We start from the raw sequence: 57,391 nt of genomic DNA, 5'->3' as shown, positions 1-57,391 counted from the left end.
ACCAGCCCCCGATATTCAAGCATTTGGAGGGCCGTGGTAACGCCGGGGCGCTGGGCACCAAGCATTGTCGCCAGGAATTCATGCGTCAGGTAGATCTTATTTCCTTCGACGCGGTCTTGGACCATCAGCAACCAGCGGGCCAACCGCTCCTCGATTTTGGAGTGGCCGTTGACCAGTGCCGTCCGGGACGACTGGATGAGGAACGCGTGGGCATAGCGAAGCAGTGACTCGCGAAGGGATTGGCTCTCCGCAATCGCAGAGCGAAGAGCTTCAACCGGGAGGATCCAGCCATTACCTGCGACTTGGATATAGGTTTCATTGGGCGACTTGTCCTGGCCGAGAATAACGGCAACTCCTGTCATGCCGTCGTGGCCGACGATGCCGACCTCGCTTTTGCGCCCTCCGGTCATCGTAGCGACCACCGACGCGATGCCCATCTCTGGAAAATACACACGCTCGATCGGCTGATAAGAGACTTCCAGCTGGTCTTTGATGTTGAGTTCGACGTGATGCAGTGACGCCCTCAAAAGCGCGAAATCCTCCGAGGAGAGGGTTTTCAATACATGGTTGCGAAGAAGGGATTGGGGCATGGCTCTCTCTCCCTGCGGGCAAGAGCACGTACCTCTTACTGTCGGCTGCGTCCGACGCGCTGGCGGCCGATGTGGGAAGCATAGGCTTCAAATGTGCGGTTGGCAAAGAGTCCGTGCCTGGCGAAAGGCTCGGGGAATGTCGGCTTGAGTCCCGTAGGTGGTGGGCGCTTCTTATGACTTATGAGGCCGGTCACGAATGTCCGGAACCGGCCTAAGCAGATCGGCAGGTTTCGAGCATCGAGTTGGCAAAAGCAGTCGTTCAGCTCACGTGATGAGTTTCGGGCGCCGTCGCCTTGCGCTTACCGACATTGTGCTTCACCCGTTCCGGCCCTCTTCTTAAGCGCAGTAACTTTGAAACAAATCCTGCCGGCAGGCGTTCCAGCATGGCGGGCGGCGTCGCCGGAGGACCCAATGCCCGACGAATACAATGACATCGTCATCCCCCAAGACCACGATGCATCGCCACTTCGGGAGGAGGAGTATTTCGTCCTCTGCCCGGCGTGCGGCCAAGCGTTCGACATCAGGTGTATGGCAGAGGCGCTTCATCACAACGAGCTAGGCCACGAGCCATACGACCTCGACTCGTAGTCGGCAGTGATCGACGACCGTCGACGAGCGTTTGGAGATGTCCCTTCACCGCCTCTATGCGAGCCGGGTCGAGACCAGCACCGAGGGTAAGCTCTCGCTCATGTGGCCGGTCGCGTTGCCGATCGGGCTAAAACGAATCCCTGTCGCAAGGGCGGGACCTTCGTCGGCACGCTATGTCTTGACGATACCTTGCGGGCTTTCAGCAACGACTTGATGCCGTTGCGGTCGTTGTCGATGCGGCCGCGGCCGTGACCAACCGAAAGCTTCGACAACGCATCCACCACATGCGACAGGTTGTTGTTCATCCAGGGCGACGGCGCCTACTCCACCGCAACCATGTCGCCCAGTTCTGTCACGACGCTCCGAAGCAGACCTGCTCCGGCATCGGGTGCCGGGACCAACATGTGATCTCCATAATGCGTAAGAGCCGGAGGCCCATCGCCGGCGACAAGGCGCTCATTGCAGAGAAAGGTTACGATCGACCGGATCGTCTCCTTCGACAGCGCACACGTGCGACACGTCCTGGCCGCGCGCGCCGCCTGTTGCCGAGAGCGACGATCGCGAATGCGCGAACGGCTGGACGGCAGGTGAAGCGGGGTCGCGATAGGCGCACATCGGACTTGCTTCACCGGTAGTCCGAAGACGCCAGCGACGCTATCTGACCGAAAGCAAACAGAAGCTAGGCGTGCCCCACTGAAAGCACAAGCAAGCGCAAACGTTCCTGGACTGATGCTCGGCTGGCGGCAACTTGCTCGCTAGCCGAGTTTATCTCAGCCGGTGGTCGGGGGAGACCAGCCAGCCACACGCTGGTGATTCCAACCCGAGCCGATGTGCCAATCAGCAACCTTCGTCGGTCTTTTTCACCTGGCCCGGCGCGGCGGTATTGGCTGTCGTGTCCTGCTGACCTGGCGCAGCCTGCTGAGCGCTGCCAGTCTGCTGGCCGGGCGCGCAGTCTCTGGCCGAGTTCTGATTTGTGGTGCCGCTGGTGGTGGTCGTGTCGGTGCCCTGATCGCCGGACATGTTGGTCCCGCTGTTCGTCGTGCCGGTGCCCTGATCCGTCGTGCTGGGCATGGTCGTCGTGGTCGAGGTGCCGCTCGTCGAGGTTCCGCTCGAAGTTCCGCTGGTCGTCTGGGCAAAGGAAAGCCCGGCCGACACCGCCAGCACGGCCGAAACCAAAAGGATGCGTTTCATCTTCTTTCTCCTGTCTGAATGCGCGGGATGCGCCTGGCCAAATCGAACAGGCAGACAGAAGGAGTGTTCCCCGATGAAGTTCAACTTTTGTAACTCTGGTCGTAGATCAGCCTTAGGATGGCGGGCGTAGATTAGAAACCTCTTGAAGAAGACACTGCCCGCACCAGAATCCATGGCATGGCTCGGGGAATAGGCATTGGTGACCAGGTGGCGATTACTGCCACGGTTCGAAGGCGGATAACAGAGGACCGCGTAAGCGTCTCGATCCCAGGTTACGACTTCCCACATTCCATCATCGATCACACCAAGGTGAACCGAGGCCAGCAAATCGACCTAAAAGGCGAGGTCACGCGCATCGACGAGGACACCGTGACGATCGACCTCGGGCCGCTGGTCACGGTCGACCGTGACAAGGTCCGGCTAATGGAGAAATATCGGCCGCCAAAACGATGAAAGGCACTTGTCGTTGCCCCGGATTAGGACCGACAACATCGCGACAGGCTATGAGGGCAGGCCGCATGACGGGCCGGTAGAGAACGAGTCGAAGCATTTTGTCTACTGCCCAGTCTGCGGCCAAACGTTCGACGCGCGCGATCTTGGACAGGTGTTCCACCACGCTGAGCCACAGCACGAGCCGCTTCCGGTCGAGCAATAGTCCAGCTAGTTGAGCTCCGGCAGACCGACGTTGAGACCCTTCAGCGCGCCACCGAGATGAGAAAAGGGTGCTGCGTGCACCGCGCCTTCCCCGCGCGCCGATGTTCCACCTGGACCGCAAAAAAGTCCCGCCGCACTGCCAGAACGGCGGGACCGATCAAACGCTTTTCACCAGGCGGGGGGATGCGGGGGGTGGGCTTGCCAAGTGAGCGCGGACCGTAACCAACCCTAAGCGCAACAGCGGCAACGCGTCCACCAACCGCCGGTTGGAGCGACAGGACGATTGAGCCGCCGCCAGGTCAGGTCATCCCGGGTCGCTATCGCTCGCAACCAGCCGGTAGCGGAAATTGTTGCGGATGTGGTCGTTGAAATAGCGGCCCTTGGCGAACGCGGCCCGGAACGCGGCAAAGGTTTCCGGCGGTACCCCCTCAAACTCGTACCGCTTGCCGCTGGCGACGAACCACACCGAGAGGGTCCTTCTATCCAGATCATATTCCATCTTGCGGATCGAAGTAGATGGCATGAGCACCACAGGCCGAGGCCCGCGCCTTGCGGGGAGCGCGGGCCGATCTGCAGCAATACCTGGAGGGGAGGATTCGCTGCGTGCACCGAACTTTCGCGGCGGTCCCGTGTTCCCAATCGAGATACACAAAAAGCTGGCTGCACCTTTCGGCATCACGCGGACGTTGGATTTCTGAGAAAGCGCGAGCGTCAATACTAACTTCTGGTGATGGAATTTTCCCGTGAGATAGGCACGCTCCACGGCGAAAGGAGTGCCCCGCCATGACCGTCCTCGCCTACAACCTTGCCAATGACATCAAAGGATTATGGAGGGTCGTCTTCGTGCCGGACGAACTGCATCTATATGTGGAATTCAGCCAGCCAGACGCCGACACAAACCCGGCTGATTGGATGAGCGTTGATGATTTCCTTGCATGGCGGCCGAAAGGCGCACTCCACGAGCGAGCGCGCGACAGCTTGGTTTCGCTCATTTGCAAGGCCCTGACAGGGCGATGAGACACGGGAAACCCGCACCGAGATCGAGTGCGAGCGCCGCGAGTGGGCCTAGGGCCCCACAAGCCAGTGCGACCCCGCCGCCGGCAAACCGCGGCGGGCGAGTGCCTCGGGGACACGATGGTAGATTGCTAATGCGTTCGCGCGTGTGGCCTTAAGTCGCAAACTATTGGCTTCAGAAGCAGGGCGTAGGGCTTCATTGATGGTGCTACCAACACCATATGGTGACCCATAGCCCTCCAAAACGAGAGAAGCTCGTCCCGACGGGTCGCACTGCGGCCGTCAGCTGGTAATTGCTACGAACTAGGAAACCATCATGATGCCTGAAAATATCAGACTAACTTCGCGAGACGTCCCCCTCATTCAGCTAGGCCTCTATCAGTGCCGCTTCCCGGTGAGCGAAGACGCTTCTGTACCTGGCGGTTATCGTTTTTGTGCTGGGCCAACTTCGCCGGATCGCGTCTACTGCGATCACCACCACAACATTGTGACCGCCGTGGACCCTCGTCGAGCCCGTGCGGGTCTTCACCTCGCTCAACGACGCGCCGCGTAAGCCTGACTGGCGGCGGCCTCCCGGCCAGGCGCTATGCGCTCCAAGGCCTTGGCTACGACCTTTCCGTCGGCTCGGTCTGGCCCATCCCGCCTTATGCCGTCTTCGCCGATGTATCCCCCGTCGCCCGATTGAGAACGACGACTTCTCGCCGAGCCTTTCAGCTCGCTACTCGCACAAACGCGTCGGCTCCAAAGGTTTGTCTGTCAGCACATCTTCAATGTGCCCGCGCCTGAAGCCCCAACATCTTCTGCGACCAACCGCGTACCTGGCACCGCCGATCGGTTGCTGCGGCGGATTTTCGCTGTTCGCAGCTGAACAATGCCTATCAACCTTGTCATCGCACCTAGTCGCACGTAGCGGCCGTTCGAATTCTCATCGCTCGGCGCGATGTTTGGTCCGTCTGGCCACAAGAGCGGAGCAAGCTATTGACACCCACGAAGTTGCTGATTGGGCAGATCGCTGTCGTATTCGCAATTGTCATTCTTGGCGTGTGGACTGCAACCCAATGGTGCGCCCACATGCTCTCCTATCAGCCGCCACTCGGCGCGCCATGGTTTGTGACAGTCGGCTGGCCGATCTACCAGCCGTGGAAACTGTTCGAATGGTGGTTCCAATTTGACGCCTATGCGCCTGAAGTCTTCGACAAGGCTGGCATACTTGCCGGAGCCAGCGGGTTCCTGGGCTGTGCCGCCGCGATAGCTGGGTCCCTCTGGCGCGCACGGCAGCGGGGGTTGGTCACCACCTATGGGTCCTCACGATGGGCCATGAAGCTGGAAATCGAGAAGGCGGGGCTGTTTCAGCCGGCCGGCGTTTTCCTTGGCGGACTGAATTGTCGCTATCTGCGCCATGACGGACCAGAACACGTCATGGCCTTTGCGCCGACACGTTCGGGCAAGGGCGTCGGACTGGTTGTTCCAACCCTTCTTTCCTGGACCGGCTCGGCCGTCATTCACGACATCAAAGGCGAGAACTGGCAGCTGACCTCTGGCTGGAGGTCGAAGTTCTCGCACTGTCTCTTGTTCAATCCGACCGATCCGAGATCGGCGCGGTACAACCCGCTGCTGGAAGTGCGCAAAGGTCCAGATGAGGTCCGCGACGTTCAGAACATCGCCGACATTCTCGTTGATCCGGAAGGCGCGCTGGAGCGGCGGAACCATTGGGAGAAGACCAGTCATTCACTCCTAGTTGGCGCCATCTTGCACGTGCTCTACGCCGAAGAGGAAAAGACACTCGCCCGTGTCGCCACCTTCCTGTCGGACCCGCAACGCTCATTCGCTGCGACACTGCAGCGGATGATGACCACAAACCACCTCGGCACGGTGGACAAGCCCCAGGTCCATCCGGTCGTGGCCTCGGCGGCTCGTGAGGTGCTGAACAAGTCAGAGAACGAGCGCTCAGGCGTTCTCTCGACCGCCATGTCGTTTCTCGGGCTCTATCGTGATCCAACGGTGGCCGCGGCAACATCGGCCTGCGACTGGCGCATTGCCGACCTTGTGGATGCCGAGCGACCGATGTCGCTGTATCTGGTCGTGCCGCCGTCGGATATCTCGCGCACTAAGCCCCTGGTGCGATTGGTGCTCAATCAAATCGGCCGGCGGCTGACCGAGCGCCTGGAGGGCGATCCAAAGAAGAGCCGCAAGCATCAGCTCCTGATGATGCTGGATGAATTTCCGGCGCTCGGTCGGCTCGACTTCTTCGAGACTGCGCTCGCCTTCATGGCAGGCTACGGCATCCGCGCTTATCTGATAGCGCAATCGTTGAACCAAATCTCCAAGGCCTATGGCGAGAACAACGCCATTCTCGACAATTGCCATGTGCGGATTGCCTTTTCCTCAAATGACGAGCGCACGGCCAAACGCATCTCGGACGCGCTCGGTACCGCGACCGAACTCAGATCGATGCGCAACTATGCCGGCCATCGGTTGGCGCCCTGGTTGTCCCACGTCATGGTAAGCCGCCAAGAGACCGCTCGCCCCCTGCTGACGCCGGGTGAGGTGATGCAGTTGCCGCAGGCTGACGAACTAATCCTGGTTTCGGGATTGCCGCCGATTCGCGCCAAGAAGTTGCGTTATTACCAGGATCCGAATTTCACGGAGCGAGTGCTGCCTTCGCCGGTGCTGCGCGACGGTGCCTACGCGGATCGGCCCACGTCGCGCCCGGACGATTGGAGCGGACAGGTGCGCGGCGTGGATCGGCGTCTTGCTGGCGATGACGACAGTGCCGGCGCGGCAATCGAAGACGGAGGTGTCCAGCAGCAGCGCCATCCGGGCCTGCGCGAAGAACGGACCCTCGTCGTCCAGGAGCCTGGTCAGGGCGATCTGTTCACGCCCGCAGACGATGACTGCGAGACGCTCGCCGACAAACGCGTCATGGATCGGATTTCCACCGCCGCACGTGCGTACGGCCTCAACGAGGGAATGGGCGACGACAAGGACATCGTGCCCGGCTTCTGAACGGCGCGCCATACGCGGGCGCATCTCAGCGTAGATAACGGCCGTAAGCGATTTCGATGATCTCGACGATGCTCGTTCCCGTCGCCGGTGCATCAGCGCCGGTCAGAGGGAACGAGCAGCATGAAGCCCCACCGCATTCGTCACCAGTTTTTGCTTGAACCCGAGTTGAGCGAGAAGCTGGAGAACCTCAGCCGCAATCCATCGACCACCAAATCGGCCATTGTGGCGCACGCGGTCGAGACCTTTATCGAGCGGCGTGGGGAGAATGAACTCGACCAGCGCTACGGCAAGAGGCTCGACCGTCTTTCCCGCGACCTCGGACATGTCAGGCGCGATGTCGAGATGATCCTGGAGAGCCTGGCGCTCTTCATCCGCTTTTCGATCACGCTTCATGCTCACACGCCGGTGCCGGACAAGGCGACCCAAGCGATTGCCCAGGAGCGCTTCGAGAAATTCGTCGAACAAGTCGGCCGCCAAATCGCTTCCGGGAAACGGTCACTTGGCACCGACGATCGCAGGGGAGGGGAAGGATGAGTTCTCATACGGAAGCCGACCATCGCCGCCGCGCCATGCTGCGCACCGCCATGGGTCCGGCGATCACCGAAGCCCTTGCCGATCCGACCGTCAATGAGGTGATGGTCAATCCCGACGGTGCGCTGCGGCTCGACCGGTTGGGTGAAGGCCGGGTCGACACCGGCGTGCACATGCATCCTTCTGAGGCCGAACGCATCATCCGCCTGGTCGCCTCCCACGTGCGCGCGGAGGCGCATGCTGACAATCCGATTGTCAGCGCCGAATTGCCATCGGGCGAGCGCTTCGAGGGTCTGCTGCCGCCTGTCGTGCTGGGGCCATGCTTCGCCATCCGAACGCCTGCGGCGAAACTCTACACGTTGGCCGACTATGTCGCCGACCGGGTCATGCTGCCGCTGCAGGCCGATGCGCTGAAGAAGGCGGTCCGCGAGCGGCGCAACATCCTGGTCGCCGGCGGCACGTCGTCGGGCAAGACAACACTTGCCAATGCGCTGCTGGCACAAGTCGCCGATTGCGACGAGCGGGTGATCCTGATCGAGGACACGCGCGAACTGCAATGCGCGGCGAAGGATTGCGTTGCCTTGAGGACGAGGCGGGGGTCGGTCACGCTCGCCGATCTCGTGCGCTCGACCCTGCGGCTCAGACCCGACCGCATCATCGTGGGCGAAGTCAGGGGCGCGGAGGCCCTGGACATGCTGAAGGCATGGAACACCGGGCATCCCGGCGGCATCGCGACGGTTCACGCCAATTCGGCGCGCTCCGCTCTCTACCGTATCGAGCAGCTCGCCCAGGAAGCCGTCGTCACCGTTCCCCGCCGCCTCATCGCTGATGCGGTAGATCTGATCGTCTTCATCGCTGGGCGCGGATCCTCGCGCCGCATTGACGCGATCGCTGAGGTCACCGGTCTCGACAGCAGCGGTGACTACGCCGTCACCCCGCTCACGCTTCCGCAACTCCAGCAGTTTTGAAAGGTCACCTCATGCGCAAGAAGCTTCGCTTCCTTTCGTCCACCGCGCTCGCGTTTCTTCTCACCGTCCCGGCCCACGCAGCGGGCTCCGGCATGCCTTGGGAACAGCCGCTGCAGCAGATCCTTGAATCGGTCCAGGGACCCGTCGCCAAGATCGTCGCGGTGATCATCATCATCACCACCGGCCTGACCCTTGCTTTCGGCGACACGGCAGGCGGTTTTCGCCGGCTGATCCAGATTGTCTTCGGCCTGTCGATCGCCTTCGCGGCATCGAGCTTCTTTCTCTCCTTCTTCTCCTTCGGCGGCGGGGCACTCGTCTGATGGCCACCGGAGAGCAGCATATCGAGGGTTTCGAAGTCCCCGTTCACAGGGCATTGACTGAGCCGATCCTGCTGGGCGGCGCGCCGCGAGCGGTGGCGATCCTCAACGGCACGGTGGCCGCGGCAATAGGCCTTGGCCTGCAGCAGTGGATCGCCGGACTGGCGCTCTGGATCGCCGGCCACACCCTCGCGGTCTTTGCCGCTCGCCGCGATCCGGACTTCGCCAGCGTGCTTGTCCGTCATCTTCGCCTGAAGGGGTGGCTTGCATGCTGAACCTTTCGGAGTATCGCGGCAAAGCCGATCGGCTTGCCGATCATCTGCCCTGGGCCGCTTTGGTCGCGCCCGGCATCGTGCTCAATAAAGACAGTAGCTTCCAGCGAACCTTCCGGTTCCGTGGCCCCGACCTTGAAAGCGCGACCGAAGCCGAGTTGGTCGGCATCTGCGCACGAGCCAACAATGCGCTACGAAGGTTGCGCTCCGGATGGGGGTTGTTTTTCGAGGCCGAGCGCATTGAAGCGCTGGGCTATCCGAGCTCGGCTTTTCCCGATGCTGCCTCATGGCTGGTCGATGAGGAACGGCGGGCGGCCTTCGAGGGCAAGGTCGCGCACTTCGAGAGTCGCTATCATCTGACCTTGGTCTTCATGCCGGCGCCAGATGGCCAGGCGCGGGCGGAAAGCGCACTGGTCGACTCGCATCACTCGGGAGGGGCTAGAGACTGGCGCCAGGAGCTGGCGTGGTTTCGCGACGAGACCGACCGCGTCCTGGATTTGCTGTCCGGCTTCATGCCGGAAGTGCGCGCCCTCGATGATGCCGAGACGCTAACCTATCTGCACGGCACAATCTCGACCTACCGCCATCCGGTCGCCATGCCGGAAACGCCAATGTATCTCGACGGTGTTCTGGTTGACGCGCCGCTTACCGGCGGCCTGGAGCCGATGCTGGGTGAGCAGCATCTGTGCACCCTCACCATCCTTGGTTTCCCGAACGTCACCCGGCCAGGGATCCTCGACGCGCTCAACCATCAGGATTTCGCCTACCGCTGGATGACGCGCTTCATCTCGCTCGACAAGACGGAAGCCACAAAGACACTGACCCGGTTGCGCCGTCAGTGGTTTGCCAAGCGCAAATCGGTCGCAGCCATCCTGCGCGAGGTCGTGACCAACGAACCCGTCCCTCTCGTCGATAGTGACGCCGACAACAAGGCGCTCGATGCGGATGCCGCCCTTCAGGCATTGGGCGGCGATCACGTCGGCTTCGGCTATCTCACCACAACGGTGACGGTATGGGACCAGGACCGGCAGGCCGCCGCGGAAAAGCTCCGAGCGGTTGAGCGCATAGTCAATGGGCTCGGCTTCACCACGATACGTGAAAGCATCAATGCGGTCGAGGCGTGGCTCGGCTCGTTGCCTGGTCATGTCTACGCTAACGTTCGCCAGCCGCTCGTTCACACGCTGAATCTTGCCCATGTCATGCCGCTGTCGTCGGCGTGGGCCGGTCCGGTGGAGAACGAGCATCTCACCAACGTGACTGGGACCGAATCCCCGCCGCTTCTCTTCGCAGAGACCAACGGGTCGACACCGTTTCGGCTTTCCACCCACGTCGGCGATGTCGGCCACATGCTGGTCGTTGGTCCGACCGGTGCCGGCAAGTCGGTTCTGCTTGCGATAGTCGCTCTGCAGTTTCGACGCTATGCCGGGGCGCAGGTCTATGTCTTCGACAAGGGCAATTCGGCTCGTGCGGCAACACTGGCCATGGGCGGAGAACACCACGCTCTGGGCGCGGATGGTGCGCTTGCCTTCCAGCCACTGAGCAATATCGGCGACCAGGCTACTCGCAGCTGGGCGGCGGAATGGATCGCCGGCCTCGTTGCCCATGAGAATGTCACCGTAACACCGGAGGTGAAGGAGGCGATCTGGTCGGCCCTGACCAGCCTTGCCACCGCGCCGGTGCGGGAACGCACGCTCACTGGATTGTCGGTCCTGCTTCAGTCCAATGCGCTGAAATCCGCGTTGATGCCGTACACGCTCGATGGCCCGTTCGGGCGTCTGCTCGATGCCGATGAAGATCGGCTGGCTTTGTCGGATGTGCAGTGTTTCGAGACCGAAGAGCTGATGCACAGCCAAGGCGCTGTGCTCCCGGTTCTCACCTATCTGTTCCATCGTCTCGAGGAGCGGTTCGACGGACGGCCGACGCTGCTGATGCTCGACGAGGCGTGGGTCTATCTCGACAACCCTCTCTTTGCCGCCCGCATCCGTGAATGGCTGAAGGTGCTGCGAAAGAAGAACGTTTCCGTCATTTTCGCCACGCAGTCACTTGCAGACATCGCTGGCTCGTCGATCGCGCCGGCGATCATCGAGAGCTGCCCACAGCGCATTTTTCTTCCCAATGACCGTGCCGTGGAGCCGCAGGCGCGGGCAGCCTATGAGCGCTTCGGCCTGAACGAGCGGCAGATCGAATTGGTCGCCCGTGCCACACCGAAGCGCCAGTATTATTTGCAGTCGCGCCGCGGCAACCGCCTCTTCGAGCTCGGGCTCGGCCCGATCGCTCTTGCGCTCTGCGGGGCCTCTGATCCGGCCACGCAAGCTTTGATCGACAGCGTCCTGTCAGAGCACGGGCAGGACAGCTTTGCCTCCCGGTTCCTGAGTGCGCGCGGCCTCGATTGGGCTGCCGAGCTTCTCCAACAATTCCCTCAACCAGACAAGGAGCAATCGTCATGATGCGGCGCCGCCTTCTCACCAGCCTGATCACCGTTTCCCTGATCGCAAAACCGATGGCCGACTACGTCCAGCCGGCCCACGCCCTAATCGTGTTCGATCCGTCGAATTATGCGCAGAACGTGCTGACAGCGGCACGTTCCCTGGAGCAGATAAACAACCAGATCCAGTCGCTTCAGAACCAGGCGACCATGCTGCAGAACATGGCGCGCAACCTTCAGCGCCTGGATTTTTCTTCCGTGGGCCAGCTCACAGGTTCGCTCCAACGGATCGACGGCCTGATGACCCAGGCCAGCGGCCTGAGCTTCGATCTCGACAAGCTTCAGAACCAGTGGCGTGTGCAATATCCGGAAAGCTACGACGCCACAATCGAGGTCAGCGATGTGGCGAGCGCCGCGCGCGAGCGCTGGCAAAACGCCATGCAGGCGTTCCGCCAAACCATGAGCGCGCAGTCGCAGATCGTGGAGAACGTGCGGGCCGACGGCGACCTGCTTACCGATCTCGTCAACCGCAGTCAGGGCGCGGCAGGTGCCCTTGAGGCAAGCCAGGCCACCAATCAGCTGATCGCGCTTTCGACCAAGCAGCAGATCCAGATCCAGACGCTGCTCGCGACCCAGTTCCGGGCTGAAGCCGAAGATGCTGCCCGCAGGGCGCAGTCCGAGGAAGCTGCCCGCGAGACGACGAAGCGTTTCCTGGGCACCGGTACGGCCTATCCCGGCAACTGATCAGCAGTTCTTCAGACAACGAGGAAGGCGGCGACATGAATGACCTCGGCGTCATTGATCGCTTCATGGAGACTTTTACCCGCTATATTGATAGCGGGTTCGGTCTGCTTTCGGGCGACGTCGCCTTTCTCACCACCATCCTGATCGGCATCGACATCACGCTGGCAGGCCTGGTCTGGGCGTTCGGCGGCGAGCCCAATGTTCTTGGCCGGCTTGTCCGAAAAGTGCTCTATGTCGGCGCCTTCGCCTTCATCCTGAACAATTTTAAGAACCTCGCCGACATCATCTACCATTCCTTTGCCGGGCTCGGCATCAACGCATCGGCCGGCAATCTGTCGGCCGACAGTCTCCTGCGGCCAGGCCGCATTGCCGCGGCCGGCTTCGAGGGCGCCTGGCCGCTGCTCAATCAAGCGAGCCAGCTAGTCGGCTTCCCCGAGATCTTTGGCAACGCGCTGACCATCTTCGTGCTGCTTCTCGCCTGGTTCCTGGTCCTCATCGCCTTCTTCATTCTTTCAATTCAGCTCTTCATCACCATTCTGGAGTTCAAACTCACCACATTGGCCGGTTTTGTTCTGGTGCCTTTCGCGCTCTGGCACCGCTCGGCGTTTCTGGCCGAGCGCGTGCTCGGGAATGTGATCTCGTCGGGCATTAAGGTGATGGTGCTTGCTGTCATCGTCGGCATCGGCTCCACGCTCTTCGGCGAGTTCGCTTCCGCGCTGCAAGGCAAGGAGCCGGACTTGGCCGCGGCCATGTCACAGGTACTGGGCGCGTTGGCGCTGCTTGGGCTCGGCATTTTCGGGCCGGGAATTGCCTCGGGTCTTGTCTCGGGCGCGCCGCAGCTTGGCGCGGGAGCCGCACTCGGAACCACCGCGGCGGCTGCCGGATCAACGCTCGTTGCCGGAGGTGCGGCGCTTGCCGGCGCGCGCATGGCAACCGGCGGCGGTCTCGCCGCCGTTCGAGCCGGCACGGCGATGGGATCGGCTGCTTCCACAGCTTGGCAGATGGGGCGTGCAACATCGCCCGAGTCCGGCCTCGCCGGCGTAGCTGCTGGACTGCAGGGCGTTGCCGGCGCAGCTGGCGGCGCCGCGATGCGGGGAATGCGATCTGCAACAGAACCATTCCGGCGCAGCGCCGATGCCGGCCGCGATGCCGCCTGGACCGCGACGGGCGGCACGCCGACCGCATCAATGACCGGAAACCCTGCCGCGTCAGGTGCCAATGCCGCGCCGGCGTGGGCGAGGCGCTTGCGTTCCCAACAGACCGCGCGCGCCCATCGCCACGCCGCCACGCAGGCCGTCCGCGATGGCGATCGGGGTGGAAGCGGGGCCAACCCCTCTCTCAACGATAAGGAAGACTAGATGCTCTTCAAGCGACCTGTTCAGCGTTACGGGAAGACGCCCCACCCGGTCACACCATACCAGAAGGCCGCCCAACTTTGGGACGAGCGCATCGGCACTGCGCGCGTGCAGGCAAGGAACTGGCGCCTGATGGCCTTTGGCTGCCTCGCTCTGGCCATCGGGCTCTCTGGTGGACTCTTGTGGCAGTCGATGCAGGGCCGCGTCGTGCCTTATGTTGTCGAGGTCGACCGCTTCGGTGAAACACGGGCTGTCGCGCCGGCAATCCAAACCTACGAGCCCGACGATGCCCAGATTGCCTGGCATCTCGGCCATTTCATCCAGAATGTCCGCTCCGTCTCCACCGATGCGGTGCTGGTGCGGCAGAATTGGCTCTCGGCCTACGACTTCGCCACTGACCGTGCAGCCCTCTTTCTCAATGAGTACGCTAAGGCCAATGACCCGTTCGGCAAGATCGGCACGCGCAGCGTCTCGGTGCAGGTGACGAGCGTGGTTCGAGCGTCCGACAACTCCTTTCAAGTCAAATGGACCGAGCAGGTCTTTGAGCGCGGCAGCCTCGCCAGCACAACGCGTTGGACCGGGATCCTCACCATTGTGATCCGGCCGCCGAACAATACCGATCAGCTGCGCAAAAACCCGCTCGGCGTCTTCATCAATGCCATCGACTGGTCGCACGAGCTGGACAGCGCCGCGCCGACAACCGTTTCCCCGAAGGAGCCCGCCAATGACAAATAGAGCCCCATCGCTCCGCACCGTCCTGATCCTGTCGGCGTCGACCGCGGTACTTTCGGCCTGTGCCTCGAAGCCGGTGCCGCCACCGCAGATTTCCTATGACCATGCTGACTTCAAGCCGGCCGCGATTGAGAAGGCGCCGGAGAAGCCCGTCAAGGTCGTGGAAGTGCCGAAACCGCTGCCGCTGCCCGGCCAGTTGCAGCCCGAGCCGGGCAAGGCTGCTGAAGACAAGCGCTCGCCTGAAGAACGTGTCGCCGATGCCAACAAGGCGGCGACGCAGCAACCCACCAAATATGGCTATGTGAATGCGGTGCAGGTTTACCCTTTTGCCGAAGGCGCGCTCTACCAGCTCTATGCCGCACCGGAGCGCGTCAGCGATATCGCTCTGCAGTCAGGCGAGAAACTCCAATCCGTGTCGGCCGGCGATACAGTGCGCTGGGTAATTGGCGACACCGTCAGTGGCTCCGGCGATGACCAGCGCACCCATGTGCTGGTGAAGCCCTTCGCGCCAGGACTTGCCACCAATCTGGTGATCACCACGGACCGGCGAAGCTATCACCTGCAGCTTCAAAGCACGGATAAGACCGCCATGGTGGCCATCTCCTGGACTTACAGCGAGGACCAGATCATCGCGCTACGCCGGCGCAATGCGCAGGCCGACGCCGCTATGCCAGTGGCGTCGAATGTGGCTCTCGAAAATATTCGCTTCCGCTATTCGATTACCGGCGACATGCCGCCCTGGAGGCCGACGCGCGCGTTCGATGATGGCAGCAAGGTCTACATCGAGTTTCCGCGCCGCATCGATCAGGGTGAGGCCCCGCCGCTCTTCATCGTCGGTGCTGACGGGGACAACCAGCTCGTCAACTACCGCATACGCGGCAACTATTACATTGTCGATCGCCTCTTCGCCGCGGCCGAACTGCGCCTCGGCGCCAAGCAGCAACAGGTGGTGCGCATCACGAGGACCGACGGCAGGCAAGCGCCGCTGCGGAAATTGCTCTTTTCGCGTTCCAGCAGGTGAGGGACGGCCCATGACGGATACTTCCCGCTCCGATGCTTCACCGAAACTCGATCCAGAACAGCTGCAGCTGCGGGCCTCGCCTCGCCGCGCTGTGCGCTTCAAGCGCGGCATTATTGTCGCCATTGCTGCTGTTGGTTCCGGGACCGTTCTAGGCGTCACCATGATGGCGCTGCAGGGACCGGCGCTGCGCATCAAAGAGCAGGCTGAAGAGCTTTACAACACTGAGCGGAAGCCAACCGCGGAGGCAATTGAAAGGCTGCCTAAGGACTATTCCGGGATCAAGCCCAAGCCTCCGGTGCTTGGACCACCGCTGCCCGGCGACCTCGGCCGCCCCATCCTTGAGCACCAACGCCAGCTGGGCATCGCGCCGGGCCAGGAGGTTTCGGCGGAGGAGCAGCGCCTTGCACAGCAGGCGATCGAGGCGCGCGAATCGCAAGTCTTCTTCCGGATCGAAAATCGACCCCGGCAAGCGGATGCCGCCGGCAACGGGCAGGGCGGGCGTCCACCCTTTGATGGAACGGCTCCACAATCCGATGCCGCACGCGATTCAGCTTCCGTTGCACCGGCCGAGGGCGACCAAAACAATCAACAGCGCAAGCTCGATTTTGTCAGCCAGCGGAACACAAGTGGAATCTACAATCTGCATGCACTGCAGACGCCGGCTTCGCCGTATCAGCTGATGGCCGGCAGCGTCATCGCAGCGAGCCTGATCACTGGCATCAATTCCGACTTGCCCGGCCTCGTCGTCGCACAGGTCACCGAGAATGTGCACGACACAGTCACCGGCAGCACCTTGCTCATTCCGCAAGGCTCTCGCCTGATTGGCACCTATGACAGCGTTGTTGCCTTTGGACAAAGGCGCGCGCTGCTGGTCTGGCAACGGATACTGCTGCCCGACGGCTCTTCGATCGAAATCGACAATCTGCCGGCGACGGACACCGCCGGCTATGCCGGGCTTGAGGACAAGGTGGATTTCCACACCTGGCAGCTGATCAAAGGCGTTGCGCTGGCCACGTTGGTAGGGGTCGGCACCGAGCTGAGCCTCGGGGAAGACGAAAGCGACCTGGTCAAAGCAATCCGCGAATCCGCTCAGCAGAACGTCAGTCGAGCTGGCCAGCGCATCACCGAGAAGAACCTCAATATCCAACCCACCATCACTGTCCGGCCCGGTTGGCCACTGCGCGTCATCGTGCACAAGGATCTTGTGCTGCGGCCGTACCCGAATTGACTGGAGTCATCATGACCAATCTGAAACTCGCCAAACTTCCGGACCGGACTCCTTCGAAGATCACCATAAGCGTAAGTGCAGACCTGAACCAAGCACTGAAGGACTATGCAGCGCTTTATCGTCAGACCTATGGCGAGTCCGAATCCGTAGCGGAACTCATCCCGTTCATGCTGGCAGAGTTCCTGGAGAGCGATCGAGCGTTTGCCAAGGCCAGAAAGGAAGGACTCCCTGTCGTCGACAAGTCAGAGAAATCGCGGCGGCAGCCAATTTCAGGGTCCGAATAAGTGACAGCGACCAGTGAGTCCGAGGGGGCACCTTTCTAGGCGGGCAAATGCATTGAAGCAATTTGCCGGCGACAAGCCGAAACATAGGGCACAATAGACGAGCTGATCTGCCCCGAACCAATGCCGGCTCTGCGCCTAATCCCGGTCATTCCGCCGGCCCCTGCCGTCCTCCAGAAGCGGAAATCGCTGGTGGTCAATGCATGGGCGAGTTTGCGCCTCATCCCTGGCGTTGGAGCTGGCCTAAACCTTACTCTAGGCAGACAACTGGAAATGACGACACGGGTCTTCATCGACACAGAAAAATTGAGGGATGGACGCATGGGCTTGTCCACATCGAAAGTGACTGAGGTTTACTCGATAGGATGACAATTGGCGGACTTCCCATCTATTTGTTAAGGATGGAAATGAAATCAAAGCCCAGCGAAGTCGCCGATGATTCCATGCAATTGGGGATGTCGCCTTCGCAGTTCATGCGGCAGCTGCGTCCGGAGTATTATTCCGACACAAGTGACAGGTCAGCGTATGTGCTCGATGGGCCAACGCTGAGCTTTCACCTCGACACCATAACCGACCGCAACCAAACGCAAGGCTTCGAGCTTTTCTGCCGAAAACTTTGCGAGCGCGCAATTTGCCCCAACCTTCGCCCTCAAACCGGTCCTGAAGGCGGCGGTGACAGCAAGGTCGATAGCGAGACTTATCCCGTCAGCGACGAGATAAGCCAGACCTACATCGGCGACGTGAAAGCAGCCGGTGAACGCTGGGCATTTGCCTTCAGTGCTAAGAAGACCTGGGCAGATAAAGTGCGCAAGGACGTAAAGGGCATCATAGATACGGGCCGGAAATATGACCGTATCATCTGCGTAACGAGCCGTCCGGCAAGATCGAAAGACCGCGCGCGCCTCGAAGATGAGCTTCTCGACACATGTGGTGTTTCAGTCACGATCCAAGATCGTTCATGGATTGCCAAGGAAATCATAGAGAACGACCGGAAAGATATTGCCTTCAATTACCTCGGGGTCGGACAGGAAATCACCGACCGGCTTCGGCTAGGTCCGGCGGACTATTCGAGAACCCAACAGCTTGAAGACGCGGAAGCCGCGGTGAGCAACCCTGAGGCATTCACTGGTCTGGAGGTTCAGCGGGCGTCTGAAGCACTTATCGCCGCCAAACTTTCCCGTGGATTGGAACGGGCTCGTACAGATACAGACGGCAGATTCCTTCGCGCGATCCGGTTCGCGAAAGATGGGGGCACATTCAGACAGCAACTCGAAGCCCGATACGAATATTTGTGGACCGCTATCTGGTGGTATGACGACCTCGCTCTCGCCAATGAATCATATGACGATCTGGCAGATTTCGCTCTGAAGGCGGATTCAGCGAAGAATGTCGAATTTCTCTGCAACCTCATGCAAGCGTTTTGCAGCGCTGTCATCCACGGTCATCTGACGCGAGAGGATGTAAAATTCGATGAAAGAACGAACGCGCTCATTGCCGCCTTGGAAGACATGGCGGCTGATCGGAATCGACCGAACAACAGGTTGGAATCGCAGATTTCCCTTCTTCTTTTGAAGATGAATATTGAACTGCTTAATTCAAATCGCGAAGCGCTGTCGGAGATATGGAAGTCGTTTTCGGAAGTTCTGGTTGATGCGCGCGGGTTGGGTGAATTCGATGCCGAGCGCTTCATCAAATTAGTCGGCGTTACGGGAATGATTGCTGTTTCTGACCCGTCTTACGGTCAGCTAGTTGAGGACGTTGCCGCTTTTGTGTCGGAAAGGAAAAGCGAGGGAGAAGGTGCTCTGATCCTCCTTGCTCGCGCCAGCAAGCTCGATCTTACGAAGCCCTTCGAGATCATAAGGCTCGCAGGTAAAGCAGCGATTCAGCTCACCAAGAAAGAATACGCGGACAGTTTGATCGAGGCTCTGCGCCTTCTGACACTTGCCTACCGTAGTGCGGGCATGCTGTGGGCTGCACGGGCCAGCTGTATTTTCCTCGCTGCTTCCCTTGTGATAGAGGGCGAGGAAGAGAGTGAGATTCCGGTTGCCTTTATCCCAACGATGAAGATGTTCGCGTGGATTGCGCTCGAACTTCGGTGCGTTCCTGATTTCTTGAACGCCATCAGATTATTGAACGGGTCTCTCCGTTCTATTCCGCTAACCGATGAATCCAAAAAAGCGCTCTACAACGAAATTCGCGAGTTAGAGTACGCGTTCGCTTGCCAGCTTTTGAACCTCGACGACGAACAGTTGGAAAAGCTGGAAGCTCTTCCTGATGTACTTGAAGCCCTAGGGCTCATGTTGGCTAGGTCGGCTTTGCTTTTCGCATTGGGTCACCGTGAACTGTTGCGATTAGATGGCAGCCTTCCTCCCGAGGAAAGTGATGAGGATATTGATCGGATGTTTTCGATCCTCATGAGTCAGCCAGTGGCAGATTCTATCGCTGGCGTCCTTGTCCTGAATGGGGACAAGCCGGAAACAATATCCACGTCAATCATGGGAATGCGGATCGACGTTGCTACTTTGGGGAATGAAGCGAGTTCGCTTCTTGCACAGACATTGGTTGGAGCGTTGGAGGCGTTTTTCGCGACCGCACTCGATGCGGATCTAGTTCCACACACCGAGATAGTGGAAATCACTCTACAATTCACTGAAGATGGCGCCGGGCCTGTTTTCATATTTGACCCGATGACGATGAAGAGCAAGTTGCATTGGCCATTGGGTTTGTCGCTGACCAGCTTCGACAATCAGCGCGTCGTTCAGGATTTGCTTGCCGTGGTAGCTTCCAGAATTCTTGCCACCGCTTTCTTGATCCAGCGGCCAAAAGACTTCATCGAGCAATTGTTCGTGGGTGAGGCGATCATGAACCGCGCCACAATGGTTGCTGTAAGCCCGAACAGTTATCACCGCGTGCTGAACGAGCACATAGGATCGCTTAAAAACTGGAAGCGAGACGGGCATCACTCTTATTCCGCAGGTGAAAGACCGTCGCTCCCACGCATAGATTTTCACCAAGAGGAAGAAACAGAATCCTCCCATGAGAGGCCCGTCCGAGAGGGGCCACCCAAGATCACCGATCATCGTAAGATGGGGATCAAATCCGTGATCGACATCCATTCCTGGGATGAGGCAACGTGGAGAGGCACTGCCTATATACAGTTTGACCCACGGGTTCCGCCCGCCATGGCTTTGCTGTTCGAGAACAGAGCCGCTGCCATAAGCATATTCGAACGTTGGCGGGAACGTGTGGGCGAAGAAGACAAAGACGAAGCGATCAGAATTTCCATCATCAGAAATCTACCATCGCAGCCTCCGTGCCACTATACAGTGATGATAACTGCCAACCCCGATAAGGAAGATTTCAAGAAGCAGGACACGGTTATTATCGCGTCACGCATGAGGACGATGCAACCCGATGATGATGTGAACCTACAAAGGTTCCTGAGATCATATGAGCATTTCAAAGCTTACCTGCTAATGCCCGCGATTTTCGATGGAGCGGGGGCACCGGACCCTCTTTCCGAGCTGACCATTCTCAAGCGGGAGATCATAGTACGAAATGCCGACGATGTCGGGGAACATGATGTGGACCATATGGCCCTGCGTAGCCACCTTGCACCGCCTCGCAAGCCAAAAGATTAGAAACCTTTTCAGCAGCCGTGGGAACTTAGCGCCAAGCAAATTCGACGAAAGTTAGATGCCATACGTCGAGGACGGACAAATGCTGGAACGTTCAAGAATTCGGCCATTGTCCGAGGATCGGGATATCGATTTCGTTATCACTCAGGCCGGCGGTGGACGAGCACACGAAGATTCGGATCGGAAAGATACCAGAAACTCGGATTACCTCCTTGGGCAATCAATAATCGAACTCAAGCTGCTCGAGGACGAACGGCTCGAAAAGCCCGAAACCCAGGCGAAGATCGGTTCCCTGTTCGGAGCGCTCCAACCGGATCGCCCGGTGGTGGTGATCGATCCGACAATAATCGAGTTCAACGATCGGCACGCGTACGCGTCAATCATGCAAGGGCCGATCAAGGGTGTCGTGAGGTCGGCAAGAGGACAATTGAAGCAGAGTCGCAGAGAAATCGGCGGAGGCGCCACTACGGTCCTTTTCGTCATCAACAACGGCTTCAACGCGCTCACTCACGAGGAGCTTTTGGATCACGTCGTGAGGCGGGCGCGGAACGACACCGATGAAATCGACGGGGTTGTGGTCGCGGGGTGCTATCTTCATGGAGACGGGTTCGACACCTTCGCTCTGTGGCCGATAGACTACGTGCTGATCCGCGAGGAACGCCCATTTTCGGAATTCGAAGCCCTGAGGTCGGCTTGGAACAAGCTTGCCGATCGACATATGACCGAGTTCGTAAGAGGCGAGCATGGTCCGGCGGCGGCGAAGGAAGCTCAGACCGACATCGTGTTCGAGTGGGAAGGGCGTACCTTCGTAAAGCCTGCAACACCTATCGGTGCCAAGAGCGCGTTCTTCGGAGCTCGGCGGCCGAGGCTCCACCATCTTCGCTTCGAACGTGTGAAGCACGTGGCTTTGACCGTTCCGCGGCTTTCGCCAGCAGAATACCGCCGAGTCAGAGCCGCGCTGAAGGACGAACCGCTGTTGGAAAGTTTGGACACCTGGAACGATCATGTCGGCGAGGCGCTCTCATACGGTACGCCTCTCAAACCGGTGGTCCCGGTCGCGGTTTCACGGGGCGGCTGGGAGGCATGGAAGCGTCGCAATCCAGGCTCCTCGGGATTCGACTCTCTGCGAGCCGCCGCGAATGCCCGCTACGGTGTTGAAGCCAGCAGGTTGGTACATGCAGCAAAGGAGCTCCATTCGGGCACCGTCGTTCCTCAAAGGTACATCGCTGTGGTCACTGAACTGATCGGACAGGACGAAAACAATGACGTCTCACGCATCGGCGTTTGTACCGGCGGAGATGTCGAGTGGATCGTTTTGAATGCCAGAGTTCCACATTTTGGAGCTTTGGCTTTGGCTGCCGCTCATGCACTACGTCTTGGCCTGACCAACATTCTCTGGAGACACGACCTGAGATATGCCTGGGTATAGGTTGCGGGCAATTTCTTCTCTGACCTGGGTAGGTCCCAAGCACGCGTCCAACTTCCGTTGTTATAGCGGACTGACAGCTTTCGTTAACTTCGGGCGCCGGCAGGCGTACGAAACTCCCCGAGGAAGGAACCCGCGGGCCACAGTCGATGTCTATGGGGATTTCGATTTGCGGCTGATGTCGGCGATGGCGCGACCGTCGTCGGGGGACGGCGGCTTCGATGCGGACAGACCGCTTCGTTGCGCCTCCGCGCGGTATTGTCGGCTTGGTGGGCGGCCGGACGCTGCCCTTTCGGCTTCGATGATCACCATGGGCGCGTGTGGATTCGTTGCCGGAGGCTGGGCACCTGCGGCGACTGAAGAATGGAGTAGCCCATGCCGGATCATGGAGTGGTCTCCCGGTTCGCTGCGGTGGTGTTAGGCGGTCCGCGCGGCTGTCTCCACCGTTCGAAGGTCTCAACGATCATGCGTCCGCCGCAGCAAGGGCAGGACGGGCGGAAGTCAGCCGACTCTTCCGAGGTGTCGGTCTCGGGCGGCGCAGCGACGTCCAGCAGTTCGCGGGCGCGTGCGATGCTGGCCTTGCGGGCGGAGCCGGCGAGCAGGCCATAGTGCCGGATGCGGTGGAAGCCATGCGGCAGGACGTGGAGCAGGAAGCGGCGGATGAACTCGTCGGTCGCGAGCGTCATGACCTGCTGGCGATCGGCGCCGTCGCGGCGATAGTCCTTGTAGCGGAAGGTGACGCCGCTCTCGTCGAAGGCGATCAGGCGGCTGTTCGAGATCGCTACCCGGTGCGTGTAGCGGGACAGATAGGCGAGCACGGCTTCCGGCCCGGCGAAGGGCGCCTTGGCGTAGACCATCCAGCGCTTCTTCCGGATCGGCGACAGGTGTCGCAGGAATGCGCGGCTATCGGCGAGGTGCGCCATCGATCCGAAGAAGGCAAGCCGTCCGCCGTCATGCAGCGCGAGCAGCCGGGCTAGGAACAGCCGGCGGAACAGCTTGCCGAGCACGCGCACCGGAAGCAGGAAGGCCGGCCGCGACGATATCCAGCGCTTCCCGTCCGGCGCGATGCCGCCGCCCGGCACGATCATGTGGACGTGCGGATGATGCGTCAGCGCCGAGCCCCAGCTGTGGAGGACGGCGGTGATGCCGATGCGGGCGCCGAGATGCTTCGGATCGGCGGCGATGGTCAGCATCGTCTCCGACGCCGCACGCAACAGCAGGTCATAGATGGTCGCCTTGTTCTGGAAGGCGATGTCGGCCACTTCGGCCGGCAGCGTGAAGACGACATGGAAGTATCTTACCGGCAGCAGGTCGGCTTCCCGCTCGGCGAGCCATGTTCGCCCCGCCGCGCCCTGGCACTTCGGGCAATGCCGGTTGCGGCAGCTGTTGTAAGCGATGCGCCAATGGCCACAGTCCGCGCAGGCCTCGACGTGTCCGCCAAGGGCTGCGGTGCGGCAATGCTCGATCGCCGACATGACCTTGAGCTGGGCGAGGCTCAGGTGCCCTGCATGGGCGGTGCGGTACGCGGGGCCCGCAACGCGGAAGATGTCGGTGACCTCGACAGAGGCACGCACGGCTCAGCCGTCGGGCGAGATCTCTGCCTCCTTGAACAGACCAAGCTTGTCGAGCGGGCTCGTGACCGTGCGCACCGTGCGGGTCGCGACCTTTGTGTAGAAGGCGGTGTTGTCGAGCTTGGCGTGCCCAAGCAGGACCTGGATCACCCGAATGTCGGTGCCGTCTTCCAGAAGGTGAGTGGCAAAGCTGTGGCGCAGCGTGTGCGGCCCGACCCGCTTGGCGATGTCTGCGGCCTGTGCCGCCTCGACGACGATGCGGTGAAGCTGCCGGGTGCTGATCGGCTTCATGGCATGCTGTCCGGGGAACAGCCAGCCATCGCGGTGCATGACACCCTGCTGCCGCCCGACCTTCCACCACTGGCGCAGCAGAGTAAGCAGGTCGGCCGACAGCATGGCATTGCGGTACCGTCCGCCCTTGCCACGCTCGACGCGCAGCAGCATGCGCTCGCTGTCGACGTCGGCGACCTTCAGCGTCGACACCTCCGCGACGCGCAAGCCCGCGCCATAGGCGACCGAGAGCGCGGCCTGATGCTTGAGGCAGGTGGTGGCGTTGAGGAGACGGGCAACCTCGTCTCGGCTCAGGACCACCGGCAGCTTGCGCGGGTGTGCCAACCGGACGAGCTTGCGCGCCAGGTCCGGGCGGTCGACCGTGTGGGTGAAGAAAAGCGCAGCGCCGACACAATGCTGTTCATGGTCGGCACGGGAACGCCGTCATCCTGCTGCCCAACCTGGAACCGGCGCAAGTCATCCGCTGTCGCCGTGTCCGGCGATCGGCCAAGGAAGCTTGCGAACCGCCCGACATCGCGGACGTAGTTGCGCTGCGTCTCCTGGCTGAACCGGCGCATGGTCATGTCGTCAATCAACCGCTGGCGCAGCGGACTGATCGGTGCATCGAGAACAGGATGGGGCATTGGTCAGGCTCCTTGTTGAAGAAGCCTGTGATGCTCTGCCCCCGCCGAACGACGCTCAATGCGGGCGCGGCAACCGGTTCTTGATCACTACCTCAACCGCAGGCGCCCATCCCGCGCAGCGGTTCGTTCTCCGGCCCATAGGCTGCCGGGCGGCAATGCGCCTCATATCAGACGTAGAGCCAACCGCCTCGTGATCTCAAAGGCGGTCATTGAGCGGTCAGTTGAGGTGGCTGAGGCACCGGTTGCCCCGCCGCTACCGTCCGGGTAAACTCTGGGTCTGAGATTTGACTGTCGGCCATTCATCTTGGCTTGTGCCAGAAGTCTCGCAAAGGTCTTTCCAGTCCTTTGTGCCAATGTCCTTCACGATCCATGATCTGGCGAGGGCGTTTTCGTTTGTATTAAAAAAACAGATATCGATTTTTTAGGTATTTATAAGGCTTGCTGTTGCCAATCCAAGTAGCGCCGTTAGCAGCTCAAACGCATGGGTTGCTAGATCAATCATAGGGATATTCTAGGCGGCTGGCCGGAATAACGCAAGACCATACCGCCAGACCATACCGCCTGCCGCGCGCCCGCTAGGTCTGAATGGCCTGAGTTTAGACGCGTGATGCCCAAATGACAGAGAGTTCACAGCTGACTACAGTGCCGAGCTGGCTCTTGGGCAACTGTTATGATCATCGACCAGAAGCATCCCATCTCTTGGTCACTCGTCGAGCGCGGCGCAGACGGCCGGAAAGTGATGAAGGACCCCGCACTCACAAAACCATTCCTCTACCATATGCTCGAATGGCGTTACGCCAAGCTGATTTTCGAAACTAACAAACTGCGGCTCTCGCCCGTCCGATGTTGGCAGGACCCCTATGAGCGGTGGTGGTGCGATGGTCTGTTCAATCGCCCCGGTCCCCTGTCGGGGTTTCAACCGTACGGCTCGTGTTGGACCACAGGTGCACATGACGAACCGCGTTGGCGAATGGCAGGCTTTGGTCCCGACAAGGAAACTCCTATTGTTCGAATCCGCTGTCGGGTGGACGCTATGGTGAACGCGGCAAAGGCCTCCTCAAGAACAGCGCCGGCTCCGCTTTTCTAGGCCGCGTCCAATATCGTGGCGAGAGAACTCTTGTTCGTCTGGCGCAGTCGGTCGCAGAAGGATCGAAGAAAGAAGTTACCCGGATGGCCGCGACCATGCTGTTGCACAAGCGGCGTGCCTTCAAGTTCGAAGACGAGGTGAGACTCCTTTGGCTGGACAAGCAGGCATTGAGAGAGGGTGTCTATATCGACATCGAGGCGAAGACGTTCATCGACCAAGTGATGATTACACCTCACGCAAGCCCCGCTGAAACGGCGAACATCAAACGGGAGATGAAGCCTTTTGGCGTACCTTGCCTCTCGTCTGGTGTGTTGAAGTCGCCGCGTTAGGCGCGGTCCGCGAATCCTTGTGCCACGCAGTTCGTCACCACCTTCAATCTTCAATCTGCGACGGTCGCTCGCGCTGCGCTATGCCAAAGGCTCCGCGCCAGCGCCCGTCGCTTCACCCGCCCAGTAGGGCACAACCCACGCCGGAAACGATCTCAAAACTGGATAGAAACTGGGGGCAACGTCAGCTCCACTTTGCATTCTGTTAGAGCTTCGTCGAAGAAGATTCCTACCGCTAACCCAAAGGCTGTCGTGGAATTTTGCTAGCCACTTTGTTTGACAAGCGGCTTGGCTTCAATCGCTCCTCGAGGATAGGTGCGTTGCTTCGACTTTAGTTGGCGACGCTCTTGATGCCAGAGGCGACCGCTGCGTTATCAGCGGATTGGGATATGCTGTTGAAAAGGACACACGCACTTTCTTTTTTGCGGAAATTGAACCCTAAGCAGGATTTGTCGTTCGCACATTGCAGTATGCACTCGGGATATCGTAGCGGAAAGCTCCAATAGGCATTGCCAGAAATTTCCGTTTTTGTGGCGAACACTAGATTCGAGTAGCGCAAATTGCTCTCGACCACTTTCTTTGCGGCCATGATCGACTCTTCGCTTTTGACCAGTAGCGATGCGTCCCCTTTCATGAAACAAGCTCGAAATTTTGTGTTGTAGGTAACCGCCAGACATCTGAAGTCGGTGTCGCAGGCGGTTTGACACTGCTCAGAACTCACGTTCCTAATTGGCATATCCGGCAGGTCGTTTCCGATCGCGTCCCACCCGGACACGACAACAAATCCACTATCTGGATCGACCTCTGTCGCAGGAGTTTCTGCGGGGACAGTTGCGGCCTGCTCTCGTGACGGGTCAGGAATGATGTCTGAAGACGCAAATGTGCGACCATCCAGCCACGCGCATCTTGTTGCAAGATCGACGGCGGATGGATCATTAAGGCCGACCAACTGAAGCGTCTGAGCAGCAGCACCAGGCCCGGCTGGTGGCGCTGTCGGGGCAGAACGAGCTGCCAATGATACATTTACGTCCACGCCGTTCACACTCCGCCGAGAGTAACACCACGCTCGGTCCCATGTTTCGTCGTTCTCATCCTTGAAGTGGTGACCTGTGATTAGCTCCCAAGTGGTGCCTTGGTACTCGACGTTCTTGGTGGCGAATTTGTTGAAGTCGACTGTCACCACGTCAGGCTTGGTAGGGACGTCAGCCTGGGGCGCTTCCTCCTGGGCAGGCTTTGGGGTTGGAACAGGAATAGGCGGCTCGTCTTTTGAGGAGGTAAGATCGCTTGGCTGCTCTAAGGTCGGCAAAGCCACTGGCTCCGGCAAGGTTTTGTCCCAGAGACCAAGATTGATGCCTAGCCCAATCCCGACCGCCGCCACTGCAATGGCTCCGCCAGTCGCCATTCGGCGAAGGGCGGTCGCTCGGGCTGTCTTCTCTTGGGCCGCGGCTTGAGCCTGCAAGGTTGGAATCGCTGACCTCTTGACGGCGAGATCGACGGCTTGCTCAAGCAGGGTGGTGTTATGCCGGACGAGCACTTTTGCGACCCTTCATTGATACCGTCACGAGGTCTGAAACCTCAGGCGGCAAATCCTGGTCGAGGGCCTTGCGAAGGACTTCGGGATCATCGGTGAAGAGCGGAACATAGAGGATCTCTTTGACCACCTTTTCCACAGGCACCTCAACGCGCTTCTCAACCTCTTTCTCGACCATAACTTCAACTGGTACCTTAATCGTTCGAATTCGGCGCCAACGCCAACTCAGAAGCATTCTGCGGAGCAGCCTGGAAGTCTTGCTCTCTGAATTGTCCTCTTCTCGGGCGGCAATGCGCTGGAGCGCTAGAGCGACCATTGCCGTAATTGGTCCCGCGAGCGCGGCGATGAGCGCGAGCGAGCCGAACCAAATCACAGAGATTATTCCGGCCTGTGCCTCAGTCACCAGTTCAGGTTTGCTGCCGTACCACCGTGAGGCAATGCGGCGGACCTGATCTGTCCGCGCCATTGGGATCCGCTCCTTGGCCAAGGCGCTGAGGGCTTTGGCAATCTGGTCCTGTCTGACCTGGTTTTGCGCCGAGGTGTTTGCCTTGCTGGCTTCTGCCGCCTGGGCATCTGCGAGCCGTTTGCCGGCTTCATGCAATCGACGCTGCCAAGCCGCGGCATCACTATCGCGCGTTTGCTCCAGAGACGAACGCCTATCGACAAGCTTCTGCCTCTGGTCAGTAGTCATAGGAGGGCTGTTTGCCCGCAAACGATCGAAATTTTCGCGCAGCGCAGCAATCTCTTGATCGAGCGGGTCAATCTGAGTGTCAAACTTGGTGATAATTTTCGTGCGGGGGTTGGCAAGTTTAGCCACTTCCGATTCTAGCCTGCGTGACGAGTCGCTGTCGCCTGAATCGCGCGCCATCTTGATACGTTCAACAAAGCTGTCGCGTTGGCGCTCAAACTGATCGACAGCGTCTTTAACTTCGCGATCACGCTGTTGAATCAGCGCCGATCGAACCGCGTTTTTCTCATCCACTTCATCGCGAACACGCGAGGCCTCTGGAGTAAGGGCTGTCGTTCCCTCCAATTCCGCATTGGCCTCGGCAATTTGCGACTGAAAGGTCGCACGCGATTTTTCCGCAAGAGAGGTCAGCTGCTCAATTTCGGAACGGGCTTGATCGACCTGATCGGCTCTTCGACCAAGTTCGTCAGCAGAGGCGAGCTTTGTCGCTTCCTGTTCAAGGGCATCAATCTTGTTTACGAGCTCCTCATAACGCAGCTGACGCAATGCGCCTGCCCTCTCCATCCCCATAAAGACAGTTTCGAAAGTGATGCCTGCAAGAATCAGGAGGAAGACCAAGATTATGGGCTTCCAGAGCCAAGACGCGCTGAAAAGCAGTGTAGCTATCGGTATCTTGGTGAGCTCCGCGATTGCCACCATGAGAAAGGGTGCACTGGCGAGCGTCAAGTCCATTGCAGTGACAGACTCGCTTGCAGAAAACGCTTGTACGCCTAATGCTACACCTGTCGTAAGACCAATCGCTGCGGCCGCAATCTCTAGGGCCCAGGCACCACGGTAGGTCCACTGGCCATAGCTTGCCAGCTTTTGACTCATCACAGTCTGCATTTTACTCGCCCCCCCGACAGGGCAACATCACGCCTTGATCGCCTGTCAGCATACACTGAAAAATAACTATGTTAACGATTTTGAAAGTCTTAGTTAAGGCGTCTTCTCTCTATTGTCGCAACAACTTTTTCTGCCCTTCAGATATAGAATACCTCGTCAAAAAATGAGGCTAGCAGACCGCGCCGCCCATGCATGGTCTTCGTTGGATCGGTGTAAGCGGAAAGCCGAACAGGCCGTAGCGCGCTTACTCCGTTACATTTCAGCTAGCAGAGTGTTTCGCATGGGATCCCATCCTTGTCGCGATCGAGTTTTCCGCCCCATGAGCAGTTTTGCAGGTACCAGTTGGCGTCGTCGCAGGAACCGATCTGCTTGCACGTTCTCCGCGGGTCGCAAGAATAGCCGCTCTGCGCGACCAGCTTACGGCTGATGATGCCCAGTGGGCGGCTCGACGGCGCCGCGCCGTCGGCGTGCGCAGCGCGCCATTCCCAGGGTGCCTGAAACGTCCCGGCCCACAGGCCGATCTTTGAGGCTTGGGCTTGCGCCTGCTGCCCCGCATAGGCGCCCTGGCTGTAGTGAGGCCAATCCAGCGCCTGGCCGTGCTGGACCATCCAGGCGGCCACGCCCGCGCCGTCGGCGCGCCGACAATCGCCGACAAAGCGGTGGTAGCGATCCCACGTCACGAATGTGCATTCGAGCGGCCTCGACGCGGCCAGGAAAGTGTCCAGCGCTTCGGCCGATCGCCGGCCGCAAGGATACTCGGCGCCATTCGCATCGCGGCACAGCTGTCGGCTCTCTGGCGCGTCGATGCCGTTGAAGCGGACGCGCTGGCCGTGGATTTCGATCGTATCGCCGTCAATGACGGATGCGACACCGGTAAGCAAGGCGGGCGCCGCCCTTCGTGGGCTGGCCTTTGATGCATCGTCGCTACGTTGCGCGCCCGACGGCGCCAGGAAGGCAGCCACTGCCGCCGCTGCCGTAAGACTGAGCATTGCCGGCACGCTCGCAAGTTGGCGCCGCCACAGCTTGGCACCGGTGGGTCTCTGCCACCGATTGGATCGATATTTGCGGTATGGCCTGCTCATCCGCTACGCCGACCAGCCCGGCCATGCGCTGTCGACCATGGGCAGGCCGGCGCAATAGTAATCGTCAACGAACCGCCCGGTGGACCGGTCGCGGCAGCGCCAGATAACGCTGTAGTTCTGGCCATAGAATTGGTCCCACGCGACGCCATAGGTTTGTGGTGGCGGTGGCCGGTAATATGTTCCGCCTCCATAGCCGTTGTTGGCAGCGACACCCACAGCTGCGCCGCCGACAGCCGCGACCGCTATGCCCGTCGCGACAGCATTGTCGGTTTGCACAAGCCTGGTGCACTTCTCTGCTGTTGCGCCCCTGCGCACTAGAAGGGACGCTACCCGACTACGATACTGTTCGTCCGTGCTGCTGGCGAGAACGTGACATAGCGCTACGGTATTCATTGCCGTGAGATCGCTGTCCGACACGACAGTGCTCGTAGAGCAGCCGCTGACGCACAGGGCTGCGCTTGCGATGAGTGCTCCAATTTTCATGTGAATTCCCCCAAACAAATATTGGGGCGAGTCCGACCTGGAAGTCCAGAGTTTTGTTTTTCACTTTGCTACGATTCACAGCATGCTGCGGCTAGCTGGCATCCACTGCAACCAACCCTTCCGCCGGTCGTTGACTGATGCTGGGTTGAACTCAGCTACTCCAGAACTTGCCCGCAGGCTCAAAACCGGCGGGCTTTTTTCCGCGACGCCGGAAAGCTCTATCTTGCCGCATGTTGTGGTACATCGGCACGCCGTCATCGGGCCGTGCTGTTGACCAAGGTGGTCCCTCCGCCATGGTCGGCCGGCGCAGCCTTGACCGTCCGCGCGGGCCATCCCAATCAAGCCCGCTGGCTTCGGTCGGCGGCTTTTTATTTGATCCCCGGCGCCGTCGGCTTGGATCTAGATCCTCGCCAGTGCCGGATTTGAAGGTAAGCTGCGGCGGTATGATCGCACTTCGCGCGGGACGGACCATTGGTGTGCAGCAAGAGCGCCGAGTTCATTCGGCCAAGATTCTGCACTAGGCCGAGGTAGGTGAAGGCAGATAGCTATCCGGTAATCGCTGAGATATTGGAGATAATGTTCCCCCATGGAGGTGTGTACCAGTATTATAAGTTTCCAAACTTCATGTACGAACGCCGTGGACGAGCTGCTGTGTGCGCTTGCCGTAAATCGCTTCCGCGAGTTCACAGTCGGAGGTTGGCTAGGACCCTAACGCGAGAGCTTCAACGGCCCCCTTCGCGATGAACTCCTCAACGAGACGCGGTTCACGTCCCTGGCCCAGGCCCGCGCGAGGCTCAATGTATGGCGCGCCGATTACAACGGCGCGCGTCCGCACTCGCACATCGGATGGCAGACACCCAACGAATGTGCATCGACCTTCAACCCGCGACGGTCGCTCGCGCTGCGCAACGTGAAACGCTCCGCGCCAGCACCCGTCGCGTCCACTGGCCATCAGGGCAAATCCACCCGCGGAAACGAACTCAAGACTGGATAAAATTTGGGGGAAACGTCAGGGCGGCCATAACTTTGCAGTCTTCAGACGCGAGGCGGCCTACAACAGCCCTGCCCACCATGCTTGTGGCCCGCGACCCACACGGCTTTTCCCTTCAGATCGTATATTATGCTTCCTTCATGATTACCGATGTCTGCATGACCTTGAGGTCTTCCCGCACCATTTCCGCGGCGAGCTCGCGCACGGATGTCTCATGCACCCACCCGAGCTTCTCCTTCGCCTTGGTGGCATCGCCCAGGAGAAGATCGACTTCCGTGGGGCGAAAGTAGCGTGGGTCTACCTGGACTAGGCATCTGCCGGTCTCGACATCATAGCCCTTTTCGTCGACTCCCTCACCACGCCATTCGAGCTCGACGCCGACATCTTTGAAAACCCATTCGACGAATTGGCGGACAGGGGTCGTCTTGCCCGTCGCCAGCACGTAATCATCCGGTTGATCCTGCTGCATCATCATCCACATACCACGCACGTACTCACGCGCATGGCCCCAATCGCGTTGAGCATCGAGATTGCCGAGATAAAGCTTGTCCTGCTTGCCGAGGTAGATAGCAGCGGCGGCGCGGGTGATCTTGCGCGTCACAAAAGTTTCGCCGCGCAGTGGGCTTTCATGATTGAAGAGAATGCCGTTGGAAGCATGGATACCATAGGCCTCGCGATAGTTGACCACGATCCAGTAGGCGTAGAGCTTGGCGGCGGCGTAAGGGCTGCGCGGATAAAAGGGCGTTGTTTCGTTCTGCGGTACGGATTGCACGAGGCCGTAGAGCTCTGAAGTCGAGGCCTGATAGAAGCGGGTCTTGTCCTTCAGACCGAGGAGGCGGATCGCCTCAAGAAGTCGCAATGTTCCGATACCGTCGGCGTTTGCTGTGTATTCCGGCGTTTCGAACGACACCTGGACATGGCTCTGAGCGGCCAAGTTGTAAATCTCGTCTGGCTGGGATTCCTGAACTACTCGGATGAGATTAGTCGCATCAGTGAGGTCACCGTAATGCAAAATTAGGCGCGGATCGGGATCGTGCGGGTCTTGGTAGATGTCTTCGATGCGACCCGTGTTGAAGGAAGAGGAACGTCGCTTAATCCCATGAACGACGTAGCCTTTTTCCAGCAGAAGACGCGTGAGATAGGCACCATCCTGTCCCGTTATGCCCGTAACCAGAGCAACTTTCCTGTTCTCGCCCATTTTCTTCCTGCTCTATGGTAGTTGAAGTTTCGAATCTGGCTCGCCACACCGGCGGCAGGCCTCATACCCTATGGTAGGATTTCGACAGATGCGGCGCGGAGCTCGTCATTGACAGTGTCAGCCAGCGAGCACACCTGCTCCTGCTTGGAGGCATAGCAAAACAGAGTCTCGCCGCTAACCTGCCTAAGTCGCACATGCGGCCTGAGTGCCGAACTCAGCTCACGGGGTGAGCGACATAGATTTCAATCACGTCGCACCCGATTTGCTCATCAATCAGCGAGTTAGGACGCCCTTCTGGGATTCTATATCCGTTCTCAAGCACGCACAGTCGGTTGCATAGCCGCTCCGCTTCTTCCACGAAGTTGGTGGCCAGTAGAATCGTATTGCCCTGCGCCAGCAGGGCACGTAGCCGTTCCCAGATAAAATGGCGAGCATGTGGGTCCAAGCCACACTAGAACTCTCCACCATCCCTCTTTTGCGCTGACCAAGTAATCTTTGCCTGCTTCAGCGTCTTCTAATGGAAATTGTTTTGATCAGTGAAATCGATTGTTTGGATGAGGTGCATCCATAAAATGGATTGTTTGACAGGGCAGCGCGGCACATCGGCGGCACAAAGTCGTGGGCGCGAGGTTTCGCTCCGCGCGAAGACAAAGTTCGTGGCAGTCGGGGCTTTGGGCGAACCGCACATCTGAGACGGCGGCGAAAAGCCGGGTAGGGCATTACGTATTGACCTCCAAGGAATTTCGGGCGCGCTAGCTCGAAAACGGTGGCTGGGCTTCAACGATGGGCGGGACGAGGCGACCATCAAACTGTGTTTCATATTGTAGGCGATCGCAGTGCGGCGAATTTGAACGGCCGCCTTTGCCAGCCCTCGCCATCGCATCCGGCTACAGGTGCCGAAGATCTTCTCGATCCGAGTACAAATTCTGTGGATCGGTTGGTTCCAGGCGTCGAGCTTTCGGCCTCGTCGCGCCCCCACATAGCGGTTGCGACGATGCGCGGCCTTCCACCCTTGGCGCGCACCGCGTCGCCGAGATGATTGCCTCGGTAGGCGCTGTCGGCAAACACTTCGCCGGGATTGTCGGGCAGAGCATCAGGAACGGCGTTGCCGTCCTCGGTGTGGGCGCCGTGACGGCGATCTCCTCGACAAGGGCCGTATCGGCGTAGGCACCGAAATGGGCTTTGAAGCAATGAAACGCTGGTCGGCGCTTGTACTTGACCCAATGGCCCTCTTCATCATCTTCGCTGGCCGAGGCGATGATCGCCGCATCGACAGGCGTGCCGATCTTCACCTGGATCGCTGAACTGGCGGGTGATCTCGGCGAACAACAGGGTCATGAACCTCAAGGGCCTGTCGAAAACGGACGAGAGCGGGTTCGCACAGGTGTCGGCTCTGACACCGAGAACCCGCAGAACCGTCGGAACGATCCTCCACATGGCTGCAGACGCCAAAATTCCTCTCCCGGCCATCGCGTGCCAGTCGCTCAGTCCAGCCGGCTCGAAAGCTATCCGGCAGGAGTTGCGCCATGTTGGCGCACTTGAAAGCGTCAGAGAGCGCCGTGTCGCATCTTTCGATGGGACCGGACGCCATGATGGCCATAAATGACGTGGATGGCCTGCGCCTGACATTCGACGGCTGGCGGGTCCTGCACATCGGTCCTTCAGGAAACGCCCGCAAATGCGATGTTACGTTGAGGCAGTTAAGAATTGGACTTGAAAAAGGGACTTTGTGGACTGCCTCGACCGGCTGTTTCGCTTAGCAAAGCGCGGCCCCACGTCAGCAGAGGCTCATGGTCAAGGAACGGCTTAGTATCCATCACATGGATGGGCCACATTCACGCAATCAATTTTACACATGTCGCCGGGCGCATTAGAGAACGCTGAATTTAAACCGGAAGCGAGTGTACCCGGCGTCAAGATTTGCGAGCGTCACAGAGATAAGGATAGGCAGTGCTGAGGAGCTCTTCTGCCCCACGCGCAGCCTCTACCAAATCGCCCGGCGTAACGGTCGACTAGTATCGATTAAGAGATCCCAAGTCAGATGCAACCTCCTCTGAAACGAGATTTCCGAAAATGCAGGTCAGTGGATTGGTAAAGCGCAGGTTCGTCGTCTCTCAGAGGCGTACGGGGTTCGGTGATTGTCTGTGGTCGCTGGCGGCCGCTTGGCGCTACGCTCAGCGGTCGGGACGAACGCTAGCCGTCGACTGGCGCGGGTCCTGCTATCTCGACCAACCCTTCACAAATGCCTTTCCGGTGTTCTTCCAACCGATCAATGACATCGCTGGCGTACCGGCTATTTGCGACGACCGGATCAACGACTTTTCCTTCCCGGGTCCATTCTTCCCGGAGTGGTGGAATAGGCCAGCGATCGACTGCCTTTACCGCCCAGATGAGCAGATTTTCCAAGAGCGCGACGAGTTGGGCGAGCTCTTTCAGGCCGAACACGATGTCGAAGCGAACACAGTAGTGTGTGACGCTTGCTTGATGTGGCGCTGCGATGAGGATGCCGAGCGGCAGGTCTTCCAGAGTGTCAAGCCTCGGTCTGAAATTCAAACACGCATAGATGCCATTTACCAAGAATGTTTTGAGGGGCACAGCATCATCGGGGTTCATGTTCGACATGGTAACGGTGAAGACATCATGGACCATGCGCCCTACTGGGCCGATCCGGAGTTCGCCGTTCGACAAGTGTGCACTGCGGTTGATAAGGCTAAAGCGTTGCCGCACCCCAAGCCTGTGCGGCTGTTCTTGTGCACGGACAGCGCGCAAATCCTGGATCATCTGTCGGCCAAGTTTCCCGATCTCCTCACCGTCCCCAAGCATTTCCGATCCGATCAAGACGGCCCCTTACACACTGCAGCACTTGGGATGGACGGCGCAATTTCCGCCCTCGTTGAGATGTATCTTCTCGGGCGCTGCGATACTGTAATTCGGTTTCCTCCGACGAGCGCCTTTACACGATATGCACGCCTTTTCGTACCGCGGGTAATTGAGTTCGATCTGAAGGACCCAAGTCGTTTGATTTTGATAGAAGGCAGCCAAAGAATCTCTCATCTTGATTAAGACCGCTACCTGGGCAATTCGGCAAATGGAACGAACAGGCATAGAGACATCGACCGCAATCCACGAGAGGCGGGCCATGGCATACGTTCAATGTCCGCAGCTGCTCAGCTTGATCCGCACGCTTGAGGATCCGGACACACTGCAGCAGTTCTTGGCTCCATTCGGGACTGTTGCCGACGTCGATGAAACCAACGGCCTTAGGGCACGAATACAGAATGACGAGATCATTCATCTGCGGCCGTCCGGCAACGCGCCAGAACTTCGCTGTTACTCGGAGCGCCGCAAGACCATCCTAGAGCGACGGCGGTCGTGACGCTGACGCTAAGGGCGCGGGCAATGACGTCCAGAGACGAAATCGAGGTTGTTTAATGAAAGTGGTTCCCGTCATCATCAGCGGTGGAGCCGGATCGCGGCTATGGCCCGCTTCGAGGCAATCGCACCCCAAACCTTTCCTTAAAGTAGCAGATGGACATTCTCTCATTCAGCACACTGTGCTGCGCGTCGGTTCGATAAAGGGCGTAGTGGAACTCGTCGCCGTGACATCTGGGGAACACCTCTTCCTTACCAAGGACGAGTTCGACGAACTAGATTCCGTGGTCCTGCCACGCACCTTTTTGCTCGAGCCTGAAGGCCGGGATACGGCCGCAGCCGTTGCGGCAGCCGCCATCCATGCCAAGGCAACGCAAGGCCCTGACGCGATTCTATGCGTCTTCCCAGCCGATCACATGGTTGGCAACCTGCCTGCATTTTTAGACGTCATGTGCCGGGCCATCGAACATGCGAAGCTCGGGCGGATCGCCACATTGGGCATCACCCCAACCAGACCGGACACGGCATTCGGCTATATCGAAGCGGATGGTGAGAAAGTCGTCCGTTTCGTTGAAAAACCGGATCTGGACACAGCCAAAGCCTATGTCGCGTCCAAGCGCTTCTTCTGGAACGCCGGCATTTTCTGCTTTAGCGCACAAACCATGCTCGACGAGATGGCATCGCATTGCCCCGCGGTGATCCAGGCCGTCTCCGACAGCTACCAGAACGGCCGCTTCAGTCAAGGCGAAGGCTTTGCCAAAATCGAACTCGCGCCTGAGCATTTCGGCTCCGCCCCGCGAATCTCGCTCGACCACGCTGTCATGGAGAAGACGAACAAACTTGCCGTGGTTGCCTGCGACATGGATTGGAACGACATCGGATCCTGGAACGCAATGGCCGATTTGATCGCCCCCGACGAAAGCGGGAACAGGATACGCGGCGATGTGCATATGGTCGACACGACCGGCAGCTATGTGAGCTCCGACAAGCGCGTCATCGGCACGGTCGGTGTCAGCGATCTGGTGATCGTCGATTCCCCGGACGCTTTGCTTGTCGCATCCCGCGACCGCGTTCAGGACGTCAAGAAGCTGTTCGAGGGCCTCAAGGCTTCAGGACATGAAGCTCACCTGGTCCATAGCACGGTACACCGGCCGTGGGGTACCTACACGGTTCTTGAGGAAGGCGAGCGCTTCAAGATCAAACGCATCGAGGTGAAGCCCGGTCGGCGGCTGAGCCTGCAGATGCACTATCATCGTTCGGAGCACTGGGTCGTGGTCAGCGGCTCCGCGAAAATCGTCAATGGCGAGCAGGAGTTGTTCCTGGCGACAAACCAATCAGCCTACATCCCCTGCGGCCATAAGCATCGGCTGGAGAACCCAGGCAGAATTGACCTGGTGATCATTGAAGTGCAGAGCGGCGATTATCTCGGCGAGGATGATATCGTTCGCTTCGACGACGTATATGGTCGAACGTAGATTTCACCCGCATGACGAGAAAGGTCAACGTGTCGCTGGCTAATTGCCACTAGGAAGGCCGTCTGCCCACTCAGGACCGGATCCTTGTGGAATCGGGAATTGACCAAGGCAGCGGCGAATGACCGCAATCGGCATCAGGGTGGGACAAATCAAACGGAAAAGACCGGAGAGCGTAGTAACGCAACACAGTCCCACTGTCGAATAAGCCTTTGATATTTCTGACTTTCCAAGCACCTTCCGCGCCCACCAAAATGTTTAATATCAATGGCTTATGGCCGACTTCGCTCTGAAGTGGGCCAAATCGGCCTCGCTATCCCCGCAGCACTCAGTTGATTATTTTCGCATGAAAACGAGCAAGGACAGGGGGAGGGCGATCTTGTGCTGGCTTGTATGTCCAATCTTGCTCCTGTTCGTCGTCAGGTTGTGTGCAGCCGCATAGCGCGGCTATCGCGAGGCTGGAAGCCTCCGATCGATAGGTGCGGCGAACGGCGGCAACGAGGTGCGAATAGGATGGGTGAGCGTATGATCGAGAATACCGCAGCTGCGGTCTAGCGCGAAATGCAGCGTCTGTGACTCATCGGTCATTGCAGCGCGATGAACCGGAAATCATGACCCTAAGCCGCCCTTCATCAGCCCACCAGCGCCCAGAAGAAGGCGAAGATCCGTCACAATGCCTACCTGTACAAGGCTTCAAGCAGTTCACCGCGAATGTGAAGACCGCCAGCCATTGCTTCTTCATTTTCGGCCATTCGCTCGCTACGAATGACGACCACATCCTTAACCGCATAGCGCGTGGCAAGTTTCGCAAGCTCTGTGTTGGCATCTATGGTGAACCAGCATCCACGGATAACCAGCGGATCATGAACCACGCGAACGAGCTAGCGGTGCAGCGCAACAAAAAATTGCCGCTTGATGTCGTCTTTTATGATGCTGCTACAGTTCATGTCTGGGGTTTAGGCTTAGAAGCGGAATGACTGCCAACCAGGTCATCGAGCCGGAAACTGACCGGCCGGTCGGCCCAAAAATGACATTCAGTTGCCTCCAGCCTTTCGACACGAGCCACTTCACGATCTCGCGATTGCCAGCTAGCGGCTTGTTGCTCGAGCTGCGCGATCCTAGTCTGTGGTCGCTATGCCTCAGCAAGAAGAGTCCGGTTCCTAGCCGGGCGGAGGCGCAACGAGATAGCCAGCTCAGGACAAGGAGAGCAAGCCATGGTCGCTTTTACCCTCAATGGCGAGGCGCGAACACTCGACGTCGATCCAGAGATGCCGCTGCTCTGGGCGATCCGTGACGGCATCGGACTCACAGGAACGAAATTCGGTTGCGGCCTTGCCCAGTGCGGCGCTTGCACGGTTCACGTTAACGGCATGCCGACGCGCTCGTGCCAGACCGCAGTCGGCGACATCGAAGGAGCCTCGATCACCACCATTGAGGGCGTGTCGGGCAAGATCGGCGAAACGGTCCAGGCCGTGTGGGCCGAGTTCGACGTACCTCAATGCGGCTATTGCCAGTCTGGCCAGATCATGTCGGCCGTGGCCCTCCTGACAGAGACGCCGAAGCCGACGGACGATGATATTGATTCGGCGATGAGCGGCAATCTCTGCCGCTGCGCCACCTATCATCGCATCCGCGCGGCCATCCACGAGACCGCCAACCGGCTGGAGACTTGAGGCATGTTGCAGTTTCTCCCGAAGCATAATGCCGTGGGGCCCACGCGCCGCCAGTTCCTCCTCGGCACGGCCGTCACCACCGCGGGCCTCGCCGTGGGCTACCGGCTAATGATGGCCGCGCCCGCCAACGCACAAACGACGCCTGCAGCGGTCCAGGCGAACCCCTTCCAAACCTATGTCGAGATCACACCGGAGAACCGAATCGTCATCCACTCGTCGCAGTTCGAGATGGGACAAGCCTCCTATTTCGGCATCGCCACCCTGGTTATGGAAGAGCTCGACGGCGCCTGGGCGCAGGTCCACGTGGTCGGCGGATATGGCAATACGGCGCTCTTCGGCAATCTCGCCTGGGGCGGGGCCGCGCAGGGAACCGGTGGCTCCACGTCGATGAGCTCGTCGTGGGAGCGCTACCGCAAGGCGGGTGCTGCCGCACGGGCCATGCTGGTGGCGGCCGCGGCGCAGCAGTGGGACGTGCCAGCCGGCGAGATCACAGTGGCTTCCGGGGTCGTGTCGCACGCCTCAGGGATGCAGGCGCGCTTCGGTGACCTGGCTGAAGCCGCAGCGGGAATGCCGGTTCCCGACGACGTGCCGCTAAAGCCGCGCGACAAGTGGGCCCAGATCGGATCGGACAGCCTCAAGCGCTACGATTCCGCCGGCAAGACCAATGGCGCGCAGACCTACACGATCGACCTCAAGATGGATGGACTCAATACGGCCGTTATGATCCATCCGCCGAAGTTCGGCGCTGAGATCGAGAGCTTCGACGCCTCCAAGGCCAAGGCACTCGACGGCATTGTCGATGTCGTCCAGACGCCGCGCGGCATTGCCGTGGTCGGCAGGGACATGTGGACGGCGCTCAAGGGCCGCGATCTCGTGGAGGTGACCTGGAACGAAGAGAAGGCCGAAAGGCGCGGCACGGCCGAGATCATGGCCGAATACACTAAGGCAGCAGACGATCCGGGCGCGGCCACCGCGCGCGACGACGGTAACACTCCCGCAGCGTTGGCCAGTGCTGAGAAAGTCATCCAAGGGCACTACGAATTCCCCTATCTTGTCCATGCTTCGATCGAGCCACTCAACGCGGCCGCCCGAATCAACGAAGACGGCACCATCGACGTCTGGGGCGGACACCAGATGCCCGACCTTTATCAGGCGGCTGCCGCTCAAGTAGGCGGCACCACGCCGGACAAGGTGAGGCTGCACGTGATGAAGACCGGCGGCAGCTTCGGCCGCCGAGCGGTCTCGGACGCAGATCTCATTATCGAAGCTGTTTCCACAGCGCGTGCACTGGGACCCGGCAAGCCAGTGAAGGTGCAGTGGACCCGCGAGAACGACATGCGGGGTGGGCGGTACCGGCCGGCCTATGTGCACGCAGTCAAGGCGGGGCTCGACAAGGAAGGCAATGTCGTCGCTCTCCATGACCACATCGTGGGCCAATCGATCGCGGGCGGTTCGCCCTTTGCGGCGATGATCGAGAACGGCATCGATCCGACCTCCGTGGAGGGCGCCACCAACCTGCCCTATGCGATCCCGAACCTGAAGGTCGAGCTGACCACCACGGACGTAAACATCCCAGTGCTGTGGTGGCGTTCGGTAGGCTCCACCCACACCGCTTACGCAATGGAAACCCTGATTGATGAGCTCGCCGCCGCTGCGAACCGTGATCCGGTCGACTTCCGCTTGTCGATGCTCGGTCACCATTCACGGCATGCCGGCGTGCTGAAATTGGCTGCTGAGAAGGCAGGCTGGGACAAGCCTCTGCCGGAAGGCCATTTCCGCGGCGTGGCCCTGCATGAAAGCCTCTCGACCTATGTCGCCGAGGTGGTGGAGATCACCTTCAACGATGGAAATGATTTCAAAGTCGACCGCGTCGTCTGCGCGGTAGATTGCGGCACCGCGATAAATCCTGACCAGATCCGCGCTCAGATGGAGGGCGGTATCGGCTTCGGGCTAGGCGCGATCCTCCAGGAGGAGCTGACCCTGACGGGCGGTGTCGTAGACCAAGAGAACTACGACACCTATATGCCGCTCAGGATCGAGCAGATGCCGCGCGTCGAGGTGCACATTGTGCCGTCCGACGAGCCGCCCACGGGCGTTGGCGAGCCGGGTGTGCCGCCGATCGGCCCGGCCGTCGCCAACGCGCTACGGGCGGCGACGGGCAAGACGATCCGCAAGCTGCCGATCATAAAGAACTTGTCAGCATAGCCGGGAATGACACCATGAAAACGGCCGGATGAAGATCGCGGTCGTAGGTTGTTTTTGAACGCCTCCTGACAGGCGATCACCTCCATTCGCAATTTCCGGCGGCTGCCCGGTCCAATATCCGGTTTAGAGACGGTAACCCGTGTTCTGAACGACCGCAGACGGTCGTTGGTGCTGGTAGCACTAAAGAACCGCTTTCGAGACGCAAACGCCGCACGCAAATGTCTCGAAAGGGTCACGCTAGAGACTTTGTACCACCTAGTTGCATGTCTGCTATCGCTTTCTGGGCGCGAGAAGCGGCCGGTCCTCTGACGGCCCCATAACAGGACATTGATGTCTTCGCGCTGAGCGTCAGCAGTTGGCGCTACCGCGACCCTTCTCAGGAAGGCTGCACACCGACGCGATCTTCCTTTCGCCTTGCGCAAACCTCCCTTCCGAGTGAGGCGTTCAGTGCGTCGGCTTGGTGGACTGAGGCACTTCTGAGTGGGACAACAACATTGAAAAACATTGGAAAAGATTTGAATGCTCTAAAGTCCCACTGATCTCTTACCAATTGATTTTTATGGCTTTCTGAATACCCTCCGGGCCCACCATTATCGTTATATTTCAATGATTTAGAGGCATTGTTGCACTTGGCTAGCCAAGTCAAGGCTGGCGAACCGCCGTCCATAGCGTTTGATTTTATTGACTTATGGTGGGCCTCTGGAGGCCGCAGATGTGTTGCCAACCGCCGGTGGAGTGTCAGGATCGTTTATCAAGTGCTTGAACGACGCCGGCACGGTGTTCGGAATAGAAAGCCGCGCATAGTCCCCTACGCAATCGACCTCGAATTACTGTCTGGATGCTACATCGGCCATCGCCGCACCCCAGGCGATCTCGTAGCCCATGCGTGAGAAGCCGAATTCGCGATCGAATGTGTTCGGCGCTTTGACACGCCAGTTCTTCATGACCTCGCCCGGGAGGCCGCCAGCAGCGGTGACGACCAAGTCACGCTCGCCGGCGCGGAGTTCACGACGGCGATCATTTGGCGTAGCTGGGAACAGGCCGGCTACGTCAGGCAAGACCGTCCGGCTGCAGCTAGGAAGTTAATCGCAACCCACGGCGGACGGCTCCGTACGCGCGCGCGGCGTACGGCAAGCTGCTAGCCTCAATCTCCGGATGAGATCAGAGTCGCTCAGACCGGGTCTTCAGGATCTGGTACAGCACGTTTCGGATGCGCTGCCCAACGGTTAGCCGGTTGATCACGCCTTCGCCTCCTGTTCATCGCAGATGAATGGGCTGCGGTTCAGATGATCTGTGCCGCCAGCGCCACGCCGACCAACGACGTGCCGACGCCTGCCGTGCGGATGGCTCGCGGCCAGCGCCGAAGTGTCAGGGCGGCTAACGCGCCGGTCGCGTGAAGAGCCGAAGTAGCGACCACGAAGCCGACCGCATAAGCGATGCCGCTGGCCGTCTCGGGAATTTCGAGGGCATGGGCATTGCCGTGGAAGAGGGCGAAGAGAGCAGTCAGCGAGGCGGCCACAGCGAGCGGAAGCGGCTTGGCAAGCGCCATCATCGCGCCGAAGACCACCAGCGACAGCGTTATGCCGGTTTCCAGTGAGGGCAGGCCGATGCCGGCGATACCGAGCAGGGCGCCAGCGAGCATCGCCGAGACAAAGCACGACGGCACGATGATGATCCCCTTGCCGCCGGCGCGAGCGGCAATGATGCCTACAGCCATCATGGCAAGCAGGTGGTCCATACCGGTCAGCGGGTGCTGAAGGCCGTCTACAAACCCGTGGGCATGAAAACCGCCGCTATGGGCGAAGGCCAATGAGGGGATGAGGGTTGTGGCGGCTGCCAGGGCGAGTCTACCGAAGGATGAAAGCGTTCTGTTCATGGTTCTGGACCTGTTTGATAGGGGTGCGATCGGTTCAAGGCCGGTGCTCATTGTCCGGCCCCTGGCATGGTGAATTGTGCGGCGCCGGACCTGTCGGCCAGAAGTCGCGCCTCGCCGAAGTCAAGGGGCGTTTGTGCCTTGCCGTTATGGTAGACGAAGGCCAGGCGGCGCCGGCGCGACGTCAGTTTCGCGGGCAGCGGGTGATAGGTGACGCCGGCGCCACCAATCAGCGGCATGACGGCGCCGACATCGACCATGTCCTGCGTCTCGACGCGCAGAAGATGCAGCCGCACGCCGTCGGCGGTCTCGCCGACGAACGGAATCCCGGCGAGGCGCAGGAAACTGGACGGGTCGGGCGCCCGCGAAAACCCTTCGAGAAACGCGATCTCGACGAGATCGAGATCGGTCGCCCGCGCGTCGGCGGGTTCGGGCGCATGGTCGTGCGGTAGATGCGGTGTCTGCCATTGCAACGGCTTGCCGGCCGGCCCGTTGTGGCCGACGGGGTGGGGATGGTGATGATGACCGTTCGGCCCGTGATGGTGACCGTCGCCATGATCATGGCTGTGGTGGTGATGATCATCGTGCATGGTCAAAAGCTCGTCGGCTTGTCGATGATGGATCTGTGTTTGCCGAGATTGCCGTGCGCGACCATCGAGCCGAGCGCCTCGACGACAACCCGCACGCCAAACAGCGCCGTGATGTCTGACGTGTCGTAGGGCGGCGACACCTCGACCACTTCCAGTCCGCAGATGCCGGGCGCCGACACTAGCCCGAGCAGCTTCAGTGCCTCGCGCGGCAGGAAGCCACCGGGCTCCGGCCAGCCCGTACCCGGCACGAAACCGCAATCGATGCTGTCGACATCGAAGGAGATGTATACGGCGTCGGTGTCCTTCCATGCGAGCTCGAGCGCGATCTCGGCCGCCTTCTCCAGCCCCATCTGTTCGATATCGGAGATCGTCAGCACGTTGGTTCCGCGCTTTCTCGCCTCGGCCACGCCGTAACGGGGCACCTGCCAGCCGCCGATACCGAGCTGCACCAGATTGGTGGCCGAGACGTTCGGCAGGTTGGTCGCCCAATACCAGGGCGTCGTGTGCATACGTTCGTCGAGATCCTTTTCCTGGATGTCGATGTGGCGGTCGAAATGGATGATGCCGATTCGCTTGGAGGTCACGTCGGCGATACCGCGCACGCACGGAAACCCGATCGAATGGTCGCCGCCGAGCATGATCGGCAGCGCGCCGGACGAGGCGACATGGCTGACGCCCTTGGTGATCTGGTCGAAGCTCTTTTCGAGATTGGCGGGGATGGTGAAGACGTCGCCGGCGTCGCAAAGCGTCATCTGCTCGCGCAGGTCGACACCGAGCTCGTAATTGTAAGGCGTGTAAAGCGCCGAGATGCGGCGCATGCCTTGCGGCCCGAAGCGGGTTCCGGGCCGGTAAGTGGTGCCGCTGTCGAAAGGAATGCCCATGACGGCAGCGTCATATCTGCCGACATCGCGGACGTTCTCGACATAGGGCGCCTTGAGGAAGGTGTTGATGCCGGCGAAGTGCGGCAACTCGCCTCGCGCGAATGTCGGGATCGACTTGTCGATGATCGAATCCGATCCGGGCAGGCCCATGTCGAGTGCCCATTTCTGTTCCTTGCGCCAGCCGTCCTCGGGCAGCTTTCCTTCCGCCTCGATAGACTTCCAGCCCTGCATGTCGCGGATCTCGAAGTTCGGATGGTGGAAGCGTTGGCGTGGCTGGTGGTCGGTGAGCCCGGCGCGACGATGCCGGCGTTCTGGACTATCTCTGTGCATGAAACCTCCTTCACGACGCCGTCGTCGCGATTGCGCTATCCAGTCGGGTCGTCCCGACCATCGCGGCCACTTCGGCCACGTCTCGTGCGGAAGCCCGGTGCTTGCGGTCGAGCTTCAGATCGTAGGTGATCGTCGCGCCATAGGCGGACGGGAACCGGGGGTCGTGGCGCACCTTGTCGAAGACCAGCACGCGGGTGCCGAGCTTGAATGCCTCGCCGATATCGTGGGTGACCATGACCACGGTCATGCCGTGCTCGGTCCAGAGCTCGGTGAGCAGCTCATGCATCTCGATGCGAATACCGGGATCGAGTGCGCCGAACGGCTCGTCGAGAAGCAGGATCTGCGGCCGGCCGAGCAAGGTCTGCGCGATCGCCAGCCGCTGCTGCATGCCGCCAGAAAGCATGGCCGGATAGAGATCGCGCGCATGGCCAAGCCCGACCCGTTCCAGCATGGTTTCGGCTTCTTGCCTGGCGCTTGTGCGCCTGGCGCCGAAGACGCGGCCGAACGGTCCGCCCGAACGGAAGTCCTCGACCAGCAGCAAGTTCTGCAACGCGGTCAGATGCGGAAACACGGAATAGCGCTGGAAGACGATGCCGCGCTGCGGCGTCGGCTCCCGCACGATCGGCTGATCGCCGACGACGACCACGCCGCCACTTTGCTGTTCCTGGCCAAGCAGGATGCGCAGGAACGTCGATTTTCCACAACCGCTGGCGCCAACCAGCGACAGGAATTCACCCGCTTCGGCGGAGACGTTGACCCGTTCCAGCACGCGGGCGTCGCCATAGCTCTTCTCCAGTCTATGGACGAGGATCCGGCTCATCTGCGCCGCACCGGATGAGCCCAGGGCGAGATGACGTGAGAGAGCCGCACGAGCAGCCAGTCGGTCATCACCGCAAGCAGCGTGATCCAGGCGACGTAAGGCAGGATGACGTCCATCGATAGGTAGCGACGAACGAGGAAGATGCGGTAGCCGAGCCCCTCGGTGGAGGCGATGGCTTCTGCCGCGATCAGGAACAGCCAGGCCGGCCCAAGCGCCAGCCGTACACAAGTGATGAGGCGCGGCATGACCTGTGGCAGCACCAGCCTGAGCACCATGGTCCAGCTGTTGCCGCCGAGCGTCTGTGCCTTGGCGACGAGCTCCGGCGGCAATTCCATCACCCGGTTGGCGATGTCGCGCACCATGACCGGTGCGACGCCGAGAGCGATCAAGGTGATCTTGGCCGTTTCGCCGAGGCCGAGCGCAATGAACAGGATCGGCAGCAGCGCCAGTGGCGGGATGACGCAGACAACTGTGACCAAGGGCAGCAGAAAGGCCCTGACGCGCGGGATGAAACCTATGGCGACGCCGAGGCTGAGCGCCACCAGCGTGGCCATGCCGACTCCGGCGAACAGCCTGATCAGGCTGGCATAGGTGTCGGCCCACAGGATCAGGTCGCCGGAGCGCTTGTCCGGCACTGTCGCCAGGTCTGAAAAGGCCGACCACATCTGTGCAGGGGAGGGCAGCAGCTTGTCGCTGGGATTGACCGCCAGCCTTTGCGCCGAAGCGAAGAGATAGGCAATCGCCACGGCGGCAAACGGCAGCGTCCCAAGCAGCAACGCTCCGCCGCGCGAGACCGTCGCGTTGATGAGGCGAAGCCGCGCTTTCGGCCTGCTAGGTTGCAGGCGGGCGACTTCGGGGCCTGCCGCGGCCTGCATGATGCCGGTACCTCTGGCTAGCATGTCGCGCTCCCGCGTCAGAGCGTTCCGCCCGCCGCCTCTGCCATAAAGGCCGGATCGAAGCGCAGCTTGACGTTGTTGACATCGCCCAGCGTCGAGCCATCGGGGAAGCTCATGCCGATCAGGTCGACGCTCGGCGCGTTGGTACCAAGAATGCCGTGGCTGAACAGGAAGTTGCGCACCAGATCCATGGTCTTCGGCAGTTCGGCGCCGTTGGTGAATGCGACCGCCTTGGCCGGCTCGAAGAACATCGCCGTTGATGCAAGCTGAGCGTCGAAACCGGCAAGATCCGTCCCCGACGCCTTGGCCATCTCTTCTTTGGCCGCCTTGCCTTCGGGCGTGCCCGACGTCATCAGCGCCATGGCTTCATACCATGCACCGACAAGCGCCTTGCCCAAGGCCGGATTGTCCTTCAGCGTCGCGGTGTTGACGACCATCATGTCGATGATCTCGCCGGGAATCTCAGTCGAATCGAATACCTTGTGGGCGCCCGGCATGGCGGCGATTTCCGAGACCAGCGGATTCCAGGTGACGACGGAAGTGACATCGCTGGTGCCGTAGGCAGCGACCATGTCGGCATCGGAGGTGTTCACCACCGTAATGTCCTTTTCGGCCAACCCCACCGTCTCCAGTGCGCGCGCAAGTAGGTAATGTGAGACGGAAAGCTCGACGAGATTGACCTTCTGGCCGGCGATATCCTTGAGCGCGGCCTTGTTCTTTAGGATGACCGCGTCGTTGCCGTTGGAGAAATCGCCGACGATCAGGGCCGTCGTGTCGACACCTCCGCCGGCCGGGATCGAAAGCGCATCCATGTTGGTCATCGAACAGCCGTCAAAGCCGCCGGCCGTGTACTGGTTGATGCTCTCGACATAGTCGTTGATGCGGGTGATCTCGACATTGATGCCGTATTTGTCGGCCCACTTCTTCATGATGCCGCTGTCGGAAAGATAGCCCCACGGCATCCAGCCGACATAGATCGACCAGCAAATCTTGAAGTCTTTCTTGGGCGCCGCTTCCGCGGCCGATATGGAGGGAAAGCTGAGTGAAGCGGCTAGGATGATTGCGGCCAGTTTGCGAAGCATTGCATACCCCTGTTTGCGATCCGGATTGCGTCCGAACGTCTGTTTGGGGGGTTCACGGAGCGCGCATCCGGGAGAGGTTCGCGCCAGCAAACCCGTGCAGGGTTCTCCCGGGATTTTGGCCCGCCGTGTTCCGCCGGATGCCTCAATGCATCTCAAGCGGTCGCGTCTCTTGGACCAGCACCGTGATCGACACGGCCGGAACCCTAGACGCTCTGCACGTGAACAACGAAGCAAGGGGCGTGCCAGTCCGGAAAGCCGTCCTGAGGCGGCCTTTCCCCGGATTTGCAGGCAATCGCGTTATGCTGATGCCACAAAAGTCATCGCAACGCCGACGGATTAGGCAAAGAAAATCTAGCGTCAACCAATATGAGCAGCCTTGTGCCCTGGGGAACTGCGCTGAGAAAATGGTACCCTGCTCTATAGTCGCCCCGCACATATGTCCCCACAGTAGGGACACATTCAGGGGAGGGCGTGAACGCCGATCCGAATGCCAATTGGCGCCGACCCATGTGACAAGTGCGCCCGATCGTGCAAGGGCAATTCGTGAAATAAGCGCAACTGCAATGATGCTAGGGAAGCCCGATCGCGTGTCGGGAGGCAGTTGTGAAAGTTGCGATCATCGGACCAGGCTCGCTCGGGAAGGCCTTGGCGAAACGTCTTGGCCTCGCCGGGCACGAAATTCGCCTCAGCTTCAGTCGTGACGAAGGCAAGTTGCGCGCAATCGCGGCAACCCTCCGTGTTGGCTTCGGTGCCCCTGACGAAGTAGCGAGATGGGCCGACGTAATTGCCCTGGCGACGCCATGGCCGGCTCTCGAGTTGGCGATGGACGCGCTTGGCGATTTGTCGGGCAAGGTCGTCTGGGACAATACCAATGCAGTCGCGCCTGACCTTTCCACGATGCTGCTAGGCACTGCGACTTCTGTAGGCGAGGAGGTTCAGAGGCACGCGCCGGGCGCGCTTGTCGTCAAGTGCATTCCGACGTTTGCCGAATTGCTTGACAGGGATGATCCGCGTCTCAACGGCGATCCGGTGACGAGCTATGTCGCCGGCAATGACGCTAATGCCAAGGCGGCGGTTTGCCGGCTTCTCGCCGATCTACCGACAATGCCGGTCGATGTCGGCGATCTCACGGCCTCGCGCCTGATCGAGCCGATGATGCTGCTATTGGTCCAACTCGCCTATCGGCGGGGGATGGGGCCGACAATTTCCTTCAATCTCATTCGACAGGACGGAACCGGTTCATGACTGATTATCTACCCGCGCGGCGCAACGCGATTCCAGTAGGACGTCTGCTGATCGATGGCCAATGGCGCGATGCCGTCAGTGGCGAGACTTCGACGACTTTTGATCCGACCACGGAGGCGGCTATCACCGATATTGCGAAGGCGGACGTCACCGACACGAGCGATGCCGTCGCGGCCGCGCAGCGGGCTTTCGAGCAAGGACCCTGGGCGCGGATGCATCATGAGGAGCGCGCCAAGATCCTGTTTCGCATCGCCGATCTGATGGACGAGCGGGCCGAGGATTTCGCGGTGCGCGAGGCGATGGATATGGGTATGCCCTATCGCGATTTCCGCGATATCATCATGCCGCACTGCTCAGGACTGTTCCGCTTTCATGGCGGGCTCGCCATGAGCGCGATGGACGGCGCCTATCGTACAAGCTACGAACCAAATATCAGGATCCTGACGCGGCGCGAGCCGCTCGGCGTGGTCGCTGCGATCACCCCGTTCAATTTTCCCCTCGCGCTGTCCTGTTCGAAGATCGCGCCGGCACTCGCGGCGGGTAACACGGTCGTTCACAAGCCTGCGACCGACACGCCCCTGACGGCCCTCGCCTTGGCGCAAGTCATCCTCGACGCGGGCGTGCCGCCGGGCGTCTACAATCTCGTCACCGGCCCGGGCGGCACCATAGGCGACGCGCTGGTCAACGATGTCCGCGTCGACAAGATCGCCTTTACCGGGTCGACCGCCGTCGGCCAGGGCATCATGCGCAACGGTGCCGGGACGATGAAACACCTGACCATGGAGCTCGGCGGCAAGAGTCCCAATATCGTTTTCGCCGATGCCGATATCGATGCCGCGATACAGGCAGCCTTCTGGGGCATCTTCTGGAACAAGGGCGAAGTCTGCGTCGCCGGATCGCGCCTGCTGGTCGAACGCGCCTGTTATGACGAGGTCGTCGAGAAGCTGAGCGCCATGGCGAAGTCGGCGACGCTCGGCGATCCGCTGGACCCTGCGACGATGATCGGGCCGATCGCATCGCGGGGCGAGTATGACAAGGTCTTGAGCTATGTCGAAGAGGGCAAGCGCACCGCGCGACTGGCCGCGGGCGGCGGCACCCGCCAGGTCAACGGCAAGGGCCTCTTCATCGAGCCGACCATCTTCGCCGATGCGACCAACGACCTAAGGATATCGCGCGAAGAGATTTTCGGCCCTGTCCTGCCGGTGATTCCATTCGACAGCGAGGAGGACGCGATCCGGATCGCCAACGATACGAACTACGGGCTCGCCTCGGGCATCCAGACCAGCGATCTCGGCCGCGCCTTGCGGCTCGCCGACCGGATCAAGGCAGGCTCGGTCTGGCTGAACTGCTGGCACAAGTACCATCCTAATGCGCCGTTCGGAGGTTTCAAGATGAGCGGCTATGGCCGCGAGCAGGGCCGCGAGGCGTGGGAAAGCTACACCCAATACAAGACGATTTGGGCGAATCTTGGCGAACCGGTCGAGATGGCCCGATGAGCGTGCGCGATTCCAACCCACTCGACCCGCGGCATCCCAAACGCATCGCGATGGTCCTTTCCAACCCGGCTGTATCGATCACCACCGGCTGGCCTGTCGGGTTTTGGTGGAGCGAGTTGACCCATCCCTGGCTCGCCTTCACCGACCGCGGATACGAAGTCGCGATCTTCTCGCCTGAGGGCGGCAAATGCGAGGCGGATGCGTTGAGCGACCCGCGCGATCCGTCCGGCTATTCGGATACGGATCTGATCTCGCTCGGTTTCCTGTCGACGCCGAAACTGGCGGCGCTGGTGGAGACGACCCGGCCCATCGCAGAGCTGTCGGTCGACGCGTTCGACGCGATCGTCGTCGCTGGCGGCCAAGCGCCGATGTTCACCTTCCAAGGTGCGACTGAGTTGCAGCGGCTGTTCGTCGCCTTTTTCGCGGCCGGCAAGGTCGCGGCTGCCTTGTGTCATGGCGTCGCGCTGCTGCGTTACGCGCGCCTCTCAACCGGCGAGCTGCTGGCCAAAGGGCGCACTGTTACGGGGTTCGCCAATGTCGAGGAGGACTTCGCCGACAATGCCGTCTGGGAGATGGGCGCGCTGCCGCACGGTACGCATCTGATGCCATGGCGGATCGAGGATGAGATGCGTGCGCTCGGCGCGAACTATATTCAGGCCGGGCTGTGGCGCGATTTTGCCGTGCGCGACGGCAATTTGATCACCGGCCAGCAGAACTTCTCCGGAGCGGCGACCGCCCGTCTTGTCATCGAGGCGCTCGGTGGCTGAGGACCAAAGACCGCTCCTGTCGGTGAAGTTCGGGAGACAAACTCGCCGTCAGGGCGGGCGATGCCAAACGACATCGGCCCAATAGGATCCGGGGTCCGTCCAAGAACTCCACCTCAAACAACCACTATCAGCAGCGAGGATGAACCATGGCCGTAGTGACGACACTTGATATTGCCGGCCTGACGGCCGAAGATTATAGCCGCATCCTCGATCGGATCGGCGTGGAGAAACGGCCCGCTGGCGGCATCTACCAGCACATCGCGCATGCCACAGACGATGGTTATCGCATCATCGAGATATGGGACGACAAGGCAGGCCTGGAGCTCTTCTTGCAGGACACATTGTTTCCCGCCGCACAGGAACTGCAAGTTCAGCGTGAAATGACCATTATGACCCAGACACTGCACAATATCTTTGTGCCCCGGATTGGTGAACTGACTGCCCTGGCAAATGATGCGCCTGGTGGACCCGACAAACGGGCAAAAGTGTAGGCATCAAGGATCGAGGATGCGGCGATCGATCATCGAAGTCCTGGAGGAACTTGCGTCCGGACGCCCGGTACAACGATGGTGATCGCGGCAAGTGCAAAGAGGTTGTTCTTTCCTGCCGGCGACTATCGCCATGCGCCGGCCGGAGTCGTTCAGCTGCGTGTGATTCGCAGCGGTTCATCCTATGCAGAGATCGATCTTGGCCGCGGGCTGCGGCGCGTCTTCACCCGCCCCGGCGACCTGCTGCTCAGTCTTCCCGAGCGTGCCACGCGGTTCAAGATCGAGGAGCCGCGAGAGCTGACGATGATCACCGTTGACTCCGCGCTGGCGTCAAGGCTCCTGGTATCCGCAGGCGGGACCCCCGAGGACCTGGTAATCCTGACCGATCGACCGATACGCGATTCGCTGGTGGCCGAGTTGTGTCGACGCCTCGAAGGCGACCCGCCCGCCAACCCGATCGTCCGCGAATGGACGCTGGGCCTGGTTTTCGCGAACCTGCTTCGTCTCGGGCATGCACGCCAGCGGCAGCAGAAGTCTCCAGTCCTAACCTCGCAGCGGTTCGACCGGGTCCTCGCTGCGATTGATGGCGATCTGGAAAAGGGGGTGTCGATCGACCATCTTGCCGGAATCGCGGGAATACCACGACGCGCCTTCACCGCCGCCTTTCGCGAGGCGACGCAATTGCCGGTACATCAATTCATTTTACGCCGCCGCGTTGATCGCGCGGTCGAGCTTTTGGAAAATAGCGATCTGCCGCTGGCCGAGATTGCTCAGCACGCGGGTTTCACTCACCAGGCCCATATGAATCGCGTCGTGACCCGATTGAAAGGGCTGTCGCCAGGCCGGCTGCGGTCTCGCAGGCGCGACGGCTGACTTGTGATCTATTCCAGCATCAGGATTCGAATGGCGGAGATGTGAGTTGCTGAAACGTCCGTTGGCTAAGATGCCCGACAGTTTGCGTGCAGAGCTCGAGGCCGCAAATCTGATGACTGCTTTCGAGCAACGGCCTCCCTATCAGCGCAATGATTACTTGCATTGGATCGAGCGCGCCCGTCACCCGGAAACACGCCGAAAGCGCATAAATCAGATGATTGACGAGCTTACGAAGGGAGGAATCTACATGGGAATGCAATAAGAGTTGGCATCGCCGCGAAGCTAGCAGATCCGTCAACGATCATCTTCCGATCCGTGGCCTATCGAGATCGGGTGCTTTCCGCATTGATCTTCATCGATTTCCCCACGTTTTTGCGCAGAGGATGCAGAGAGCCAAATAGTGACAGTCGAACCTATCCTCCATTTTCGTTTGCGGCAGGTGGCCATATGATCGTGACATCGCAAACTAATAACGTGCTCGGCAGCACGTCGGGAAGGTGGCGCGTCTGGTCGCTCTCGGACGGTTACATCGAGATGCCGGCGGACCTTCTGCGGGACCCGCAGGATAATCCGGTGCCGCAAGCTGCGTTGGCAGGGGCGCTTCGCCTGTCTGTCAATTGCTTCGCGCTGGTAGGTCCAGGCGTTGACGGCGTTCTGATCGACAGCGGAGGAGGGGGCTGGGCCCCGACAGTGGGGCGTCTTGAGCAGGCCATGGCGGAAGCCAAGATCGACCCGGCTTCGATCACGGTCTTGGCGCTCACCCACGCCCATCAGGATCATGTGCACGGACTTTTGACCCCCGACGGCCGAGTGCTCTTTCCAAACTTGAAGGCGATCGTAATTCCCGAAGCGGCTGTGCAGAGCTTTTTCGCTTACGCGCACCTTGCGCAGTTCCGGCCCCTGCTGAAGCCTGTCCAGAATGGCGACCAGGTGGGTGAGCGATTGAGGGCGGTCGCCTTGCCCGGTCATGCTGCCGGTCATACCGGCTACACGTTCGACACGGACGAGGACCGTTTCCTATTCTTCGGGGACATCGTTCATGTGCCGGCCTTGCAGTTCGGCAATCCCGCGTTCAGTTGGGGCTATGACGACGATCAGCTGACCGCGCGCGCAACCCGCCTAAAGGTTTTCAGTGACGCGGCCGAGGCGGGGACGTGGATCGCCGGCGCGCACCTTGGCTGGCCGGGCATCGGTCGCGTGGTGCGTAAGGGCGAAGCATACGGCTATGAGCCGGCAGGAGGACGAGTGACCGGATAGGCGGCCCCGTGCTGGTCGGTTTATACCGCTCTCTTCGCCCAGGGCAAGGATCTCGACGAGCAGCGCGCCGCACTCCGGCGTCCTCAACGGCGGCGGTACCATCGTCCGGCCCACCAAAATATCTGATTCTTGATCCACTGGCGGCCGATCTGCCTGAGGCTTACCGGATCGGCGTCTCGCCGCGAAACAGCGGCTGGTGCGCCCGCATCAAGGCGGCAATCCGGTCGGCGACTTTCCGTACCGGCGGGGAGTGACGTTCCTCGTGATGGGTGACGATCCATTGGTCGGTTTCAAGTTCGGGGATAGGCTGAGCAACGCGAACCAGCCGCGGATCGCCGTCACCGACGAAGCACGGAAAGACCGAAAGGCCGGCGCCGGCGGCCACCAGTTCGCGCACCGAATGGGTGTTGTTGCCGCGTACGGCGATGCGGTCGCCGTGATGGGCTTGCAGCCAGCGCGCCGAGGCAATGTTTGCGCCTTCGCCGGTGACGCCGACGAACAATCCGGCGGCGATGCCATTGATCAGGTGACGTCCGGAATAAATGGCGTGGGCGACCTTGCCGCTCTGACGGCCGGCCAGCCACTGCTCGGTCGGGCGCTCGCTGCGGATGCCGATGTCGGCGGCACGGCGGCCGATGTCGACCCGGTCGGTAGTGGTGACAAGCTCTACCCTTATGCCGTCATCGACCGTCCAGATCTCGCCGATATGGGCGGAAACGAAGGCCGAGGTCCATGGCCGGGCCGAGACGCGGACAATGCGGTCGGGCAGGTTTCCCTCGCGCCAGCGGGTCAGCGACTGCATTGCCGCCTCGACGTCTTCGGCGCGCCGCAGCAGTTCCTCGCCGACCGGGGTCAGCCGGTAGCCGGTCTGCTGGCGCACGAATAGAGGTTCGCCGATCTGCTTTTCGAGCGCGGTGACGCGTCGTCCAAGGGTGGCTGCGCTGAGGCGCGTGGTTCCCGTCGCTGCGCTCAAGCCACCCAGCCGCGCAACGTCGAGAAACAACCTCAGATCGTCCCAGCCGATATCCATTTTGCAGAAATGAAAAACTCCTTGCGACCGTGGCTGTAGCGCAAAGCGGGCATCGTGCGCAAGTATGCAGGCATTGGAGGCGTTGGACAATCCTGCCTGGCGGGACAGGGACAAGCGCCTCGGCTGGCCAAGAAGCGAACTGAACCCTTTCGATCGCGCATGCGATTGGCGCAGAGGTTTTGCGCTTCCGACCAACCCAGGCGCGCAGGCATTCTGCATACCAAAGGAGACGATCATGTTGGATGAACTTCGATACCGTTTCGCCCGCTGGATTGCCTATCGCCAGACGCTTGCGAGTTTGAGGCAGGCCCGGGACAGCACACTGGCGGATACCGGCATTTCTCGCGAAGAGATCCGCGAGCGTGCCCGCCACGCCAGCTTGCGTCGTTGAGGAGCCGGGCATGCAGATGATGATGCTTTGGGATGGCCGCTCGGTACCGCGCATCGGAATCGGCACCTGGGCGGCGGGTGGCCCCGCGCGTTGGCGTGAGACGGCGACAATCTATGGCGAGGTCGACGATATCAGGTCGCAAGCCGCGCTGGCGATGGCTTATGAGATCGGCGCGCGGGTGTTCGACACGGCTGCCGCCTATGGCGCCGGCAATGCCGAACTGATCCTCGGGCGGGCGTTGAGGGGTAAGGACGAAGCCGTCATCGTCACCAAGGTCGGTTATTTCGGCGATCCCGAAACGCGCAAGATCGCACCCGAGGATGCCTCTGCCGCGGCAATCCGGACATCGATCGACAATTCGCGGCAGCGCCTGCAGCGGGATTGTATCGACGTCGTGCTGCTACATATCAACGAGTATCCGATCGAGCGCGCCGGCGAGGTGTTCGATACGCTCGGCCTGTTGCGCCAGGAGGGCAAGATCGGCGGCTTCGGCTGGAGCACCGATCACCGCGAACGGCTTGCCGTCTACGCGCCGCGCGAGGGGTTCGTCGCCGTAGAGAACGACTTCAATGTGTTTACCCCGGCGAACGAGCTGATGGCCGTTGCGGCGCGCGAGAACCTCGTCTCGTTCAGCCGGCTGCCGCTGGCAATGGGGCTGCTCACCGGCAAATACACGCCGGCCATGCGGCTGCCCACCAACGATGTGCGCGGCGGGAATGCCGAATGGATGGTGTTTTTCAGGGATGGCGCCGCCAACCCGGACTATCTGTCAAGGCTCTCGGCAATCCGCGACCTGCTCACCTCGGGCGGACGCACGCTTGCGCAAGGCGCGCTCGGCTGGATACTCGCCAAGTCGGCAATCGCCTTGCCGGTTCCCGGCTTCACGCGGCCCGAGCAGGTCGAGGACAATCTCGGTGCGCTGGAAAAAGGGCCGCTGCCGGAAACGGTGATGGCCGAGATCGACGCAGTGCTGAATATTGCCGAGACTGCGTAGGGTGTGGTGAATCCGGAATTCGCATTGGCGATAATGCGACCAACTTCGATCTCTCTGATGTCTGCCGATATCGCATTTTTCTTAGTCAAGCTTCCGTGGCGCAATTGAACACGGACGGAGCGGCGGACACGCTCGAGTTGAAGGTCCGCCGCTCCGGTTTTCAGATCAAGGAGTGATGCTGCAACGGGAGATGGGTAGCGAGCTGCGCTTGAGCTGCGCCGCCGACCGCGTCGCTGTCGAGAGAGAGCGACCCGGTTGAGCTGTCAAAGATGATGTGGTGGGAACCATCATCCGTGGCCGTAACAGCAGGGGACGTATGCAATGAAAGCCCTCCCGACTTGAGGTCGGCAAGCGCGGAGTGGTCGAGCTGGACTTTGTCCTGAAGCTTGCTGAAGTCGAAGGCATCGTTGCCGTGACCGGATGTCAGGTCGGCGACGGCGCTCTTGTGGACACCGGCGCCGGCATTTTCGTTGCCCTGGAGCAGTTGGGCGAACCCGTGGCCGGTCAGGCTGGTTGCCGTTTTCTCGGATGGGCTGCTGGTCGCGGCAAGCTCCGAGCCGGACGAAAGCGCGGGGCTCAACGCGGCCAGCACCCGGTCAACGCTGCTGCCTCCCTTGTCGCCGGCAGTATCATGGCTGGTGTCGTTGCTGCCGAACAGATCGGTCAGAGCGTGAAAACCGCCGCGGTCGGAGGGGGAAGCGGCGGTCACAGTCGAACTGCCATCGCTTGCGATGGGGTGCGAAGGCGCCGTCGCGGTCGAGCTGCCATCGCTGGTGCTATCGCCGGTGGAAGGGGCGGTCGCAGTCGAGCTGCCATCGCTCGTGGTGGCGCTGGCGGCGGCGGTCGCAGTCGAACTGCCATCGCTTGCGATGAGGTGCGAAGGCGCCGTCGCGGTCGAGCTGCCATCGCTGGTGCTATC

The 57,391-nt window shown here is 60.4% G+C and carries 54 protein-coding genes, 3 pseudogenes and 1 riboswitch (1 of these 58 cut by a window edge); of the genes and pseudogenes, 36 read left to right on the top strand and 21 right to left on the bottom strand.

From position 1 onward, the window contains the following. Positions 1-590, bottom strand: the 5' portion of a protein-coding gene (locus NKH99_RS28370) for a Crp/Fnr family transcriptional regulator (RefSeq protein WP_352648365.1). It extends 121 nt beyond the left edge of the window; the window shows 590 of its 711 coding nt (coding positions 1-590); the start codon lies at positions 588-590; its stop codon lies beyond the left edge, outside the window. A gap of 411 nt (positions 591-1,001) precedes the next feature. On the opposite strand from NKH99_RS28370, the gene NKH99_RS28365 reads away from it, so the two are divergent. Continuing rightward, positions 1,002-1,178, top strand: coding sequence for a hypothetical protein (locus tag NKH99_RS28365; RefSeq protein WP_352495879.1), 177 nt, complete (start codon positions 1,002-1,004; stop codon positions 1,176-1,178). Positions 1,179-1,276: 98 nt separating this feature from the next. On the opposite strand, the gene NKH99_RS28360 is transcribed toward NKH99_RS28365, so the two are convergent. After that, positions 1,277-1,483 (bottom strand): hypothetical protein, encoded by a 207-nt coding sequence (locus tag NKH99_RS28360; RefSeq protein WP_353016986.1) that lies wholly within the window; start codon positions 1,481-1,483, stop codon positions 1,277-1,279. A 532-nt stretch (positions 1,484-2,015) separates the two neighbouring features. Beyond that, positions 2,016-2,369: a hypothetical protein gene (locus NKH99_RS28355; RefSeq protein WP_352648361.1), complete on the bottom strand. Its 354-nt coding sequence runs from the start codon at positions 2,367-2,369 to the stop codon at positions 2,016-2,018. Between the two features lie 177 nt (positions 2,370-2,546). Here NKH99_RS28355 and NKH99_RS28350 point away from each other — a divergent pair, with 177 nt between their 5' ends. After that, the gene (locus NKH99_RS28350; RefSeq protein WP_353016984.1) at positions 2,547-2,822 is read left to right on the top strand and encodes a hypothetical protein; all 276 of its coding nucleotides are present in this window, start codon (positions 2,547-2,549) and stop codon (positions 2,820-2,822) included. Between the two features lie 505 nt (positions 2,823-3,327). On the opposite strand, the gene NKH99_RS28345 is transcribed toward NKH99_RS28350, so the two are convergent. Next, positions 3,328-3,786: a KTSC domain-containing protein gene (locus NKH99_RS28345; RefSeq protein ID WP_353016982.1), complete on the bottom strand. Its 459-nt coding sequence runs from the start codon at positions 3,784-3,786 to the stop codon at positions 3,328-3,330. Positions 3,787-3,806: 20 nt separating this feature from the next. On the opposite strand from NKH99_RS28345, the gene NKH99_RS28340 reads away from it, so the two are divergent. From NKH99_RS28340 to NKH99_RS28265, 15 genes are all read left to right on the top strand, one after another. Further along, complete coding sequence (locus NKH99_RS28340; RefSeq protein WP_352467844.1) at positions 3,807-4,040, top strand: hypothetical protein; 234 nt, start codon at positions 3,807-3,809, stop codon at positions 4,038-4,040. A gap of 975 nt (positions 4,041-5,015) precedes the next feature. Then, positions 5,016-7,043, top strand: a complete 2,028-nt coding sequence (locus NKH99_RS28330; protein ID WP_353016976.1) for a conjugal transfer protein TraG — start codon at positions 5,016-5,018, stop codon at positions 7,041-7,043. 120 nt (positions 7,044-7,163) lie between these two features. After that, the gene (locus NKH99_RS28325; protein ID WP_353016973.1) at positions 7,164-7,577 is read left to right on the top strand and encodes a CopG family transcriptional regulator; all 414 of its coding nucleotides are present in this window, start codon (positions 7,164-7,166) and stop codon (positions 7,575-7,577) included. After that, positions 7,574-8,542: a P-type conjugative transfer ATPase TrbB gene (gene trbB / locus NKH99_RS28320; protein WP_353016970.1), complete on the top strand. Its 969-nt coding sequence runs from the start codon at positions 7,574-7,576 to the stop codon at positions 8,540-8,542. The genes NKH99_RS28325 and trbB overlap by 4 nt, the downstream gene beginning before the upstream one ends. An 11-nt stretch (positions 8,543-8,553) precedes the next feature. After that, positions 8,554-8,862, top strand: a complete 309-nt coding sequence (locus tag NKH99_RS28315) for a TrbC/VirB2 family type IV secretion system protein (protein WP_352528997.1) — start codon at positions 8,554-8,556, stop codon at positions 8,860-8,862. Beyond that, positions 8,862-9,134, top strand: a complete 273-nt coding sequence (locus NKH99_RS28310; RefSeq protein WP_023680309.1) for a VirB3 family type IV secretion system protein — start codon at positions 8,862-8,864, stop codon at positions 9,132-9,134. The genes NKH99_RS28315 and NKH99_RS28310 overlap by 1 nt, the downstream gene beginning before the upstream one ends. Continuing rightward, positions 9,128-11,578 carry a conjugal transfer protein TrbE gene (gene trbE, locus NKH99_RS28305; protein ID WP_353016967.1) on the top strand — a complete coding sequence of 817 codons (2,451 nt, stop codon included), beginning with the start codon at positions 9,128-9,130 and terminating at the stop codon, positions 11,576-11,578. Before NKH99_RS28310 ends, trbE begins: the two co-directional genes overlap by 7 nt. Further along, positions 11,575-12,300, top strand: a complete 726-nt coding sequence (gene trbJ, locus NKH99_RS28300; protein WP_352650984.1) for a P-type conjugative transfer protein TrbJ — start codon at positions 11,575-11,577, stop codon at positions 12,298-12,300. Before trbE ends, trbJ begins: the two co-directional genes overlap by 4 nt. Before the next feature lie 35 nt (positions 12,301-12,335). After that, a complete protein-coding gene (trbL, locus tag NKH99_RS28295) occupies positions 12,336-13,658 on the top strand; it encodes a P-type conjugative transfer protein TrbL (RefSeq protein WP_353007156.1) in 1,323 nt (440 codons plus the stop codon). Beyond that, a complete protein-coding gene (trbF, locus tag NKH99_RS28290; protein ID WP_353016964.1) occupies positions 13,659-14,390 on the top strand; it encodes a conjugal transfer protein TrbF in 732 nt (243 codons plus the stop codon). Continuing rightward, positions 14,380-15,408 (top strand): P-type conjugative transfer protein TrbG, encoded by a 1,029-nt coding sequence (trbG, locus tag NKH99_RS28285; protein ID WP_353016961.1) that lies wholly within the window; start codon positions 14,380-14,382, stop codon positions 15,406-15,408. Before trbF ends, trbG begins: the two co-directional genes overlap by 11 nt. A gap of 10 nt (positions 15,409-15,418) precedes the next feature. Beyond that, positions 15,419-16,636, top strand: a complete 1,218-nt coding sequence (locus NKH99_RS28280; protein WP_352720341.1) for a TraB/TrbI/VirB10 family type IV secretion system protein — start codon at positions 15,419-15,421, stop codon at positions 16,634-16,636. An 11-nt stretch (positions 16,637-16,647) separates the two neighbouring features. After that, the gene (locus tag NKH99_RS28275; RefSeq protein ID WP_353007150.1) at positions 16,648-16,920 is read left to right on the top strand and encodes a DUF2274 domain-containing protein; all 273 of its coding nucleotides are present in this window, start codon (positions 16,648-16,650) and stop codon (positions 16,918-16,920) included. 398 nt (positions 16,921-17,318) lie between these two features. Then, positions 17,319-20,558, top strand: coding sequence for a hypothetical protein (locus NKH99_RS28270; protein WP_353016957.1), 3,240 nt, complete (start codon positions 17,319-17,321; stop codon positions 20,556-20,558). A 79-nt stretch (positions 20,559-20,637) separates the two neighbouring features. Continuing rightward, complete coding sequence (locus NKH99_RS28265; RefSeq protein WP_353016955.1) at positions 20,638-21,984, top strand: beta/alpha barrel domain-containing protein; 1,347 nt, start codon at positions 20,638-20,640, stop codon at positions 21,982-21,984. Positions 21,985-22,364: 380 nt separating this feature from the next. Here NKH99_RS28265 and NKH99_RS28260 read toward each other — a convergent pair whose 3' ends face one another. After that, positions 22,365-23,555, bottom strand: a complete 1,191-nt coding sequence (locus NKH99_RS28260) for an IS91 family transposase (RefSeq protein ID WP_502900114.1) — start codon at positions 23,553-23,555, stop codon at positions 22,365-22,367. A 3-nt stretch (positions 23,556-23,558) separates the two neighbouring features. Further along, positions 23,559-24,466 (bottom strand): annotated as a pseudogene (locus NKH99_RS28255) (tyrosine-type recombinase/integrase). A gap of 963 nt (positions 24,467-25,429) precedes the next feature. Here NKH99_RS28255 and NKH99_RS28250 point away from each other — a divergent pair. Beyond that, complete coding sequence (locus NKH99_RS28250; RefSeq protein WP_353016953.1) at positions 25,430-25,882, top strand: hypothetical protein; 453 nt, start codon at positions 25,430-25,432, stop codon at positions 25,880-25,882. A 328-nt stretch (positions 25,883-26,210) separates the two neighbouring features. Here NKH99_RS28250 and NKH99_RS28245 read toward each other — a convergent pair whose 3' ends face one another. From NKH99_RS28245 to NKH99_RS28235, 3 genes are all read right to left on the bottom strand, one after another. Further along, positions 26,211-27,257, bottom strand: a complete 1,047-nt coding sequence (locus NKH99_RS28245; RefSeq protein ID WP_353016951.1) for a PAN domain-containing protein — start codon at positions 27,255-27,257, stop codon at positions 26,211-26,213. Positions 27,258-27,396: 139 nt separating this feature from the next. Continuing rightward, entirely contained in the window at positions 27,397-28,983 is a 1,587-nt protein-coding gene (locus NKH99_RS28240; protein WP_353016948.1) for a hypothetical protein, read from the bottom strand. 263 nt (positions 28,984-29,246) lie between these two features. Then, complete coding sequence (locus NKH99_RS28235) at positions 29,247-29,864, bottom strand: thermonuclease family protein (RefSeq protein ID WP_353016945.1); 618 nt, start codon at positions 29,862-29,864, stop codon at positions 29,247-29,249. Positions 29,865-31,263: 1,399 nt separating this feature from the next. Here NKH99_RS28235 and NKH99_RS28230 point away from each other — a divergent pair. Next, positions 31,264-31,542, top strand: a pseudogene (locus NKH99_RS28230) (integrase core domain-containing protein); the annotation flags it as partial. Positions 31,543-31,666: 124 nt separating this feature from the next. On the opposite strand, the gene gmd reads toward NKH99_RS28230, so the two are convergent. From gmd to NKH99_RS28215, 3 genes and pseudogenes are all read right to left on the bottom strand, one after another. Beyond that, positions 31,667-32,737, bottom strand: a complete 1,071-nt coding sequence (gene gmd / locus NKH99_RS28225; protein ID WP_352479096.1) for a GDP-mannose 4,6-dehydratase — start codon at positions 32,735-32,737, stop codon at positions 31,667-31,669. A gap of 131 nt (positions 32,738-32,868) precedes the next feature. Then, positions 32,869-33,185, bottom strand: a pseudogene (locus tag NKH99_RS28220) (nodulation factor ABC transporter ATP-binding protein NodI); the annotation flags it as partial. Positions 33,186-33,624: 439 nt separating this feature from the next. Next, on the bottom strand, positions 33,625-34,029 hold the full coding sequence (locus NKH99_RS28215; RefSeq protein ID WP_352479097.1) for a hypothetical protein: 405 nt from the start codon (positions 34,027-34,029) through the stop codon (positions 33,625-33,627). A gap of 234 nt (positions 34,030-34,263) precedes the next feature. Here NKH99_RS28215 and NKH99_RS28210 point away from each other — a divergent pair, with 234 nt between their 5' ends. From NKH99_RS28210 to NKH99_RS28180, 7 genes are all read left to right on the top strand, one after another. Next, a complete protein-coding gene (locus NKH99_RS28210; RefSeq protein WP_353016943.1) occupies positions 34,264-34,497 on the top strand; it encodes a hypothetical protein in 234 nt (77 codons plus the stop codon). A 313-nt stretch (positions 34,498-34,810) separates the two neighbouring features. Continuing rightward, positions 34,811-35,800, top strand: coding sequence for a nodulation protein NodZ (locus tag NKH99_RS28205; protein WP_353016940.1), 990 nt, complete (start codon positions 34,811-34,813; stop codon positions 35,798-35,800). 109 nt (positions 35,801-35,909) lie between these two features. Then, positions 35,910-36,113, top strand: a complete 204-nt coding sequence (locus NKH99_RS28200; RefSeq protein ID WP_353016938.1) for a hypothetical protein — start codon at positions 35,910-35,912, stop codon at positions 36,111-36,113. A 55-nt stretch (positions 36,114-36,168) separates the two neighbouring features. Next, positions 36,169-37,584 (top strand): mannose-1-phosphate guanylyltransferase/mannose-6-phosphate isomerase, encoded by a 1,416-nt coding sequence (locus tag NKH99_RS28195; RefSeq protein WP_353016935.1) that lies wholly within the window; start codon positions 36,169-36,171, stop codon positions 37,582-37,584. Positions 37,585-38,168: 584 nt separating this feature from the next. Continuing rightward, a complete protein-coding gene (locus NKH99_RS28190; protein WP_353016933.1) occupies positions 38,169-38,558 on the top strand; it encodes a DUF4917 family protein in 390 nt (129 codons plus the stop codon). 237 nt (positions 38,559-38,795) lie between these two features. Further along, the gene (locus tag NKH99_RS28185) at positions 38,796-39,254 is read left to right on the top strand and encodes a (2Fe-2S)-binding protein (RefSeq protein WP_352467057.1); all 459 of its coding nucleotides are present in this window, start codon (positions 38,796-38,798) and stop codon (positions 39,252-39,254) included. 3 nt (positions 39,255-39,257) lie between these two features. After that, complete coding sequence (locus NKH99_RS28180; protein WP_353016930.1) at positions 39,258-41,459, top strand: xanthine dehydrogenase family protein molybdopterin-binding subunit; 2,202 nt, start codon at positions 39,258-39,260, stop codon at positions 41,457-41,459. 827 nt (positions 41,460-42,286) lie between these two features. On the opposite strand, the gene NKH99_RS28175 is transcribed toward NKH99_RS28180, so the two are convergent. From NKH99_RS28175 to NKH99_RS28145, 7 genes are all read right to left on the bottom strand, one after another. After that, complete coding sequence (locus NKH99_RS28175; protein WP_352474481.1) at positions 42,287-42,517, bottom strand: thiamine pyrophosphate-dependent enzyme; 231 nt, start codon at positions 42,515-42,517, stop codon at positions 42,287-42,289. A gap of 224 nt (positions 42,518-42,741) precedes the next feature. Further along, positions 42,742-43,335, bottom strand: a complete 594-nt coding sequence (locus NKH99_RS28170) for a HupE/UreJ family protein (protein WP_353016928.1) — start codon at positions 43,333-43,335, stop codon at positions 42,742-42,744. A 47-nt stretch (positions 43,336-43,382) separates the two neighbouring features. After that, positions 43,383-43,922 (bottom strand): hypothetical protein, encoded by a 540-nt coding sequence (locus NKH99_RS28165; RefSeq protein ID WP_352474461.1) that lies wholly within the window; start codon positions 43,920-43,922, stop codon positions 43,383-43,385. Between the two features lie 2 nt (positions 43,923-43,924). Continuing rightward, the gene (locus tag NKH99_RS28160) at positions 43,925-45,133 is read right to left on the bottom strand and encodes an agmatinase family protein (protein WP_352474462.1); all 1,209 of its coding nucleotides are present in this window, start codon (positions 45,131-45,133) and stop codon (positions 43,925-43,927) included. Positions 45,134-45,143: 10 nt separating this feature from the next. Next, positions 45,144-45,953, bottom strand: coding sequence for an ATP-binding cassette domain-containing protein (locus NKH99_RS28155; protein ID WP_353016925.1), 810 nt, complete (start codon positions 45,951-45,953; stop codon positions 45,144-45,146). Continuing rightward, complete coding sequence (locus tag NKH99_RS28150; RefSeq protein ID WP_353016995.1) at positions 45,950-46,828, bottom strand: ABC transporter permease; 879 nt, start codon at positions 46,826-46,828, stop codon at positions 45,950-45,952. Before NKH99_RS28150 ends, NKH99_RS28155 begins: the two co-directional genes overlap by 4 nt. 38 nt (positions 46,829-46,866) lie before the next feature. Then, positions 46,867-47,931 (bottom strand): putative urea ABC transporter substrate-binding protein, encoded by a 1,065-nt coding sequence (locus NKH99_RS28145; RefSeq protein WP_353016923.1) that lies wholly within the window; start codon positions 47,929-47,931, stop codon positions 46,867-46,869. Between the two features lie 102 nt (positions 47,932-48,033). Further along, positions 48,034-48,149: riboswitch (guanidine-I (ykkC/yxkD leader) on the bottom strand. Between the two features lie 385 nt (positions 48,150-48,534). On the opposite strand from NKH99_RS28145, the gene NKH99_RS28140 reads away from it, so the two are divergent. The 7 genes from NKH99_RS28140 (at position 48,535) to NKH99_RS28110 (ending at position 54,057) form a co-directional block, all read left to right on the top strand. Next, on the top strand, positions 48,535-49,176 hold the full coding sequence (locus NKH99_RS28140; protein ID WP_352474465.1) for an NADPH-dependent F420 reductase: 642 nt from the start codon (positions 48,535-48,537) through the stop codon (positions 49,174-49,176). Continuing rightward, positions 49,173-50,672 (top strand): aldehyde dehydrogenase family protein, encoded by a 1,500-nt coding sequence (locus NKH99_RS28135; protein ID WP_352474467.1) that lies wholly within the window; start codon positions 49,173-49,175, stop codon positions 50,670-50,672. The genes NKH99_RS28140 and NKH99_RS28135 overlap by 4 nt, the downstream gene beginning before the upstream one ends. Beyond that, on the top strand, positions 50,669-51,439 hold the full coding sequence (locus NKH99_RS28130) for a type 1 glutamine amidotransferase domain-containing protein (protein ID WP_352769320.1): 771 nt from the start codon (positions 50,669-50,671) through the stop codon (positions 51,437-51,439). Before NKH99_RS28135 ends, NKH99_RS28130 begins: the two co-directional genes overlap by 4 nt. A gap of 146 nt (positions 51,440-51,585) precedes the next feature. Continuing rightward, on the top strand, positions 51,586-51,930 hold the full coding sequence (locus NKH99_RS28125) for a hypothetical protein (protein ID WP_352542645.1): 345 nt from the start codon (positions 51,586-51,588) through the stop codon (positions 51,928-51,930). 75 nt (positions 51,931-52,005) lie between these two features. Then, positions 52,006-52,800 (top strand): helix-turn-helix domain-containing protein, encoded by a 795-nt coding sequence (locus NKH99_RS28120; RefSeq protein ID WP_352474471.1) that lies wholly within the window; start codon positions 52,006-52,008, stop codon positions 52,798-52,800. Between the two features lie 70 nt (positions 52,801-52,870). Then, entirely contained in the window at positions 52,871-53,062 is a 192-nt protein-coding gene (locus NKH99_RS28115; protein ID WP_031212580.1) for a YdeI/OmpD-associated family protein, read from the top strand. A 185-nt stretch (positions 53,063-53,247) separates the two neighbouring features. After that, positions 53,248-54,057: an MBL fold metallo-hydrolase gene (locus NKH99_RS28110; RefSeq protein WP_353016920.1), complete on the top strand. Its 810-nt coding sequence runs from the start codon at positions 53,248-53,250 to the stop codon at positions 54,055-54,057. 160 nt (positions 54,058-54,217) lie between these two features. Here the strand turns inward: NKH99_RS28110 and NKH99_RS28105 are convergent, their stop codons facing one another. Beyond that, positions 54,218-55,087, bottom strand: a complete 870-nt coding sequence (locus tag NKH99_RS28105) for a LysR family transcriptional regulator (RefSeq protein ID WP_353016918.1) — start codon at positions 55,085-55,087, stop codon at positions 54,218-54,220. A 235-nt stretch (positions 55,088-55,322) separates the two neighbouring features. Here NKH99_RS28105 and NKH99_RS28100 point away from each other — a divergent pair, with 235 nt between their 5' ends. Both NKH99_RS28100 and NKH99_RS28095 read left to right on the top strand, forming a co-directional pair. Beyond that, entirely contained in the window at positions 55,323-55,478 is a 156-nt protein-coding gene (locus NKH99_RS28100; protein WP_353016915.1) for a YjiS-like domain-containing protein, read from the top strand. Positions 55,479-55,488: 10 nt separating this feature from the next. Beyond that, positions 55,489-56,472 carry an aldo/keto reductase gene (locus NKH99_RS28095; RefSeq protein WP_353016913.1) on the top strand — a complete coding sequence of 328 codons (984 nt, stop codon included), beginning with the start codon at positions 55,489-55,491 and terminating at the stop codon, positions 56,470-56,472. 160 nt (positions 56,473-56,632) lie between these two features. On the opposite strand, the gene NKH99_RS28090 is transcribed toward NKH99_RS28095, so the two are convergent. Beyond that, positions 56,633-57,181: a hypothetical protein gene (locus NKH99_RS28090; protein WP_352685780.1), complete on the bottom strand. Its 549-nt coding sequence runs from the start codon at positions 57,179-57,181 to the stop codon at positions 56,633-56,635. Positions 57,182-57,203: 22 nt separating this feature from the next. On the opposite strand from NKH99_RS28090, the gene NKH99_RS28085 reads away from it, so the two are divergent. Then, positions 57,204-57,391, top strand: a 188-nt coding sequence (locus NKH99_RS28085; RefSeq protein WP_353016911.1) for a hypothetical protein, incomplete at its 3' end; no start/stop codon positions are given.

The organism is Mesorhizobium sp. M0854, assembly GCF_040319815.1.
Taxonomy (GTDB): domain Bacteria; phylum Pseudomonadota; class Alphaproteobacteria; order Rhizobiales; family Rhizobiaceae; genus Mesorhizobium.
This window is presented reverse-complemented; position numbering and strand designations above follow the sequence as displayed.

Bases quoted from the DNA above. Each gene is read 5' to 3' on its own strand.
- NKH99_RS28135 (WP_352474467.1), top strand. From the start codon at position 49,173: ATGACTGATTATCTACCCGCGCGGCGCAACGCGATTCCAGTAGGACGT.
- NKH99_RS28360 (WP_353016986.1), bottom strand. From the start codon at position 1,483: ATGAACAACAACCTGTCGCATGTGGTGGATGCGTTGTCGAAGCTTTCG.
- NKH99_RS28185 (WP_352467057.1), top strand. From the start codon at position 38,796: ATGGTCGCTTTTACCCTCAATGGCGAGGCGCGAACACTCGACGTCGAT.
- NKH99_RS28130 (WP_352769320.1), top strand. From the start codon at position 50,669: ATGAGCGTGCGCGATTCCAACCCACTCGACCCGCGGCATCCCAAACGC.
- NKH99_RS28160 (WP_352474462.1), bottom strand. From the start codon at position 45,133: ATGCACAGAGATAGTCCAGAACGCCGGCATCGTCGCGCCGGGCTCACC.
- trbJ (WP_352650984.1), top strand. From the start codon at position 11,575: ATGATGCGGCGCCGCCTTCTCACCAGCCTGATCACCGTTTCCCTGATC.
- NKH99_RS28205 (WP_353016940.1), top strand. From the start codon at position 34,811: ATGCAGGTCAGTGGATTGGTAAAGCGCAGGTTCGTCGTCTCTCAGAGG.
- NKH99_RS28150 (WP_353016995.1), bottom strand. From the start codon at position 46,828: ATGCAGGCCGCGGCAGGCCCCGAAGTCGCCCGCCTGCAACCTAGCAGG.
- NKH99_RS28325 (WP_353016973.1), top strand. From the start codon at position 7,164: ATGAAGCCCCACCGCATTCGTCACCAGTTTTTGCTTGAACCCGAGTTG.
- NKH99_RS28165 (WP_352474461.1), bottom strand. From the start codon at position 43,922: ATGCACGATGATCATCACCACCACAGCCATGATCATGGCGACGGTCAC.
- NKH99_RS28125 (WP_352542645.1), top strand. From the start codon at position 51,586: ATGGCCGTAGTGACGACACTTGATATTGCCGGCCTGACGGCCGAAGAT.
- trbB (WP_353016970.1), top strand. From the start codon at position 7,574: ATGAGTTCTCATACGGAAGCCGACCATCGCCGCCGCGCCATGCTGCGC.
- NKH99_RS28105 (WP_353016918.1), bottom strand. From the start codon at position 55,087: ATGGATATCGGCTGGGACGATCTGAGGTTGTTTCTCGACGTTGCGCGG.
- NKH99_RS28365 (WP_352495879.1), top strand. From the start codon at position 1,002: ATGCCCGACGAATACAATGACATCGTCATCCCCCAAGACCACGATGCA.
- NKH99_RS28355 (WP_352648361.1), bottom strand. From the start codon at position 2,369: ATGAAACGCATCCTTTTGGTTTCGGCCGTGCTGGCGGTGTCGGCCGGG.
- trbG (WP_353016961.1), top strand. From the start codon at position 14,380: ATGACAAATAGAGCCCCATCGCTCCGCACCGTCCTGATCCTGTCGGCG.
- NKH99_RS28145 (WP_353016923.1), bottom strand. From the start codon at position 47,931: ATGCTTCGCAAACTGGCCGCAATCATCCTAGCCGCTTCACTCAGCTTT.
- NKH99_RS28155 (WP_353016925.1), bottom strand. From the start codon at position 45,953: ATGAGCCGGATCCTCGTCCATAGACTGGAGAAGAGCTATGGCGACGCC.
- NKH99_RS28115 (WP_031212580.1), top strand. From the start codon at position 52,871: ATGCCCGACAGTTTGCGTGCAGAGCTCGAGGCCGCAAATCTGATGACT.
- NKH99_RS28095 (WP_353016913.1), top strand. From the start codon at position 55,489: ATGCAGATGATGATGCTTTGGGATGGCCGCTCGGTACCGCGCATCGGA.
- gmd (WP_352479096.1), bottom strand. From the start codon at position 32,737: ATGGGCGAGAACAGGAAAGTTGCTCTGGTTACGGGCATAACGGGACAG.
- NKH99_RS28275 (WP_353007150.1), top strand. From the start codon at position 16,648: ATGACCAATCTGAAACTCGCCAAACTTCCGGACCGGACTCCTTCGAAG.
- NKH99_RS28340 (WP_352467844.1), top strand. From the start codon at position 3,807: ATGACCGTCCTCGCCTACAACCTTGCCAATGACATCAAAGGATTATGG.
- NKH99_RS28280 (WP_352720341.1), top strand. From the start codon at position 15,419: ATGACGGATACTTCCCGCTCCGATGCTTCACCGAAACTCGATCCAGAA.
- NKH99_RS28240 (WP_353016948.1), bottom strand. From the start codon at position 28,983: ATGCAGACTGTGATGAGTCAAAAGCTGGCAAGCTATGGCCAGTGGACC.
- NKH99_RS28315 (WP_352528997.1), top strand. From the start codon at position 8,554: ATGCGCAAGAAGCTTCGCTTCCTTTCGTCCACCGCGCTCGCGTTTCTT.
- NKH99_RS28170 (WP_353016928.1), bottom strand. From the start codon at position 43,335: ATGAACAGAACGCTTTCATCCTTCGGTAGACTCGCCCTGGCAGCCGCC.
- trbF (WP_353016964.1), top strand. From the start codon at position 13,659: ATGCTCTTCAAGCGACCTGTTCAGCGTTACGGGAAGACGCCCCACCCG.
- NKH99_RS28350 (WP_353016984.1), top strand. From the start codon at position 2,547: ATGGCTCGGGGAATAGGCATTGGTGACCAGGTGGCGATTACTGCCACG.
- trbE (WP_353016967.1), top strand. From the start codon at position 9,128: ATGCTGAACCTTTCGGAGTATCGCGGCAAAGCCGATCGGCTTGCCGAT.
- NKH99_RS28270 (WP_353016957.1), top strand. From the start codon at position 17,319: ATGGAAATGAAATCAAAGCCCAGCGAAGTCGCCGATGATTCCATGCAA.
- NKH99_RS28110 (WP_353016920.1), top strand. From the start codon at position 53,248: ATGATCGTGACATCGCAAACTAATAACGTGCTCGGCAGCACGTCGGGA.
- NKH99_RS28120 (WP_352474471.1), top strand. From the start codon at position 52,006: ATGGTGATCGCGGCAAGTGCAAAGAGGTTGTTCTTTCCTGCCGGCGAC.
- NKH99_RS28265 (WP_353016955.1), top strand. From the start codon at position 20,638: ATGCTGGAACGTTCAAGAATTCGGCCATTGTCCGAGGATCGGGATATC.
- trbL (WP_353007156.1), top strand. From the start codon at position 12,336: ATGAATGACCTCGGCGTCATTGATCGCTTCATGGAGACTTTTACCCGC.
- NKH99_RS28210 (WP_353016943.1), top strand. From the start codon at position 34,264: ATGTTGGCGCACTTGAAAGCGTCAGAGAGCGCCGTGTCGCATCTTTCG.
- NKH99_RS28310 (WP_023680309.1), top strand. From the start codon at position 8,862: ATGGCCACCGGAGAGCAGCATATCGAGGGTTTCGAAGTCCCCGTTCAC.
- NKH99_RS28180 (WP_353016930.1), top strand. From the start codon at position 39,258: ATGTTGCAGTTTCTCCCGAAGCATAATGCCGTGGGGCCCACGCGCCGC.
- NKH99_RS28195 (WP_353016935.1), top strand. From the start codon at position 36,169: ATGAAAGTGGTTCCCGTCATCATCAGCGGTGGAGCCGGATCGCGGCTA.
- NKH99_RS28100 (WP_353016915.1), top strand. From the start codon at position 55,323: ATGTTGGATGAACTTCGATACCGTTTCGCCCGCTGGATTGCCTATCGC.